Source organism: Auraticoccus cholistanensis (genome assembly GCF_009742705.1).
Classification (GTDB): Bacteria; Actinomycetota; Actinomycetes; order Propionibacteriales; family Propionibacteriaceae; genus Auraticoccus; species Auraticoccus cholistanensis.
On sequence record NZ_WPCU01000007.1, the window covers coordinates 228,434 to 283,126 of the forward strand.

A 54,693-nucleotide genomic window follows, 5' to 3' on the forward strand; every position below is an offset into this window, starting at 1 on the left:
CCGCGACGGCTTCGACTCCATCCCGGCCGACGACCTGCGCGGCCGGATGCGCTGGTGGGGCCTGTACACCCAGCGCAAGCCCGGGATCGACGGCGGCCGGACCGCCTCGCTGGCGCCGGAGGAGCTCGACGACCGCTACTTCATGCTGCGGGTCCGCTCCGACGGCGGCGCCCTCAGCCTCGAGCAGCTGCGCACCATCGCCTCGATCAGCAACGACTTCGCCCGCGGCACCGCCGACATCTCCGACCGGCAGAACATCCAGCTGCACTGGGTCGAGGTCGAGGCGGTGCCCGAGATCTGGCGCCGGCTCGAGGCCGTCGGGCTCAGCTCGACCGAGGCCTGCGGCGACACCCCGCGCGTCATCCTCGGCTCGCCCGTGGCCGGCATCGCCGCCGACGAGGTCATCGACGGCACGCCGGCCATCGAGGCCATCGTCGAGCGCTACATCGGCGACCCGGCCTTCTCGAACCTGCCGCGCAAGTTCAAGACCGCCATCTCGGGCCTGCCCGACATCGGCCACGAGATCAACGACGTCTCCTTCGTCGGCGTGGTCCACCCCGAGCACGGCCCCGGCTTCGACCTGTGGGTCGGCGGCGGGCTGAGCACCAACCCCATGCTCGGCCAGCGGCTGGGCGCCTGGGTGCCGATCGACGACGTCCCCGAGGTCTGGGCGGGCGTGGTCGGGATCTTCCGCGACCACGGCTACCGCCGGCTCCGCAACCGGGCCCGGCTCAAGTTCCTGGTCGCGGACTGGGGGCCGGAGAAGTTCCGCTCGGTGCTCGAGGAGGACTACCTCGGGCGTCGCCTGGTGGACGGTCCCGCCGTGGTGCAGGACCGCCGCCGGGTCGACCACATCGGCGTGCACAAGCAGAAGGACGGCCGCAACTGGGTCGGTGTGGCGATGATCGGCGGACGCGTGAGCGGCGACATCCTGCACGAGGTCGCCACCCTGGCCGAGCAGCACGGCAGCGGCCGCGTCCGGCTCACCCCGCAGCAGAAGATGCTGGTGCTGGACGTCCCCGACGAGCAGGTCGAGGCGCTCACCACCGCCCTGGACGCCCTCGGTCTCAGCGCCACCCCCAGCGAGTTCCGCCGCGGCGTGATGGCCTGCACCGGGCTGGAGTACTGCAAGCTGGCCATCGTCGAGACCAAGGCCCGCGCCGCCCGGGTGGTGGCCGAGCTGGAGGAGCGGCTGCCCACCTTCGACGCGCCGATCAGCATCCACGTCAACGGCTGCCCCAACGCCTGCGCCCGCACCCAGATCGCCGACATCGGCCTCAAGGGCATGATCGTCACCAACGAGGCGGGGGAGTCGGTGGAGGGCTTCCAGGTCCACCTGGGGGGCGCCATCGGTGCCGAGGCCGGGCTGGCCCGCAAGACCCGCGCGCTCAAGATCGCCGCCGACGACCTGACCGACTACGTCACCCGCGTCGCCACCCGCTACACCGAGCAGCGGGCCGACCAGGAGTCCTTCGCCTCCTGGGCCCGCCGGGCCGACGAGGACGACCTGCGATGAGCCCCGCAGCCGGCGCGCCCGCCCCCCGGAGCCCGGTCTTCCACTGCCCGTACTGCGGCGAGGAGGACCTGCGGCCCAGCGAGGAACACCCGGCGGGCTGGCGCTGTTCCAGCTGCGCACGGGTGTTCAGCGTCCAGCTGCACCAGATCGACCGGCTGCCCGACGAGAGGAGTGCTCGATGAGCACCACCACCCCCACGACGCCCACCTGGGACGCCTCCCGGCTGCGCGAGGCCGCCCGCGACGGCGCGGCCCTGGTCGCGGCCCACGGCGAGGGCCACGACTACATCACCCGCGTCGAGCTCAGCGAGGCGGTGCTGCGCTGGGCCTCCAACACCTTCGGCGAGGGCCTCACCACCGCCTCCTCGATGGGTGACGAGGCGCTGGTCCACCTGGTCGGTCGCACCATCGGCGAGGCCGACGTCTTCTTCCTCGACACCGGCTACCACTTCCCCGAGACGCTGGCCACCCGCGACCACTACGCCCAGCACACCCCGGTGAGCATCCGCACCATCGAGCCGCTGCAGAGCCTGGCCGAGCGGGAGGCCGCACTGGCCGACTGGAGCCCCGAGCGCTGCTGCAGCCCCCGCAAGGTGGAGCAGCTGAACCTGGCCGTGGCCGGGCGCACCGCCTGGGTCACCGGGATGCGCCGGGTGGACGCCCCCACCCGCACCGACATCGAGGTGGTCTCCTTCGACGAGAAGCGCCAGATGGTGAAGATCAACCCGCTGGCCGCCTGGGACGACGACGACCTGGAGACCTACCTCTTCGAGTACGACGTCCACCTCAACCCGCTGCGGCAGCAGGGCTACGCCTCCATCGGCTGCGCCCCGTGCACGCGGCCCGTCGCACCCGGCGAGGACGCCCGCGCCGGCCGGTGGGCCGGGCAGGCCAAGACCGAGTGCGGCCTGCACACGTGAGCGTCCACGCACCAGACCCGAGCACCGAGGCAGGAACCGTGACCACCACCGATCAGCCCACGACCGGGGCGCTGCGCACCGAGCTCGCCGAGCACCGGCTGGACCACCTGGACGACCTCGAGGCGGAGTCGATCCACATCTTCCGCGAGGTCGCCGGCGAGTTCGAGCGGCCGGTGCTGCTCTTCTCCGGCGGCAAGGACTCGGTCGTGATGCTGCACCTGGCGGTGAAGGCGTTCGCGCCGGCGCCGGTGCCGTTCGCGCTGCTGCACGTCGACACCGGCCACAACTTCGAGGAGGTGCTGCGCTACCGCGACGAGACCGTCGAGCGGCTCGGGCTGCGCCTGGTGGTGGCCAGCGTCCAGGACTACATCGACGACGGCCGTCTCAGCGAGCGTCCCGACGGCACCCGCAACCCGCTGCAGACCGTCCCGCTGCTGGACGCCATCACCGAGGGGCGGTTCGACGCCGTCTTCGGCGGCGGGCGCCGCGACGAGGAGAAGGCCCGGGCCAAGGAGCGGGTGTTCAGCCTCCGCGACGCCTTCGGCGCCTGGGACCCCCGCCGCCAGCGGCCCGAGCTGTGGGAGCTGTACAACGGCCGCCACGCCCCCGGCGAGCACGTGCGCGTCTTCCCGCTGTCGAACTGGACCGAGCTGGACGTGTGGCGCTACATCGCCCGCGAGCAGATCGAGCTGCCCAGCCTGTACTACGCCCACACCCGCGAGGTGTTCCGCCGCGACGGCATGTGGCTGACCGCGGGGGAGTGGGGCGGCCCGCGGCCGGGTGAGGTCGTCGAGACCCGCACCGTCCGCTACCGCACCGTGGGCGACATGTCGTGCACCGGCGCGGTCGAGTCCGAGGCCCGCACGGTGGAGGCCGTCATCCTCGAGGTCGCCGGCAGCCGGCTGACCGAGCGCGGCGCCACCCGCGCCGACGACCGCCTCTCCGAGGCCGCCATGGAAGACCGCAAGAAGGAAGGCTACTTCTGATGAGCACCGGTACCGAGGTCGTCGGGCTGGACGCGCTGAGCGAGGCCGACCAGCAGCTGGTCGACCCCGCCGCCAGCCGCGACCTGCTCCGGCTCGCCACCGCGGGCAGCGTGGACGACGGCAAGTCGACCCTGGTGGGCCGGCTGCTCTACGACACCAAGTCGGTGCTGGCCGACCAGCTCGACGCCGTCGAGCGGGTCAGCCGCGAGCGCGGTCTGCAGCACCCGGACCTGGCGCTGCTCACCGACGGGCTGCGGGCCGAGCGGGAGCAGGGCATCACCATCGACGTGGCCTACCGCTACTTCTCCACGCCGCAGCGCTCCTACATCCTGGCCGACACCCCCGGGCACGTGCAGTACACCCGCAACATGGTGACCGGGGCCTCGACCGCCGAGCTGGCGCTGATCCTGGTCGACGCCCGGCACGGGGTGCTGGAGCAGACCCGGCGCCACCTGGCCGTCACCGGGCTGCTCGGGCTGCGCCACGTCGCGCTGGTGGTCAACAAGATGGACCTGTTGGACTTCGACCGGTCCGTCTTCACCGCCATCGTGGAGGAGTTCACCGCGATGGCCGGCCACGTCGGGGTCAGCGCGGTCACCGCGGTGCCCATCTCGGCGCTGCTGGGCGACAACGTGGTGACCCGCTCCGCGCACACCCCGTGGTACACCGGGCCCACGCTGCTGGAGCACCTGGAGACCGTCGACGTCACCACCGACCCCCGCGACGAGGCCTTCCGGATGCCGGTGCAGTACGTCATCCGCCCCCAGACGCCCGAGCACCGCGACTACCGCGGCTACGCCGGCCGCGTCACCAGCGGCGTGATCTCGGTGGGCGACACCGTGCGGATCCAGCCCGAGGGCTCCACCACCACCGTGGTGGGCATCGACCGGGTGGGTCGCCCGGGCGAGCCGACCGAGCGGCGGCAGGCGCACGCCCCGCAGTCGGTGGTGCTGCGGCTGGCCGACGAGCTCGACGTCGCCCGCGGCGACCTGATCAGCGCCGCGGACCGTCCGGCCACCGAGGTCAAGGACCTCGACGCCACCGTCGCGGTGCTGGCCTCCCGGCCCCTGAAGCCCCGCGCCATGGTGCTGGTGCGGATCGGCACCGCCACGGTGAAGGGGCTGGTCACCGACCTCGTCGACACCCTCGACATGACGACCCTCGAGCGGGGTCCCGCCCCCAGCGAGCTGCCGCTCAACGCCATCGGCGGCATCCGGCTGCGGCTGGCCCGCCCGGTCGCGGTCGACGACTACTCCGCCGCCCGCCGCACCGGGTCGTTCCTGCTGATCGACCCCAGCGACGGCGCCACCCTCGCCGCCGGCCTGGTGCAGCTCACCGGCGACCTGGTCGACGCCGACTCGTGGCTGATCTGAGCCGGGTCCGCCGGTGGCCGGGCTGAGCGACGTGCCCGACCCCTACGCCCTGGCGGTGCGGCTGGACGGGCGCCGCGTGCTGGTGGTCGGCGCCGGCACGGTCGCCACCCGCCGGCTGCCCGACCTGCTCGCCGCCGGCGCCCGCGTCGACGTGGTCGCGCCGGAGGCCTCGACCGAGGTCGCCGGGTGGGCCGCCGCAGGACGGCTGCGGCTGCAGCGGCGCGCCTTCCGGCCCGAGGACGTCCTCGAGCCCGAGCCGGCGTGGCTGGTCCTCACCGCCACCGGTGCGGTCGACGCCGAGGTGGCCGCCGTCGCCGAGCAGCACCGGGTCTGGTGCTCCCGCGCCGACGACGCCGCCGCCTCCGCCGTCCACCGCCCGGCCGTGGCCCGCGGCGCCGCCGACGGGCCCGCCGAGGGGATCAGCGTGGCCGTCACCGCCGGCGGCGACCCGCGCCGGGCCGTCGCCGTCCGCGACGCGGTGCTCGCCGGCCTCGAGTCCGCCACCCTGCCCGTGCGCGCCCACCGGCCCGGCGGCGGTGGGCCGGCCTGCGGCAAGGTGTGGCTGGTCGGCGCCGGCCCGGGCGACGCTGGGCTGATCAGCGTCCGCGGTCGCGCCCTGCTGGCCGCCGCCGACGTGGTGGTCGCCGACCGGCTCGGCACCGCGGAGCACCTGGCCGACCTGCCGCCGGAGGTGGAGGTGGTCGACGTGGGCAAGAGCCCGGGCCGCCACGGCACCATCCAGGACCGCATCCACGAGCTGCTCGTCGAGCACGCCCGCGCCGGACGGCGGGTCGTCCGCCTCAAGGGCGGCGACCCGTTCGTCCTCGGCCGGGGTGGTGAGGAGGTCGAGCACTGCGTGGCCGCCGGCGTCGAGGTCGAGGTGGTGCCCGGCATCACCTCCGCGACCGCCGTCCCCGCCGCCGCCGGCATCCCGGTCACCCACCGCGGGGTCAGCACCTCCTTCGTGGTGGCCTCGGGCCACGACGGCGCGGCCGGGCTGGGACCCCTGCTGCACGCCCACGGCTCGACGCTGGTGCTGCTGATGGCGGTCGCCCACCTGGCCGAGATCACCGCCGCCCTGGTGGCCGCCGGGCGCGACCCCGCCACCCCGGCCGCCGTGGTCGAGCGCGGCTGGACGCCGCAGCAGCGGACCACCTCCGCGCCGCTGGGCGAGCTGGCCCGGGTGGCCGCCGCGCGCGGGGTCACCAACCCGGCCGTGGTGGTCGTCGGCGACGTCGCCGCGGTTCCGCTGGCAGCCCGCGCGGACGACCCCGGGGACCGCTAGCCTCGCCGCCATGGCGTTCTGGGACTGGGCGGACCGGCGTGAGCACGAGCGGCTGACCAGCCGCGTGCAGCAGCTCGAGACCGTGGTGCAGGAGCTGTGCCGCCGCCTCGACCTGGACGCCTCGGCCCTGCTCGAGCAGAGCACCGGTGCCTCCGAGCGCGTCCGCCGGCTCGCCGCCGACGGCCGGAAGATCGAGGCCATCCGGGTCCACCGCGAGGAGACCGGGCTCGGTCTCGCAGACGCCAAGGCGGTCGTCGACCGGCTCTAGGATGGCGGCCGTGAGCCAGATCCCCGTCGGAAGCCCGAAGCCGCCACCCGGACGCCACGCGGCACCCGGCGGCTGGTACCCCGACCCGGTCGACCCCCGCCGCGAGCGCTGGTGGGACGGCTGGCAGTGGAGCCGCGACGTCCGCGAGGCCGAGGCCCCCGCGCAGCCGCAGCCGGTCGCGGCAGCCCGGCCCGGTCAGCCCGCCCTCACCGCCGACGGCGTCCCGCTGGCCGGCTGGTGGCACCGCGCCGGGGCCATCGTGGTCGACGGGCTGCTGCTGGGCGTGGTGACCTCGCTGCTGTCGCTGCCGTTCCTGCAGACCGCCTTCGACGCCGTGGTGGCGCTCTTCGACGCCTCCCTGGAGGCGGCCCGGCAGGGGCAGCCGCCGCCCCCGCAGCCCGACCCCACCTCCCTCATCACACCGACCGAGACCCTCGCGCTGGGGGCGGTGCAGCTGCTGTGCGGGCTGGCCTACCACGGGCTCTTCCTGCGGCTGCGCTCCGCCACCCCGGGCAAGCTGCTGCTCGGGCTGCGGGTCGTCCCGGTGGACCGGGGCCGCAGCACCGAGCGGCTCGGCTGGCGCGCCGCGCTGCTCCGGGCGCTGGTCTGGGTGGCGCCGGCCGTGGTGACCTGGCTGTTCGTGCTGCGGCTGGTCGACGTCGTGCTGCCGCTCACGAACCCGCGCCGGCAGGCGCTGCACGACCTCGCCGCCCGGACGCAGGTGGTCCGCACCCGCTAGCGCGTGCCGCGCCCGCCCGCCGGCGACGGACCCGGCGGCGACGCCACCGGAGCGCGCCCGACGACCACCCAGGCGTCGAGCTCGGGGTCGGAGCTGCTGCGGGCGGTCAGCCCGGCGCCGGTGAAGACCTCCAGGGCCCGCTCGACCTGGTTCCCGGCGACCTCGCTGAGCAGGTGCCCGCCGGGGGAGAGCCAGTCCGGGGCGCCGGCCGCCACCCGCCGCAGCACGTCCAGCCCGTCCGGGCCGCCGTCCACCGTCACCCGGGGGACGTGCTCCCAGGCGTCGCGGGGCATCAGCGCGATGTCGCCGGTCGGCACGTAGGGCACGTTGGCCACCAGCAGGTCGACCCGCCCCCGCAGGTCGGGCGGCAGCGCCTCGAACAGGTCCCCCCGGTGCACCTCCCCGACGCCGGCCAGCGCCTGCCGGGCGCAGTGCACGGCGTCGAGCTGGACGTCGGCGGCGTGCAGCCGCAGGGTCGGCTCCGCGGCGTGCAGGGCCAGGGCCAGCGCACCCGAGCCGCAGCACAGGTCCACCGCCACGTCCCCCGACCGGGCCAGCTGCACCGCGACGGCCAGCAGGTGCTGCGTCCGGGCCCGCGGCACGAACACCCCCGGCGCGACCGGAACCCGCAGGCCGGCGAACTCGGCCCACCCCACCACGTGCTCCAGCGGGACGCCCGACACGCGGGCCTCGGTCATCTGCCGCAGCTGGTGGCGGCTGCCGGCGGACTCGCGGAGCACCCGCGCCTCCTCCTCGGCGAAGACGCAGCCGGCCTCGCGCAGACGGCGCACCAGCAGCTCGTGGGCGAGCGGGGGGATGTCCAGCACCTGACCTCCTCGGGATTGACCGTCCCAGTCTCTAGCCTGCTGCCGTGACGACACCGGGGAGGTCCTGGGGGCCCGCGGGACCCGCTCGTCCCCGGGCGCTGCCGCTGGCGGGGGCGGTGGGGGTGCTGGTCGGTCTGGCCCTGCTCAGCGCCCTGGCGATGGTGCGCCCGGACCCGGGCGCGGGCTCGGCGGCGGCGCGGCTGCTGGCACCAGACGGGCACCTGTCCACCATGACCGCCGAGCTGCCGGGAGGGCCGGCCCTGCTCACCGTGGAGACCGCCCGCCAGCCGGGGGCGGCCGCCTTCCAGGGCGGTCCCGAGCACTTCCTCGACGTCGTCGGTCACGACCCCGAGGCGCTGGAGCGGCTCTGGGTGCGCGAGACCCAGCAGCGCCGCAGCCGCGACGGGTCCGCGGCCCGGCACACGCTGTCCTCGCTCGACGACGCCGGGCTGCACACGGTCGTGGCCGGCGACGGGCGGCAGGCCCGGACCTTCGAGCCACCGGCGCTGGCCCTGCCCGCCGACGTGGCCGCCGGCCGCGAGTGGTCGTCGGAGGGGACGGTGCTGGACGCCGACGACGAGCGCCGCCCGCTGGGGGACTACCGGTGGCAGGCCCGGGCCGACACCTCGCCGGCGGGCCCGGGCTGCCTCGACGTCGCCACGACGCTGCAGGTGGGCCAGCAGGTGACCCGCGACGTCCGCACCTGGTGCCCCGGTCGCGGGGTGGTGGCCCAGCAGCTCCCCGGCGAGGCGTGGACGGAGGCGGCCGGGCCGCCGGCGGGGCTGCTGGCGCCGCCGGGCGCCGAGCAGCCCGCCGGGCGGGAGTGGGACCCGGCCGGCTGGTCGGTGCAGCCCCGACCGCTGCGGCGCGCCGGGCTGGCCCTGCCGGTGGTGGCGGTGCTGCCGCCCGCCCCGACCGGGAGCGGCATGGTGCTGGCTCCCACCAGCGGCGGCGACCTGCTGGCCGCGCGTCGCGGGCCGGAGTGGCTGCTGGAGGAGTGGTCCGCCCACCCCGGGGGCACGGTGACGGCCTTCGGGCGCTTCGGCGAGGTCACGGTGGCCGCCACCACGCTGCGCCGGCTGGTCGGCTACGACGACACCGGGCTGCGGCGGTGGCAGCTGGAGCTGGAGGACGTGGTGGCCCGCACGCCGGTGCGGCTGGACGCGACCGGGGTGGTGGTGGCCGAGCAGTCCGGCGGTCTGACGGCCCTCGACGTCACCACCGGTGCGGTGCGGTGGCGGGCCGCGGGAGGGGCGGACGTCCGGGTGGCCCCGCAGCTCTGCGGCGACCTGGTCCTCACCCTCGACGCCACGCCACGGCTGGTGGCCCGCGACGCCGCCACCGGCGAGCAGCGCTGGGAGAGCCGGCTGGCCGAGCACGCCGACGTGCTGGCCTGCGACGCGACGACCGTGGTGGTCACGGACTCCGAGTTCGACTGGCACGGGTTCGCGGTGGCCGACGGCGCCCCGCGCTGGACGGTGCGCGGCCCCGCCGCGGTGCACCACGCCGTGGTCGCCCAGGAGACGGTGGTGCTGTCCTCCTCGACCGGCGTGCAGGCCCGGTCCACGGCCGACGGGGCGCTGCGCTGGCAGCACCCGGTCGCGGCCTCGGCGCTCGTGGCCGGCGGTGGTCACGTCGCGCTGGTGGGCGACGGCCGGGTGGACGTGCGCGCCCTCGACGGGACGGTGGTGGCCAGCCTGCTGGAGACGCCGACCTCGGCCGCCGACGCCCTGCTGGTCAGCCCGGCCGGCGAGGGCCTGTGGCTGATGGGGGACGAGGGCGTGCCCACCTGGGTGGGGCCCTGATGGCCGGGCCCCGCCGGCTGCCGCTGCCGCTGCGGCTCGTCTGGGAGCTGGTCGACCTGGTGCTGCTGGCCCAGGTGCGCGACGGCCGGGTCCGCTTCCCGCCGTGGCCGACCGGGCTCGGGCTGATCGGCGTGGTGGCCCTGGTCGGCTACCTGCTCGCCGGGCTGCTGGTGCTGCTGGCCGTGCCGCTGCGGCGCGTCGACGTGCTGGTGAGCTCGCCGGACCTGGGGGTGCTGCCGAGCAGCGCGCTGCCCGTGCTCATGCTGCTCGTCACGCTGGCCCTCTCGCTCGTGGTGACGGCGGCCCTGCACGCCCAGCGCTGGGCGCTGCTGGCGGCCCTGCTGCTGGCCGGGTCGCTGGTGGCGCAGGTGGCCGTGCCGGCCAGCGTGGCCGCCGGCCCGGCGGCGCTGCTGTGCGGGTCGGCCGGCCTGGCGGGGCTGGTGCTGCTGGCCCTGGTGCGCCGCCGTGGCGAGTTCGCCTGGTTCGAGTTCCCGCTGGCGGCGGCCGCGGTGGCGACGGGCACGCTGCTGCCGCTGCTGCTGCAGCAGCGGGTGCACCAGCAGATGGGCTTCGACGCGCGGGTGCTGAGCACCACCCAGCTGTTCATGGCCGTCGCGCAGGTGGCGGTGCCTGCGGTGATCATCGGCGGGGCCGCGCTGGCCGAGATCGCCGTGGCCACCGCCGGCTGGGGGCTGCGGGTGGTGCGGACCGAGGCCCCCCGCGGCGTCTGGCCCGTGCTGGGTGTGGCGCTGGCGGTGCTGGGGCTGGTCGGCGCCGGCTGGCAGCTGCGGCGCGACCCCGGCTCGGTGCTCGCCTCGGCGGCGCTGCTGGCGCTGGGTGTGCTGGCGGTCCTGCTGGTCGTCCGGGGGCACCGGCGCACCGCCGCCGACCGCGTGGTGCCCGAGCGGCTGGTCGCCAGCTGGCGCTCGCTGATCGTCTGGCTCACCCTGGCCTGCTGCGCGACGGTGCTGCCGACCTACCTGGTGCTCAGCCTGCAGGCCGTGGTGCAGGTGTGGCGGCTGCCCGGGGCGGAGCTGCTGGTCGCCCTGGTGGGGCTGCTGGTCACCGGGCCGGTGGTCTCGCTGGTCCGGCTCGCCGCGGTGGTCGCGTCGGTGGTGCTCGCGCTGCGCTGGAGCCGTCGCGGCGAGCACGCCCGCCCGCTGCTGCTGGTGGCCTTCTGCACGGTGGTGCTGCCGGGCGTCGTCAGCACCCTCAGCGGCTCCCGGCTCCGGCTGGGGTGGAGCACCGAGGGGCTGGCCGTCGCCGCCGTGCTGCTGGCCGTGCTCGCCCTCGCCGGGTTCGCCGTCACCCGTCGGCTCACCGTCCGCCGCTCCTCCTCGCTGATGATGGTGCTGGCCCTGTCCTGCTGCTTCCTGGTCCGCGACGTGCTGGCCGACCCGGTCAGCGCGCTGCTCGGCAGCTCGGCCATCGCCCTGGTGCTGTTCGGGCTGGTCTGGCGGCTGCTGACCGACGCCTCCTGGACCCGCACCTGGACGCCGGCCTTCCCGCTGCCCGCGCGGGTGCTGTTCTTCTGGGCCAACGCGCTGGTGGCCGTCACGTCGCTGGCCTTCGTGGCGCTGGGACGGGGGCTGGGCGGGCTGACCGACATCACCCCGTTCGCCGAGCTGGGGGACTTCCTGCTCGGCTCCGCCCTCTACCTCGCCGCCGTGCTCGGCTGCTTCTGGCAGCTGCTGCCGCAGCCCCGCCGGCCCCTCGCGCCGGGCGCGTGGCCTCCGCCGCCGGCCGTCCCCGGGCGTCCGGTCAGGCCAGCCGCTCCAGCTGGCCCGGGGTACCGGACATGATCACGGCGGACATGGTGTCGAGCGTCCGCCCGGCCCACGTCCCGCCGGACATGGTGAACGGGTACGTCGACGGGCCGACCATCGGGTGGTTCCCGGTACTCCTTCCGTGCTCCCCAGGGGTGGGTGGGGACGGGGTGGGTCAGACCCACTGGACGAGCTGGTAGACGACGCCGTTGGGGTCGCTCATCTGGAAGTAGCGCTCACCCCAGGGCTCGGTCTCGACCGGTGTGACGACCGTGACCCCCTCCTCCCGCAGGCGCGCGTACTCGGCGTCGACGTCGGCGACGGTGAGCGCCACGAGCAGCCCGGTGGCGTGCCCCGCCTGCGACTCCGGCTTGAACGTCGGCAGGCCGGTGCGCAGGTAGATGAGGTTGAACCCGGCGTCGGGGTGCGACAGCGAGCAGAACCCGTCGGCCTCCATGGCGACGGTGAAGCCGAGGTGCTCCTGGACCCACTCCGCCGAGGCACGGACGTCGGTGACGTTGAGCGAGATCGCTGATCCGGTGATGTGCACGCAGAGCCCTCCCTGGCTGATGACGGACGCGCCGGCGCCGCCGGCGGACTGCAGCGTACAGCGTACGACGTATGGTGTACAGGGTTTTCCGACGGGCTCCTGGGGACCCGGGAGGATCAGCCGGCGGCGAGGCAGCGCACGCCGGCGTCCTCCAGCACGGCCACCGCGTCGGGCACCTGCTCGGGGTGGACCGCGGCGGTGAGGTCGAGCAGCACCGTGGTGTCGAACCCGGCCGCGACGGCGTCCAGCGCGGTGGCCCGCACGCAGTAGTCGGTGGCGATGCCGCAGACGTCCAGGGCCTGCACACCGCGGGAGGTGAGCCACTCCGTCAGCCGCTCGCCGTCGGAGCTGCGTCCCTCGAACCCGCTGTAGGCCGCCTCGTACTCGCCCTTGTCGAAGACCGCGTCCAGCACCACCGTGGCCAGCGACGGGTGCAGCTCGACACCGGGCGTCCCCACCACGCAGTGCGGCGGCCAGCTGTCGACGAAGTCGGGGGTGTCGGAGAAGTGCCCGCCCGGGTCGATGTGGTGGTCGCGGGTGGCCACCACCGCCGAGTAGCCGTGGTCGCCGGCCAGCAGCGCGGCCACCGCGGCGGCCACCGAGCTGCCGCCCCGGACGCCCAGCGCCCCGCCCTCGCAGAAGTCGTTCTGCACGTCCACCACGACCAGCGCCCGGCTCATGGCACCCAGCATGGCAGGTGCGGGGCGCGCCGGCGGGACCGGTCAGCCGAAGGGGTTGCGCCGCGCCTCACCCGTGCCGCCGAGCCACACCGTCTCCAGCGCGGGCTCGCCGTGAGACATCCGCAGCGCGTCCAGCGGCAGCTCCGCGCGGCTGCGCAGGTGCCGCTCGCGGGCCGCGGACAGCGGCTCGGCCCCCACCACCTCGCCACCGCGGACCAGCGGCACCAGCAGCGGACGGTCGTCGTGGTCACCCACCGGCGGTGCGCCGATGCCGATCACCTCCGCCTCGGCCACCCCCTGCTCGCCGAGGCGGCGCAGCGCGAACTTGCGCCCGCCCACCGAGATCTTGTCGGTGCTGCGCTTGGCCACCGGGGTCAGCGGCCCCTCCGGGTCGGGGCTGGTGCCGCGGGCCACCAGCTTGTAGACGAACCCGCAGGTCGGGTGCCCGCTGCCGGTGACCAGCGCGGTGCCGACCCCGTAGCCGTCCACGGGGGCGCCGGCGAGCGCGGCGATGTTCCACTCGTCGAGGTCGGAGGTGACGATGATGCGCGTGGAGGTCGCCCCCAGGCCGTCCAGCAGCCGGCGGACGTCGCGGGCCACCGCGGGCAGGTCGCCGGAGTCCAGCCGCACCGCACCCAGCCGTCCCGAGGTCAGCTCGACGCCGGTCCGGATCGCCTGCTCCACGTCGTAGGTGTCGACCAGCAGCGTGGTGTCCTCGCCCAGCGCGGCGAGCTGGGCGGCGAAGGCGTCCCGCTCGCTGTCGTGCAGCAGCGTGAAGGAGTGGGCGGCCGTGCCGGTGGTGGGGATGCCCCAGCGCCGGCCCGCCTCGAGGTTGGAGGTGGCGGTGAACCCCGCCACCCACGCCGCCCGCGCCGCGGCCACGGCGGCCCGCTCCTGGGTGCGGCGCGAGCCCATCTCGATGCAGGGACGCTCGCCCGCCACCGCGGTCATCCGGGAGGCCGCCGAGGCGATCGCGCAGTCGTGGTTGTAGATGCTCAGCAGCACCGTCTCCAGCACCACCGCCTCGGCGAAGCCGCCCTCGACCACCACCAGCGGCGAGCCGGGGAAGAACACCTCGCCCTCGGGGTAGCCCCAGACGTCGCCGCGGAACCGGTAGTCCGCCAGCCACTCCGCGGTGGCGTCGTCGGCCACCCCCCGCTCGCGGAGGAAGTCGATGGTCTCGGCGTCGAAGCGGAACCGCTCGATCGCCTCCAGCGCCCGTCCCACGCCCGCCACCACCCCGTAGCGCCGGCCCTCGGGAAGCCGGCGGGGGAACAGCTCGAACACCGAGTGGCGGTCGGCGGTGCCGGCCGCCAGCGCGGCACGGACCATGGTGAGCTCGTAGTGGTCGGTGAGCAGGGCGGTGGTCAGCACGACGTCACTGTGGCACGGCGCGGTGCCGGGGCGCGCCGGGGGCGGGTGGCGTGAGCCGATTGGACCGGGGGGCCGGCCCTGCCAGAATGGGGGCCATGTCCGTTCCAGGTGCAGACCCGGCCGGCGGCACCGCCGTCGCCGAGCGACCGGACCTCGGGTCGGTGGCGCAGACGCCGTGGGTGACCATCGTCTGGGACGACCCGGTCAACCTGATGTCCTACGTCGCGCACGTGTTCACCCAGTACTTCAACTACTCCAAGGCGAAGGCGCAGCGGTTGATGATGGAGGTGCACACGCAGGGCAAGGCCGTCGTCTCCAGCGGCACCCGGGAGGAGATGGAGCGCGACGTGGCGGCCATGCACGACTTCGGCCTGTGGGCCACCCTGGACCGGTCCGAGTGAGACGGTTCGAGCGCCGCGGGAAGAAGGTCGTCGCCACCCTCGAGCCCGAGGAGGTGCAGCTGCTGGCCTCGCTGGTGCAGCAGCTGATCGACCTGCTGGCCGACAGCGAGCCCGAGCCGGCCGCGCCGCCGCCCGCCGCGGCCGACCCCGACGACCCGTTCGCGCTCTGGGAGCGGGACCTGCAGGCCGAGCCGGACCAGCCGGAGGAGCCCGACGACCCGGTGCTGCAGCGGTTGTTCCCCAACGCCTACCCTCACGACGCCCGGGCCTCCTCCGACTTCCGCCGGTTCACCGAGCGGGAGGCCCGCGCGGCCAAGATCGCCGCCGCCCGGCTGGTGCTGGAGCACCTGGCCGCGACGCGGGACGGACGCCACCCGGTCAAGGTGCCGCTGACCGAGGTGGACGCCTGGCTCAAGACCCTCAACAACCTGCGGCTCAGCATCGCCGCCCGGCTGCGGATCACCGACGCCGAGACCGCCGAGGAGCTGGGGCAGCTCCCCGACGACGACCCGCGGGCCTTCATGTACGGGGTCTACGAGTGGCTGGCGTTCGCCCAGGAGACCCTGGTCAACAGCCTCTGAGCCGGTGGGCGCGGCGGCGCCCGTCAGCGCTCCGGGGCGGGGTCGCCGGCCAGCCGGCGGGCCTGGGCCAGCGCGTCGAACAGCGACTCGGTGTAGGTGCGCATCGCGGTCAGCGACTGGCTCTGCAGCTGGCGCAGGTCGCCCTGCAGCCGGCCGAGGTCGGTGGAGTCGGCCGCCTGGACGGCCTCGGTCAGCAGCCGGGCGTGCTCGGCGGCCGCGGCGTTGACCGCCTCCAGCACCGCCTCGGCCAGCTCGACGTGGCTCATCCGGTGGGCGGCGGGCTCGATGGTCAGCTCGGTGAAGGTGCCGCCCGCCATCACCGCCCGGATGCGCCCGTCCGCCGCCTCGCCGACGCCGCGCACCTCGGCCAGCTGCACCCCCTCGGCCAGGTCCTCACGACCCTCGACCACCTCGGTCAGCCGGCCGTCCAGCCGGCGCAGCACGTCCTCGAAACCGTCCGTCATCGCCTCATCCCATCAGCTGCTCGAGGGCCAGGTTGATCGCCAGCTCGATGGCCAGCTTCGCCGCGATCTTGAACAGCGGGATCAGCGTGAGCGAGCTGCCGAAGGTCGGCACCGCCGCGGCGATCGCGCTGGCGATCTGCACCGCGAGCACCACCAGCTGGACGACCACGGTGACCTTGAGCGCGATCACCACCCCGGCCATCACGTACATCGACGCGCCCACCACCGAGCTGCCCGCCGACAGGTCCTGGACCACGGACTGCACGGGGTCCTCGCCCTCGGCGACGGCCTTGCGGAAGGCGGTCATCGCCGGCCCCTGGTTCTCGGCCAGCACCGCCTCCACCCCCGACCGGGCGGACCGGGCGGTGGCGTCGGCGCCGCTGGCGAAGGCCTGCCACTCCCCGCCCTTCTCGAAGACCTGGGCCTCGTCCACGTTGGGCCAGGTGAAGCCCAGCATGTTGAGCAGGTAGGACACCTCGCCCGGCAGCACGACGCCCATCAGGCCTCCCTCCCCAGCTCGGCGCCGATCGAGTCGGCGGCGCTCGCGTTGGTCTCCTCGACCGAGTCGTACAGGGCCGCGGCGGTCTGGAGCTTGGCCGCGTGGTCGGCGAAGGCCTCCGCGCTGGCGGTGACGCTCTCGCGGACCACCTCGACGACCGACTGGTAGACCACCTGGCACAGCGCCGACACGTCGTCCTCACCCCAGGCGGGCTCGCTGGCCAGCAGCGAGTCCAGCTGGGCGCCGAGGTCCTCGCCGGCCCGCTGCAGCGAGCGGCCGCCGTCGCGCAGCGCCCCGGTGCGGAAGCGGATCTCGCTCATCGTGCCGCTCCCACCAGCTCGTGCTGCACCAGCAGCTCCCGGTAGCGGACGGGCTCGCCGTCGAAGATCTCCTCGCCGTGCAGCAGGTAGGCCCGCAGCAGGCTGTCGACGGCGTCGGTGCGCCGACCCAGCTCGTACTCGCACTGGCCCAGCCGCAACCAGGTGTAGGGATTGTCGACCCCGCCCGGGGTGGCCAGCGCCTGCCGGAGGTGCGTGGCGGCCTCCTCCCAGAGCCCCCCGGAGTGCTCGGCGTCCCCGACGGAGGCCCACAGCCAGCCGGCCACCGGGCTCTCCACCCGCGGCTCGGGGACCAGCGCCAGGGCCTGCAGCCAGAGCCGGCGGGCCTCCTGCCAGTCGTCGCGGTCCAGCGCCTCGGTGCCCTGGGCGGACAGGGCCTCGATCCGCTCGTCCATCAGCTCTCCTCCCTCATGCCCGGGCGCTCATGCCCGGGAGTCGGACCTGGCTGCCGCCAGGGCCTCCTCGGGCAGCGTCCGGAAGGCCCGGGTGCCGTAGACCCGCAGCAGGTCGCGCAGGTACGGCACGGCGTCCTCGGTGCGGAAGTGCCAGCGCAGCTCGCCCTCCCAGCAGGCCACCAGGAAGGTGCCGGACTCGCTGGTGTAGACCTCCTTGGCCCGGTTCAGCCAGGTCCAGGCCTGGTCGATGTCGTCGGCGGCGCGGGCGAACTGGATGCCGCCCTGGGCGGTCATGCTCGACTCGCCCCACTGCGCGTGCGGCTCGGGCAGCACCTGCCAGGCCTGCTCCGTGAGCGCCAGCGCACCGGCCGGGTCGCCGGCACGCTGCCGGGCCCCGGCCTCGGTCGCCAGCTCCCGCCAGCGGGACGCGATCTCGGCAGGCAGGGTCGCTGCGGTCATCGGACACCTCTCGTCGGTGGGTCGCGGTACTCGGGCATGGTCGCACCCTCGCTGCGGTTCGCGCGGGGCGGCTGCAGCTCGTAGTTGTCGGCGTCGCGCATGAAGTCGCGCACGTACTCGCTGCGCGGCCCGGTCAGCCGGCCCGGCACCGGGTACTCCGGCGGCGCGCCGTGGTTCCAGAAGTCCACCGCCGACACCCGGTGACCCATGTCCAGCTGGTCAAGGGGCACGAACTCGGTGCCGTCCATGACGCCCTCGGCGCCGGTGAACGGGTCGGTCACGAGCTCGCCGTCGCGCCGCATCCGGGCGACGACGTCCTGACCCACGGGGGAGTGGCGCCCCGGGGTGCCGCCCATGAACAGCGAACGGCGCGAGGGCTTGCCGGGCGGCCTGCCGCGACGGGCGGCGCGGGCGGCCCGGTCGTCCAGCAGCTTCTTCAGGTCGGCGGCGCTGACCTCACCGTTGCGGACGAGCCGGCGCGGCACCCGGAACCAGCCGTCGACGGCCTTGACGATGAAGCCTCGTCCGGCCTTGACCACCTTGGGCACCCGCACCACCTCCGTGACGTCCGGTCCGGCACCGCCGTCACCGAGGCTAGACCGGGACGGGGTCGGCTAGCGTGGCCCGCGTGCACCTCTCCGGTCCCGACGCCCCGATCGGGGTCTTCGACTCCGGGTTCGGCGGGCTGACCGTCGCCCGGGCGCTGGTGGACCAGCTGCCCGGCGAGGACCTGCTCTACCTGGGCGACACCGCCCGTTCCCCCTACGGCCCGCAACCCATCGACGTGGTGCGCGAGTACGCCCTGGAGTGCCTGGACCACCTCGCCGAGCAGGGGGTGAAGGCGCTGGTCATCGCCTGCAACTCCGCGTCGGCGGCCATGCTGCGCGACGCCCGCCAGCGCTACGACGTGCCGGTGGTCGACGTCATCCTGCCCGCCGCCCGGCGGGCGGCCCGCACCACCCGCAACGGCCGGGTGGGCGTGCTGTGCACCGAGGCCACCGCCACCTCGGGCGCCTACGCCGACGCGCTGGGCGTGGCGCCGGTCGAGGTCACCACCACCGCCTGCCCGCGGTTCGTGGAGTTCGTCGAGGCCGGCGTCACCAGCGGTGCGGAGCTGATGGCGGTGGCCGAGGAGTACCTGGCACCGGTGCGGGCCGCTGGCGTGGACACCCTGGTGCTGGGCTGCACCCACTACCCGCTGCTGACCGGGGTGCTGTCCTACCTGCTGGGACCCGGGGTCACGCTGGTCTCCAGCGCGGAGGAGTGCGCGACCGCCAGCTACGCCACGCTGCTGGGCGCGGGGCTGCTGCGGGGCGGGGACGGCCGGCAGGGACGGCACGAGTTCATCACCACCGGCGCCCCGGACGCCTTCGCCGGCATCGGGCGGCGGCTGGTGGGGGAGTGGGTGGGACATGTCCGCCAGTTCAGCTGAGCGTGGGGAGGCACCGGTGCTGACGCTGACCGTCGTGGGCTGCAGCGGCTCCGCCTCCGGCCCGGGCTCGCCCGCCTCCTGCTACCTGGTGCAGGCCACGGCCGGCGGAGCCGTCTACAGCCTCGTCCTCGACCTGGGGCCCGGCGCCTTCGGCCCGCTCACCCGCCACGTCGCGGCGGCCGAGGTGGACGCCATCGGGTTCAGCCACCTGCACGCCGACCACTGCGGCGACTTCGGCTCCTTCCACGTGGCGGCCCACTACGGCCCCGGCGCCCCGTTCCGCGCCGAGCTGCTGGGGCCGGCCGGGACCGCCGCCCGGCTGGGCCGGATGTACGAGGTCGACCTCGCCGACGTGGACGACTTCGCGGCCCGCTGGCCGGCGCGTGAGTGGCAGCCGGAGCAGCGGCTGGGTCCCCTCACGGTGCGCACCGTGCGGGTGCGGCACCCGGTGGAGGCCTACGCGGTGCGGGTCGAGCTGGCCGGGCGCAGCCTGGTCTACACCGGCGACACCGCCTGGTGCGAGCCGCTGGTGGAGCTCGCCACCGGCGCGGACGTGCTGCTCTGCGAGGCAGGCCACCCCACCGGCGTGGCCGCGACCCCGGGCGTCCACCTGACCCCGGCCGAGGCCGCGGAGCTGGCCCGGCGGGCCGGGGTGGGCACCCTGGTGCTGACCCACGTCTCGCCGTGGTTCGACGCCGGGGCCTTCCGCGCCGAGGCCGAGCAGCTGCTCGGCCGGGAGGTGCTGCTGGCCCGTCCCGGGGTGCGGCTGGCTGTCGGTGGGCACCGATAGGGTCGGGGCCATGAGCTCCGCGGACGCGTCACCCGGCCCCACCCGCCCCGACGGGCGGGCCGCCGACCAGCTGCGCGAGGTGCGCTTCACCCGCGGCTGGCTCGACCACGCCGAGGGCTCGGTGCTGGTCGAGTTCGGGGCGACCCGGGTGCTGGTGGCGGCCAGCGTCAGCGAGGGCGTGCCCCGCTGGCGGCGCGGCACCGGGCTGGGCTGGGTCACCGCCGAGTACGCCATGCTGCCCCGCGCCACCCACACCCGCTCCGACCGCGAGTCGGTCAAGGGCCGCATCGGCGGCCGCACCCACGAGATCAGCCGGCTGATCGGCCGCAGCCTGCGCGCGGTCATCGACTACAAGGCGCTGGGCGAGAACACCATCCAGCTCGACTGCGACGTGCTGCAGGCCGACGGCGGCACCCGCACCGCGGCGATCACGGGGGCCTTCGTGGCGCTCTCCGACGCCTGCCGCCACCTGGGCGGGCTGGGCGCCCTGGCCGGCGACCCGCTGACCGGCTCGGTGCAGGCGGTCTCGGTCGGGGTGGTCGGCGGCCAGCCGGTGCTCGACCTCAACTACACCGAGGACTCCGGCGCCGAGGTCGACCTCAACGTGGTGGTCGACGGCGAGGGACGCTTCGTCGAGGTGCAGGGCACGGCCGAGGGACGTCCGTTCGACCGCGCGGTGATGGACCAGCTGCTCGACCTCGGCGTCGCCGGCTGCGCCCGGCTCGCCGAGCTGCAGCGGCTGGCCCTCGACGGCCCGGCCACCCCGCGGCGCGGATGAGCCGCCCCCGGGTGGTGCTGGCCACCAACAACGCGAAGAAGCTCGCCGAGCTGCGCCGGGTCGTCGGCGACGGGGTCGAGGTGCTGGCGCTCGCCGACGTCGCGCCCTACCCCGAGCCGGCCGAGACCGAGCGCACCTTCGAGGGCAACGCGCTGCTCAAGGCCCGGGCCTGCGTGGCCGCCACCGGGCTGCCGGCGCTGGCCGACGACTCCGGGCTCGAGGTCGACGAGCTGGGCGGCATGCCCGGCGTCCGCTCCGCCCGGTGGGCCGGTCGCCACGGCGACGACGTGGCGAACCTGGAGCTCGTGCTGCGCCAGCTCGAGGACGTCCCCGCCGGACGGCGCACGGCCCGGTTCGTCTGCGCGGTGGCGCTGGCGCTGCCCGACGGCTCCGAGCACGTGCTGCGGCGGGTGTGGGAGGGGCGGCTCGCCACGGCGCCGGCCGGTGCCAACGGCTTCGGCTACGATCCGGTCTTCCTGCCCGAGGGTGCGGGCGGACGGACGGCGGCCCAGCTCAGCCCGGAGGAGAAGGACGCGGTGAGCCACCGCGGCCAGGCGGTGCGGGCGATGGCGCAGACGATGGCGCAGGTGCTGGGCACCGGAGGGGAGCGAGGATGAAGGCCTACCTGGAGCTGCTCGAGCGCGTGCTGCGCGAGGGCGTGGTCAAGAGCGACCGGACGGGCACCGGCACCCGCAGCGTCTTCGGCCACCAGATGCGCTTCGACCTGCGGGCCGGCTTCCCGCTGGTGACCACCAAGAAGGTCCACACCCGCTCGGTGTTCGGCGAGCTGCTGTGGTTCCTGCGCGGGTCGACCAACGTCGCCTGGCTGCACGAGAACCGCATCAGCATCTGGGACGAGTGGGCCGACGAGGACGGCGAGCTCGGCCCGGTCTACGGCCACCAGTGGCGCAGCTGGCCCACCCCCGACGGCGGCACGGTCGACCAGATCGCCGCGGTGGTCGAGTCGATCCGCACCAACCCCGACTCCCGGCGCCACGTGGTGTCGGCCTGGAACGTGGCCGACCTCGGCGAGATGGCGCTGCCGCCGTGCCACACCCTGTTCCAGTTCTACGTGGCCGAGGGCCGGCTGAGCTGCCAGCTCTACCAGCGCTCGGGCGACGTCTTCCTCGGCGTGCCGTTCAACATCGCCTCCTACGCGCTGCTCACCCACCTGGTGGCGCAGCTGACCGACCTCGAGGTGGGGGAGTTCGTCCACACCCTGGGCGACGCCCACCTGTACCTGAACCACGTCGAGCAGGCCGAGCTGCAGCTGACCCGCGAGCCGCGGCCGCTGCCCACGCTGCACCTCGACCCCTCGGTGCGCGACATCGACGCCTTCACCCTCGACCACATCCGGGTGGAGGGCTACGACCCCCACCCGGCCATCAAGGCCCCGATCGCCGTCTGATGGGCAGCACCGAGCAGACCGCGGCCGCCCCGGCCCGGCAGGTCGTCGCGGTCGCGGCGGTGGCCGCCAACGGCGTCATCGGCGACGGCCCCGACATCCCCTGGCACCTGCCGGGGGAGCAGGCCCGCTTCAGGCGGCTGACCACGCCGGGCGTGCTGGTGATGGGGCGGCGCACCTACGAGTCGATCGGCCGGCCGCTGCCGGGCCGGCGCACCGTCGTGCTGACGCGGGGTGGCTGGGCCCCGCCGGCCGAGCACGCCGACCGGGTCGAGGTCGCCGGCACCGCCGAGCAGGCGCTGGCGCTGGCCGGGCGCCACCCGGACCCGACGTTCGTGGTCGGCGGCGGTGAGGTGTACCGGCTGCTGTGGCCGTGGCTGACCGTCCTGGAGGTGACCGAGGTGCACCAGAACCCGCCGGGTGACGTGACGTTCCCCGAGATCGGACCGGAGTGGGTGGAGGTGTCCCGCGAGCAGCAGGGCACCCACTCCTACGTCCGCTGGGTCCGCCGCGAGGGGGCGGCGTCGTGAGCCCCCGCGCGGCGATCGGGCTGGACGTCGGCGGCACCGCGACCAAGGCGGTGGTCTGCGACGAGGACGGCTCGGTGCTGGCCCGCCACCAGCTGCCCACCCCCTACCGGGGTGCCGTCGGCCTGATGGACACCCTCGCCGAGGCCGTCGCCGCCCTCGAGCGGCAGGTGCCGGGCGTGCCGCTGGAGCCCACCGTGGGGCTGGCCGTGCCGGGGATCGTCGACGACACCCGCGGCGTGGCCGTCAAGGCCACCAACCTGGACTTCGCCGAGACCCCGCTGGCCGCGCAGCTGGCCGACCGGCTGGGGCGGCCGTCCCGGCTGGGCCACGACGTCCGCGCGGGCGGGGTGGCCGAGCTGCGCTGGGGAGCCGCGGCCGGGCACGAGTCGGTGATGTTCATCCCCGTCGGCACCGGCATCGCCACCGCCCTCGTGCTGGACGGCCGGGTCGTGGTCAGCGGCGGCTACGCCGGCGAGAACGGGCACGCGCTGATCCGCGACCCCGCCACCGGAGAGACGGTGCTGATGGAGCGGGTCGCCTCCGCCGCCGCGGTGGCCCGTCGCTGGAGCGAGCGCACGGGCCGGTCTGCCGCCGGCAGCCTCGACGTCTTCGCCGCCGCGGCCGAGGGCGACCCGGTGGCGGCCGCCGTCATCGACGAGGCGGTCACCGCCATGGCCGACGTGCTGGCCTGCCAGCTCACCCTGGTCGGGCCGATCCCGGTGGTGGTCGGCGGCGGCCTCAGCCGGGCCGGCGAGGCCTACCTGCAGCCGCTGCGCGAGGCCCTGGACGCCCGGCTGGTGCTGTCCGGCGCGCCGCCGGTGGTGCCCGCGCAGCTGGGCTCCTGGGCGGGTGCGATGGGCAGCGCCGCGCTGGCCCTGCAGGGTCCGACCCACCACCCCAGCAGCCCCCAGACGCCCAGCAACCCTCAGACGCCCAGCAACCCTCAGAGCAAGGAGCACTCCCGATGAGCGACCGAGCAGGGTTCCCGAGCCTCGCCGAGCTGGCCCGCGAGGCTGCCGCGCAGCGGGTGGGGCTGGGTGCGTTCAACGTCATCCAGCTCGAGCACGCCACCGCCCTGGTGCGGGCCGCCGAGCAGGTCGGACGTCCGGTGGTGCTGCAGATCAGCCAGAACGCCGCCCGGTACCACGGGGCGCTGGAGCCGGTGCTGCTCGCCACCCTCGCGGTGGCGCGGGCCGCCACCGTGCCGGTGGTGGTCCACCTCGACCACGCCGAGGACACCGACCTGGTCCGCCGGGCGGTCGAGCTCGGCGTGCACTCGGTGATGTACGACGGCTCCCACCTCGACTACGAGGCCAACGTGGCCAGCACGGCCGAGATGGTGGCCTTCTGCCACGCCGCCGGCGTCGGCATCGAGGCCGAGCTGGGTGAGGTCGGCGGCAAGGACGGCGTGCACGCCCCCGGTGCCCGCACCGACCCAGAGGAGGCCGCGGCCTTCGTCGAGGCGACCGGGGTCGACCTGCTGGCCGTTGCGGTCGGCTCCTCGCACGCCATGACCACCCGCGACGCCGTGCTCGACACCGAGCTCATCGCCGCCCTGGCCGAGCGGCTGCCGGTGCCGCTGGTGCTGCACGGCTCCTCCGGGGTCAGCGACGAGGGCATGCAGGCGGCGATCGCCGCCGGGATGACCAAGATCAACGTCTCCACCCACCTGAACAAGGTGATGACCGCCGCGGTGCGGGCCGTGCTCGAGGGTCCCGACGCGCCCGTCGACCCCCGGAAGTGGATGGCCCCCGGTCGCCAGGCCGTGCAGGACGAGGCGGCGCGCCTGCTGCGGCTGTACGCCGGCTCGTAGCCGTCGCCCGATTAGACTCCCCGTGCCCGGGGACCACCTCCGACCGGCGAGAGGACCAGCGCGCGTGCCAGCAGGAGACTTCTTCACCGAGTCCTTCCACGGCCGCTACGCCGAGGAGGCGGCCCGGATCGGCCGGTTCAACCTGGCCCTGTTCGGCAAGACCGGGGTGGGCAAGTCGACCCTGGTCAACGCCGTCTTCGGCGAGGAGGTGGCCCGCACCGGCATCGGCGAGCCGGTGACCGAGGGCTCCTCGCTCTACCTCGACAAGCGGGGCTTCCTCGGGCTGGTCGACACCAAGGGCCTCGAGCTGGGCCGTGACGACAAGGCCCTGCTCAAGGACGTCGACGAGATGGTCCGCAAGGGCCGCAAGCTGCCGCTCTCGGAGCAGGTGCACGTCGCCTGGTACTGCCTGCGGGGGCTGGACCGCCGCTTCGAGGACTCCGAGGCCGAGTTCGTCACCCACCTCGCCGGGCTCGGGCTGCCCGTGGTGGTGGTGCTCACCCAGGTGCCGATGCGCGACGGGGTCTACCACCCCGACGCGGTGGAGCTGGGCCGTCACATCATCGCCCGCGACCTGCCCATCGTCGACGGGCGCCCGCGTCTCGTCCAGGCCATGAGGGACCAGTTCACCGGTCAGCCGGCGCACGGCTTGATGGAGCTGCTCGATGCGACCTTTCGCGTTGCTCCCGAGGGTGTTGAAGGAGCGCTCACCGCAGCCCAGCAGATCGACGTGGACCGCAAGGCGAAGGTCGCGCAGGCCCACATCGGAGCCGCGGTGACCGCGGCCGCCGGAGCGGCGGCCGTGCCGATCCCGTTCAGCGACGCCGCCATGCTGGTGCCGCTGCAGCTGACGATGATGGCCCGGATCTCCCAGATCTACGGGCTGCGGGTGGAGCGGGCGGCGATGCTCGCCGTGGCGTCCTCGGCCGCGGCCACGGCCGGCGGGCGGGCCCTGGTGACCAACCTGCTCAAGTTCGTGCCCGGGGCCGGCTCGGTGGCCGGCGGCGTGATCGGCGCCGGCGTCGCCAGCGGGATCACGCTCGCCATGGGCCAGGCCTGGCTGGTGGTGTGCCAGCGCGCGGCCGCCGGGAAGCTCGAGACGGTCAACGGGGTGATCGACTCCGAGGCGGCGCAGCGGCTGTTCCGCAGCGAGCTCAGCAAGCACCTGCCGAAGGTGCGGGGAGAGAAGTGAGGAGAGCGGCGGTGGCAGGATCCGGCGGAGGGTCGCGGCGGCGCGGGAGCGTGCTCGCCGCCGGGCTGGCGCTGACGCTGGCGGTGAGCGGCTGCTCGCTGCTGGCCGACCGCACCAAGCCCGACGAGACGCTGACGCTGCTGACCGACGCGCTGAGCCGCGGCGACCTGTCCGGGGTGCCGATCACGCCCGAGACCCAGCCCGAGGCGGCGCGGCTGCCCGCCGTGCTCGAGCAGCTGGACGGTCTGCGCCCCCACGTCACCTTCACCACCACCACCGTCGACCAGGGGCGGACCCGCAGCCGCGGGGTGCTGGAGTACACCTGGCAGGTCCGCCCGGACTCCGAGCCGTGGCGCTACGCCACCGACGTCGAGCTGGTCAAGAACGCCGAGACCGACTGGCAGGTGGTGTGGACACCGGCGGCGCTCGCCCCCGGGCTGGGTGAGGGCGAGGTGCTCGACACCCGGCGTGCCGACGCCGCCCGCGCCGACGTGCTCGGCGCCGACGACGAGCCGCTGGTCACCATGCGCGACGTGGAGCGGGTGGGGCTGGACAAGTCCCAGGTGCGCCCCGAGCAGCAGGAACGCTCCGCCCGGCGGCTGGCCGAGCTGCTCGAGATCGACGCCGACAACTTCGTCGCCGCGGTGGAGGCCAACGGCGAGCAGGCCTTCGTCGAGGGCCTGGTGGTCCGGGCCTCGGAGGTGCAGACCGTGAGCAGGCTGCGCCGCTCGATCGGTGACATCCCCGGTGCCCGGCTGGTCCCCGACACCCGCCCCCTGGCGCCGAGCCGCGACTTCGCCCGGCCGGTGCTGGGCGTGGCCGGGCCGGCCACCCAGGAGGTCATCGAGGCCTCCGACGGCGACCTGGCCCCCGGTGACTTCGCGGGGCTGTCGGGGCTGCAGGCCCGCTACGACGACCAGCTCCGCGGCACCCCCGGCGTGCAGGTGGTGGCCGAACCGGCCGAGGGTGAGGGCGAGGAGCAGGGCGGCGGGGGCCAGGGCGGCGAGGCGGAGGAGGAGGTGCTCTTCGTGCTGCCCGCCGAGGACGGCACGCCGCTGCGGCTCACCCTGGACGAGCGGGCGCAGCTCGTGGCCGACAGCATCCTGGTCGACCAGGACACCCCGGCCGGGCTGGTCGCCATCCAGCCCTCCACCGGCGACATCCTGGCCGTCTCCTCCAGCCCGGCCGCCGACGGGTTCTCCACCGCCACCCAGGGCCAGTACCCACCGGGGTCGACGTTCAAGATCGTCACCGCGCTGGCGCTGATGCGCACCGGGATGACTCCCGACGACGCGGTGGAGTGCTCGCGCACGGTCACCGTCGACGGCCGGGAGTTCACCAACTACGACGACTACCCGGCCTCCGCGCTGGGGCGGGTCAGCCTGGAGCGGGCGTTCGCCCACTCCTGCAACACCGCGCTGGCCCGGCTGCACGAGCGGGTCGGCGAGAACGGCCTGCAGACCGCGGCCAAGACGCTGGGAATCAACACCGACGCCGACCTCGGCTACCCGTTCACCCTGGGCACCGTGCCGCCGGCCGAGAGCGAGACCGAGCAGGCGGCGATGATGTTCGGCCAGGGCCGGATCACCACGAACGCCCTGGGGATCGCCACGGTGGCCGCCTCCGTGGCGGCAGGGCAGCGGGTGACGCCCAACCTGCTGGCCGAGGGGGCTGAGAACCCCGAGAAGGTGGCCGAGCCGCTCACCGGTGCCGAGCAGGAGGGTCTCAAGCGGCTGATGCGGGCGGTGACCACCGAGGGCAGCGGCCGGTTCCTGCAGTCCCTCGAGGGCGAGCCGGTGTACTCCAAGACGGGGACGGCCGAGTACGGCGAGGAGGACCCGCCGAAGACCCACGGCTGGATGGTCGCCTTCCAGGGTGACATCGCGGTGGCGGTCTTCGTCGAGGGCGGGGAGAGCGGGTCCGGGTCGGCCGGGCCGCTGCTGGAGGAGTTCCTGGCCGAGTGGCGCTGAGTCAGCAGCGGTCGGGCTCGGTCTCCGCGACCGCGAGGTAGCGGTCGTCGGTGACCGGCCTTCCCCAGTAGTCAGGGTTGTCCAGCGGCTCCACCGTGGGCTGCAGCCCCGCCCGGCGGAGGAGGGCCGTGGTCTCGTCGCGGCTGAGGCCTGCTCCGGTGGACCAGCGGCCCTCGACGAGCAGCAGGCGGCCGCGGGGGCGGAGGAGCTCGACCCACCGGCCGAGCGCCGCGTCGGGCTCGGACAGGGCCCACAGCAGGTGCCGGCACATCACCACGTCGTAGCCGTGCGGGCTCAGCGGTGGGTCTGCGGCGTCGCCCAGGTGGAGGGTGACGCCGGGGAGGCCGGCCGTCTTGGCGCGGGCGACCGCCAGCATGCTGGGGGAGAAGTCGACGCCGTCCACGGTGTGGCCGAGCTCCGCGGCGAGCACGGCCAGGCTGCCGGTCCCGCAGCCGAGGTCGGCGATCCGTGCCGGGGCGGGAGGCAGCGTCCGGCGCAGCAGCTCGGCCCAGGCGGTCCGGACGGCGGGATCGCGCAGTCCGTGGTCGGCGGAGTCGTCGAAGGTCGCGGCCTCCCGGTCCCAGGTGCGGGCGTCCTGCTCTTCCACGCTCCGACGGTAGCCGGGCGCGGTGGCGCGCTGGCAGGGCACGAGCGCAAGTGGTGGAAGAGCGCGGTCAGCCGGTCGGGACCGGTTGTCGGGCCGGGTCCAGCAGGGCCTGAGGTGCTGGTCGAGGTCGCGGGGCCGGCGGCGCGCCACCCCTGACCTCGACGGTCCCGTCGGGCCCACGTGCGTAGCCGTGCCCGTGCGGGCTCCGCCACAGGTAGCGACCCGGCCCGAGGACGTGGTAGCTCCAGCCGGCGAAGGTCTTGAGCCGGTGGTGGCGCCGGCACAGCGGGGCCAGGTTGTCGGTGGCGGTGGTGCCGCCGGCGGCGAAGGGGACGATGTGGTCGGCGTCGGTCGACCACGCCGGCTCCCCGTCCGCCCGGTGGGTGCGTCGTGGGTGGGGGTGGGCCGGTCGGCTGCACCAGGGGAAGACGCAGGTCCGGTCGCGCAGGGCGATGTGCTCGCGGATCCGCTCGGGCACCTCGTACCCCGCCACGGTGACCGTCTCGTTGAGGTCGATAACCGGTCGGACGGTGATCCGGGTGCCGGGGCGGCCGCACCAGTCGCGGATCTGCCCGGCGGTGACCGGGGTGCCGGTGTTGCCCACCCACCCCGGGGCGGTGCCTGACGCGAGGGACTCCGCGGGCAGGTGCAGGTACAGCGTCACGGGTACCCGCGGTCGCGGTACCGGCGCCCCAGCACCCTCGGACGGAGTGGCGGGCTCGCTGTCGGAGGAGGTGGTGAGGTCGAGGGCGGGTTGGCGGCGGGCGAGCTCGCCGACGGCCATCGACCGGCGGACGTCGAGGGAGGCCTGGCAGCCGGCGTCGGCGAGGGCTTGGGCGCCGTCGGTGACGGCGGCGTCGAGGTCGAGGGCGTCGGGCAGGTCGAGCCAGCCGGTCACCTCGGCCAGGCCGTGCTGGTGGCCGGTGGTGTCGTGGTGGATGTCGAACCGGCGGCCGTCGGCGGCGGCCAGCCGCTGCCGTTCGGCCTCCTCGGGCATGAACCGCAGGATGGCGGCGGTGATGAGCCGGTCGAGCTGGGTGGGTCCGATGCGGCCCACCACGGCGGCGACCTGGGCGTCCACGAACTCCGCCGCATCACGGCTGAGGGGGATGGTGCGGGCGGCGACCCGGCGGGCCTGCCAGGCCGGCACCACGCCCCGGTGCACCTGCGCCCACAGCCGGGGCAGCCGGTGCCGCAGCTCGAGCGCCTGGCCGAGCAGCGCCTGCCCCGCGTCGGTGGAGCAGTGCAGCGCGGCGGCGAGCTCGGCCACGCAGGAGGCGTCCACCGCGGGCGTACCCTCACCGGCCAGCGGGACCCCGGTGTCGTAGCCGCGGTGGCTGGCGGTGGCAGCCAGCCCCTCGTCCACCACCGGGTGGAGGTCGGCCCAGACGACCGCCTGGCGCAGCAGCCCGGCGGCCGCCGCCTCCTCCGCCTCGCGCAGCGCGCGCACGTCGGCCAGCACGGTGGCGGCGTCGCTGCGGGTCTTGCTCACGACCTCAATCTAGGGACCGCCTCTGACAGTTCTGCTGCCGTGAGCCGCCCACCGCGACCCGGCATCCGCTGGGACGCCGAGCAGCTGACCCGCGCGGTGCCCGGCCGGACCATCGCCCGCGCCGTCCCGGTGGCCGCCGCTGCGTCACTCCTGCTGTGCACGCCTGGCCCGCGCTGGACGGCGGAGGAACAGCCCTCCAGCCCGGACCTCGCTGCCGCACCATCCCCGTCGCTGCCGGACGTGACGTCGACGCGACGGTCACCCGCGCCGAGGGAGACGGCACCCGTCCGGACCACCGAGGTGGCCGGCACACCGTCCTCGCCCGCTCAGGACGCCGGGGCGCTCTCGGCAGGCCCCAGCCGGGGCTCGTCCAGCACCTGCAGCCGCCGGCCCGGACGCACCAGCTCGCACACCACGACCTCGTTGACCCCGGTCCGCCACAGCGGCGCGGGGGCGTAGAGCGCCTGGGTGGGACCAGCCGGGTTCCAGTACCGGCCCAGGTTGAAGCCGTTGAGGAACAGGTAGCCGTGGTGGCCGTCCGGCACCGACAGCCAGGCGTCGGCGGGGGAGTCGACCTCGAGCTCCACCCGCTGGAAGCAGGGCCCGTCGGTCCTGCCGTCCGCCGCCGCCGACCAGTCCAGCTCGGGCAGCTCGGTCAGGTCCAGCCCCTGCGCGCTCCAGCCGAACAGGTGCTGGTACGACAGCCGCGCCGAGTGCAGCCCCTTGCGGTCGCCGAGCAGCGGGCCGAAGTTCACCCGCCCCAGGCTGGCCACCACCACGTCCAGCTGGGAGGTGCCGGCGGCCACGTCGAGCTCCACCCGGTCGACGAACGCCGGGTCCACCCGCAGCTGCGACACCAGCCCTTGCTGCTGCTGCCCGTCCGGCCCGGTGAGCCGGACCGCGGCCAGGTCGCCCACACCCGGCAGGGTCAGCGTCGCCTGCTCCGGGCCGGCGACCTCGGTCCGGTAGCGGACCACCCCGTGGTGGATCCCCAGGTCCTCCATGGACGGCGGCGCGGCGGCCCGCACCGGCGCCACGGCGTCCAGCACCTGCTCCAGGCCCAGCACCGGGCCAGTCAGCTCCACGTCCCGCGGTCGCTGCCGGGGCGCCGGGGCCGGCGGCTCGGGCAGCTCGCGTCCGGTGCGGGCGGCCACCACCTCCCGGAACGCCCAGAACTTCGGGGTCAGCGTGCCGTCCTCGGCGATCGGGGCGTCGTAGTCGTAGCTGCTCACCGTGGGCTGCAGGGTGCCGTCGTCGGCGGCGTTGGCGCCGGCCCAGACCCCGAAGCTGGTCCCGCCGTGGCCCATGTAGAAGTTCACCGAGTGCCCGCCGGCCAGCATGGTGTCGAGCTCGGCCGCGGCGTCCTGGGCGTCGCGGACGTGGTGCGGGCCACCCCAGTGGTCGAACCAGCCGTTCCAGAACTCCATCACCATGGTCGGGGTGCCCGGCCGCTCGGCGAGGAGGGTCGAGAACGCCTGGGTCGAGCGGGAGCCGAAGTTGACCGTGGCCAGCACGTCGTCGAGCGTGCCGCCGCGCAGCATCAGGCTGCTGGGCCCGTCGGAGGTGAACAGCAGCTCGGTGATGCCGCGCGCCCGCAGGCCGTCGGCCAGGTGCTGCAGGTAGCCGCGGTCGTCGCCGAAGCTGCCGTACTCGTTCTCCACCTGCACGGCCACCACCGGCCCGCCCTGCGACACCTGCCGGGAGCCGATCACCGGGATCAGCCGGTCGAACCAGGCGTCGACGTGCCGGAGCCAGGCCGGGTCCGCGGTGCGCAGGTTCACCCCGCGCTCGCGGGTGCGCAGCCCCTCCTCGGCGAGCAACCAGGACGGCAGCCCGCCGAGGTCCCACTCGGCGCAGATGTAGGGGCCGGGACGCACCAGCACGTCGAGGCCCTGCCGCCCCGCCTCGTCCAGGAACGCGCCGAGGTCCCGGTCGCCGGTGAGGTCCGGCTCGGCGTCGGGTCGGCGCACGTGGAAGTTCCAGGCGACGTAGGTCTCCACCGTGTTGCAGCCCATCGCCGCCAGCCGCTGCAGCCGGTCCCCCCACAGCGCCCGGGGGACCCGGAAGTAGTGCAGCGCACCGGAGACGATGGTGTGGGGCTGGCCGTCGCGCAGGAAGCGGCCCGGGCCGCCGTCCTCGCTCACCGCGAGGTCGAGGAAGGTCATGGGCCCCGATCCTGCCAGGGCCCGGGGTGCGGCCGCCTCCGGTCCGCATGCTGCCGGGGTGCGGGGAACGGGTGACCCGGCTCCGCACCGGCGCGCACCTGGGCCCGACGCCCCGGAGGCGGCTGGGGCGGGGCCACGTGGCAGGCTTCCGGCATGCTTCCCGAGCGCGCCAGCGGCGTCCAGCTGCACATCACCTCCCTGCCCGACGGCCGGCTGGGCCCCTCCGCCCGGGAGTTCGTCGACTGGCTCGCCGCGGCCGGCCAACGGGTGTGGCAGGTGCTGCCGGTCTCGGTGCCCGACGAGCACGGCTCGCCCTACGCCTCCCCGTCGGCCTTCGCGGCCTGGCCCGCGCTGCTGGAGCACCCCGACGCGCCGGTGACGGAGGAGGAGCTGGCCGCCTTCGTGGCCGAGCAGTCCTACTGGACGGAGTCCTGGCGGGCCGCCGGCGGTGACCTGGCCGACCAGGTCCGCTTCGACCGCGAGTGGGCCGAGCTGCGCCGCTACGCCGCCGGGCGCGGGGTGCAGGTGCTGGGCGACGTCCCGATCTACGTCGCCCCGGGCAGCGCCGACGCCCGCGCCTGGCCGGGGCTGTTCCGCGACGACGCGGTGGCCGGGGTGCCGCCGGACGCCTTCTCCGAGACCGGGCAGCTGTGGGGCAACCCTCTCTACGACTGGGACGCCCTCGCCGCCGACGGCTACCGCTGGTGGGTGGAGCGGCTGCGCCGCAGCTTCGCGCTGTTCGACCTCGTCCGGCTCGACCACTTCCGCGGCTTCTCCGCCTACTGGGCGGTGCCGGCGGGCGACCCCACCGCCGAGAACGGCCGCTGGGAGACCGGCCCGGGCCGGGCTGTCTTCGACGCCGCCGCCGCCGAGCTGGGGCCGCTGCCGGTGCTGGCCGAGGACCTCGGCGACATCGACGAGCCGGTGGTGCGGCTGCGGCGCGACCTCGGCTTCGCCGGCATGGCCGTGCTGCAGTTCGCCTTCAACCCCGACGACGAGGACGAGTCCCACGAGCCGGAGAACCTCGAGCACAACCAGGTCGTCTACACCGGCACCCACGACAACGACACGGTGGTGGGCTGGTGGACCGAGCTGCCCGAGCGACGCCGCCGCGAGGTCCGCAGGGCGTGGCGCGCCGCGGGCGTCCGCTCCGGTGAGGACGAGCCCGCCTGGGCGATGATCGAGCTCGCCCAGGCCTCGCCGTGCCGGATCGCCATGGCCCAGGTCCAGGACGTCCTCGGCCTCGGCAGCGAGGCCCGGATGAACACGCCCGGCACCGCGGCCACCTGGTCGTGGCGGCTGGAGCCCGGTCAGCTCACCGGCGAGCACGCCCGCCGGCTGCGGCAGGTCACCGAGGCGGCCGGCCGCTGCTGAGCCGCCGGCGCTCAGCCCTGGGCGGGCTGCTCCCGGTGCACCTTGTGCTGGGCCGCCTGCGCCCGGGGCCGCACCACCATCCGGTCGATGTTGACGTGGGAGGGCAGCGAGGACACCCACCGCACGCACTCGGCGACGTCCTCGGCCGTCAGCGGTTCGGCGACCCCGGCGTAGACGGCCGCCGCCCGCTCGGCGTCCCCGCCGTACCGGGTCAGGCTGAACTCCTCGGTGGCCACCATGCCGGGGGCGATCTCGACCACCCGCACCGGGTCGGCGACGATCTCCAGCCGCAGCGCGCCCACGACGGCCCGCTCGGCCGACTTGGCCGCGTTGTAGCCCGCGCCCCCCTCGTAGCTGGCGTCGGCCGCGGTGGAGGTGATGAACACGACTTGGCCGCGGCCCCGGCGCAGCGCCGGCAGCAGCGCCTTGGTGACCCGGCCGGCGCCGACCACGTTGGTCTCGTACATCCGCTGCCAGGCCTCGAAGTCGGCCTCGGCGACCGGCTCCTGCCCGAACGCGCCGCCGGCGTTGTTGACCAGCAGGGCGCAGCTCGGCCCCACCGCCTCGGCGAGGGCGGCCACGTCGGCGGGGGAGGTGACGTCGCAGCGCAGCGCGGTCCCGCCGATCTCCTCGGCGAGGGCGCGGACCCGCTCCTCACGTCGGGCGGCGCAGACGACGGCGAACCCCTCGCCGGCGAGGGCGCGGGCGGTGGCCGCGCCGATGCCGCTGCTGGCGCCGGTCACCACGGCGGTCGGTCGGGTGGTCTCGGAAGCAGGCATGGCCCGATTCTGGCGCACCTCCAGCCACTAGAGTTCCGCGCATGAGCGAACGAGCGAACCTGGTCCTGCTCCGTCACGGCGAGAGCGAGTGGAACGCCAAGAACCTGTTCACCGGCTGGGTCGACGTCGACATCAACGACAAGGGCGCGGCCGAGGCCGCCCGCGGCGGCCAGCTGCTGGCCGAGCAGGGGCTGCTGCCGGACGTGGTGCACACCTCGGTGCTGCTCCGGGCCATCCACACCGCCAACATCGCGCTGGCGGCGTGCGGGCGGCACTGGATCGAGACCAAGCGCTCCTGGCGGCTCAACGAGCGCCACTACGGCGCCCTGCAGGGCAAGGACAAGGCGGCGACCCTGGCCGAGTTCGGCGAGGAGCAGTTCATGACCTGGCGGCGCTCCTACGACACCCCGCCGCCGCAGATCGAGGTCGACGACGAGTTCTCCCAGTTCGACGACCCCCGCTACGCCGCGCTGCCCACCGAGGCCCGTCCCCGCACCGAGTGCCTGGCCGACGTCGTGGTGCGGATGATCCCCTACTGGTACGACGCGATCGTGCCCGACCTGCGCGCGGGCCGGACGGTGCTGGTCGCCGCCCACGGCAACTCGCTGCGGGCCCTGGTCAAGCACCTCGACGGCATGAGCGACGAGGCCGTGGTCGGGCTCAACATCCCCACGGGCATCCCGCTGCTCTACGAGCTGGACGCCGACATGCGCCCCCTCACCCCGGGCGGGCGCTACCTCGACCCCGAGGCGGCCCGCGCCTCGATCGAGGCGGTCAAGAACCAGGGCAAGCAGAAGAAGTAGCCGGTGGCCCTGCAACCGCACCAGCGGGAGTTCATCGCCTTCGCCATCGAGCACGGGGTGCTCCGCTTCGGCGAGTTCACCCTCAAGTCCGGGCGCCGCTCGCCGTACTTCTTCAACGCCGGCCAGTTCGACTCCGGCGCCACCCTGGCCGGGCTGGGCCGCTTCTACGCCGCCGCCGTCGTCTCGGCCGGCGTCGAGGCCGACATGCTGTTCGGGCCCGCCTACAAGGGCATCCCGCTGGTCTCGGCCACGGCCGTCCAGCTGCACGAGCAGCACGGCCGCGACCTGCCCTGGGCCTTCAACCGCAAGGAGGCCAAGGACCACGGCGAGGGCGGCACCATCGTCGGGCGCCCGCTGGCCGGGCGGGTGCTGGTGGTGGACGACGTCATCACCGCCGGCACCGCGATCCGCGAGGCGGTGGAGATCGTCGGCGCGGCCGGGGCCGAGCTCGCCGGCATCGTGGTGGCCATCGACCGGCAGGAGCGCGGCCGCGGCGAGCTCTCGGCGATCCAGGAGGTCGAGCTGCAGCACGGCTGCCCGGTGCTGGCCATCGTCACCCTCGACCAGGTGCTGGAGCACCTCACCGAGACGGGGCAGCACGCCGAGCACCTGCCGGCGCTGCAGGCCTACCGCGCCGAGTACGGCACCGCCTGAGAAAGGGCGTTGACCCCGCCCGGGGAGCGGAGTAGGTTCCTGCGCTTGTGTCCCTGATCACACCGGCGCGCCCACCGGCGGCCCCCAGGTGGTCGACCGGGACGTGGCTGGTCGGGACGTGGCTGGTGGGGACGTGGCAGCTGGTCCGCGCCGGCTTCCGCCAGCAGTCGCAGTACCGGCTGGCCATGGTGGCCGGGCTGGCCACCAACTGCGTCTTCGGGTTCATCCGGGCCTCCGTGCTGCTCGCCGCCCTGGACGCCTCCACCGGCGCCTTCGCCGGCTACACCCGCGAGAGCCTGGCCGCCTACGTGTGGATCTCCCAGGCGCTGCTCGGCGCGGTCCTGCTGATGGTGCCGACCACGGCGGTGGGGGAGCGTATCAAGACCGGCGACATCGCGGTGGACTTCCTGCGCCCGGTGTCGCTGCTGGCCGGGCACCTGTGGATGGCGCTCGGGCGCGGGCTGTTCACGCTGCTGCCCCGCGGCGTGCCGGCGGTGGTGGTGGGGACGCTGACGGTCGGCTGGTTCCTGCCCGGCGGGGTCGCGCCCTACCTGCTGGGGGCGGTCAGCGTGGTGCTGGCCGTGGCCGGCTCCTACCTGGGGGCCCACTGCGTGGCGCTGGCCGGCTTCTGGCTGGTCGAGACCCGGGGGCTGAACGCGTTGTACGGCATCGTGGCCACCTTCCTGGCCGGGCTCTTCGTGCCCGTCGACCTGTTCCCGGGCTGGCTGCGCGGCCTGGCCGCGCTGACCCCGTTCCCCACCTTCCTGCAGTACCCGGTGGACGTCCTCAGCGGGCGGGTGGTCGGCCTCGACGCCTGGTCGCACCTGGCCACCCAGGCGGGCTGGCTGCTGGGGATGCTGCTGCTGGCCCAGCTGCTGGCCACCCTCGGACGCCGGCACCTGGAGGTGCAGGGTGGCTGAGACGACCTGGCGGGCCGACCTGACCGCCTACCGCGCCGTGCTGGGCTCGCGGGTGCGCGCCCAGGCCTCCTACCGGACGTCCTTCGCCACCGACCTGGCCACCGCCTTCCTGGTCGGGGTGGTCGAGCTGGCCGAGACCTGGGTGGTGTTCTCCCAGGTGGACGTCCTGGGCGGGCTCTCCTTCGCCGCGGTGCTGCTGGTGTTCGGGCTGAGCAACATCTGCTTCGCCACCGCCGACCTGGTGGTCGGGCACCTGGACCGGCTGCCCCGCTACATCCAGGCGGGCACCATCGACGTGTTCTACCTGCGGCCGCAGCCGCTGCTGGCCCAGCTGGTCACCTCCGAGATCAGCCTGCGACGGCTGACCCGGATCGGGGTCGGGGTGATCGCGCTGGTGTGGGGGCTGTCGGTCAACGACGTCCCCGACCCCGCGCGCGCGGCCGCCGTGGTGGCGCTCAGCCTGGTCTTCGGCACCGTGGTGTTCGCCGCGCAGTTCGTCACCGCGGCCGGCTGCCAGTTCTGGCTGGTCAACGGGGCGGAGCTGACCAACTCCTTCACCTACGGCAGCTCCTACGCCGCCAGCCAGCCCGCCTCGGTCTTCGGCACCGTGCTCAAGCTCACCTTCGGCTACCTGGTGCCGGCCGCCTTCGTGGGCTACCTGCCCACCCTGGTCGTCCTCGGGCTGCCCGGCCCGAGCCTGCTGCCGGCCTGGCTCGCCTGGTGCCTGCCGCTGGCCGCGCTGTGGTCCTGCCTGGTCGCCGGGCTCGTCTGGCGCGCCGGGGTGCGTCACTACCAGGGAGCAGGAGGCTGAGATGTCGGTGGTCGAGGTGGACCGGCTGGTGCGCGACTTCACCGTCCGGGAACCGGTGCCCGGGCGCAGGCTGCGGCGTCGCGCCCGGCAGGTGCGGGCGGTGGACGGGCTGACGTTCACCGTCGGGCCCGGTGAGGCGGTCGGCTACATCGGTGCCAACGGTGCCGGCAAGTCGACCACCATCAAGATGCTGGCCGGGATCCTGGTGCCGACCTCGGGGACGGTGCGCACCTGCGGCACCGACCCGGTCCGCGCCCGCCGGCGGCTGGCCCGCCGCATCGGGGTGGTCTTCGGGCAGCGCTCCCAGCTGTGGTGGGACCTGCCGCTGGCCGAGTCCTACGACATCCTGGCCGCCATCCACCGGCTGGAGCCCGCCCGGGCCCGGCGCCGTCGCGCCGAGCTGGTGGAGGAGCTCGAGCTCGGCGGCTTCCTGGCCACGCCGGTGCGCCAGCTCTCGCTGGGGCAGCGGATGCGCGCGGAGGTGGCGGCGGCGCTGCTGCACGAGCCCGAGCTGGTGGTGCTGGACGAGCCCACCATCGGCCTGGACGTGCTCAGCAAGCAGCGGCTGCGGGAGTTCCTGGTGCACGAGCGGGGGAGCCGCGGCACCACGCTGCTGCTGACCACCCACGACATGGGCGACGTGGAGCGGCTCTGCGAGCGGGTGCTGGTGGTCGACCACGGCCGGCTCGCCTACGACGGCAGCCTCAGCGGGCTGGCCGCCACGGTGGCCGCCGAGCGGGTGCTGGTGGTGGACCTGGCCGAGCCGGTCGCCCCGCTGCAGGTGCCCGGCACCCGCCACCTGGGCAGCGAGGGGGACGGGGTGCGCCAGCACCTCGCCTTCGACCCCACCCGCACCACCGCCGCGGCCGTGCTGGCGCAGGTGCAGCGCGCCGCCGAGGTGCGCGACCTGTCGGTGGCCGAGCCCGACATCGAGGACGTGGTGCGACGGCTCTGGTCCCGCAGCCGCTGACGCAGCGCCGGGACGACGGGGCTGCTCAGCGGCGCAGCCGCACCAGCCGCCACACGTTCCCCCCGGCGACCCGGACGTGCTCCAGCCGGTCCAGCGCGGCGCGCGCCAGCACCAGCCCGCGCCCGTGCTCGCTCTCGGGGTCCTCGGGCAGCGAGGCCGCGCCCAGGTCGACGTCGGCCGGCTGGGCGGTGTCGGACAGCAGGCACTCCAGCCGGTCGTCGCGGACGGCGAGCCGCACCGTCCACAGCACCGAGCCGGCGGGACGGCCGTGGTCGATGACGTTGGCGGCCACCTCCACCAGCGCCGTCTCCAGCATCATCAGGTCCTCGGCCGCCACCTGGGGGTGCTCGGTGCCGACCCGTTCCAGCAGCTCGTGCAGCTCCTCCAGGCTGGCCGGCACGGCCAGCCCGTCCAGGCTGTAGTCACCAGCCATCGACGGCTGCCGCGACGTCGGCGTAGGGCCGCAGCACCCGGTCCAGGTTGGTCAGCGAGAGCACCGTCAGCACCTGCTGGCCCGCGCCGGCGATCCGCAGGTCGCCGCCGGCCTGGCGGCACCTCTTGAGCCCGCCGACCAGCGCGCCCAGCCCGGAGGAGTCGACGAAGTCGGTCCCGGTCAGGTCGACCACCACCCGCTGCCCGCCCGACTCCACGGTGCTGCTCAGCAGCTCCTTCAGCCGCGGCGCGGCCACCATGTTGAGCCGGCCACGGCAGTGCACCACCACGGCCCCCGGCTGCTCGCTCGTGGAGAACTCCATCAGGACACCAGCTCCTCGTCTCGTCCCGGCGCCCGGTAGCGCGCGGCCTGGAAGATCACGCTCATCACCAGCAGGTCGTAGGCCACCCAGGCGACGTTGACCGCGGTGCCGATGGTGCTGCTCGCCGCCCCCGTCCACAGCCGGACGACGCCGACGACGCACGCGACCACGAGGGCCGTCACCGCCACCAGCTGGGGCAGCACCAGCCGCCAGGGGAACGGCTGCCGCCCCCGCACGCCCGTCTTCGGGGTCACCACGAACCCCAGCGGCCGGCCGAACCACACGTTCGCCGCGGCCGTCACGCAGGCCCGGATCCACAGCGGGAACAGCGCGAGGCTGTACTGGTGGCCGCGCCAGGTGCGCACCCCGTAGCCGACCACCGCGAAGAGCAGCTGGTTGAGCACCATGTAGGGGATGAAGAAGGAGAGGAACTGCAGCCCGAAGGCCTCCACCGGCAGCACCCCGAAGCACAGGTAGAGCACCGGCGCGACCAGGAACACCACCGCCGCGAACCCCGACAGGTAGCTCCACATCGTGGCCAGGTACATCAGCCGCTGACCCCACGTCAGGCCCCGCTGCACCAGCGGGTTCTCCCGCAGCAGCACCTGCAGCGTCCCCTGCGACCACCGCAGCCGCTGCTGCAGCATGGTCCGCAGGTCCTCCGGCGCCAGCCCGTGGGCGAGCACCTCGTGGTGGTACACCGAGCGCCAGCCGAGGCCGTGCAGCCGCATGCAGGTGGCCATGTCCTCGGTCACCGACACCGTTGCCATGGGCATCATCGGCTGTGCCTCGTCGCCGCGGTCGACGTCGACCGAGCGGAGCAGCTCCGCCACCGAGGCGATCGCCCCCAGCGGTGACCACTCCCGCTCCGCCAGCCGGTCCAGGGCGGCCTCGTCGACCACCACCAGCCCGGTCTCCTGGTCCTGCTCCATCCCCAGCTCGGCGATCTCGCCCAGGTCGGCCTGGATGGCCTGCAGGTCGGCGCCCACCAGCTCCCGCGACAGCTCCCGCAGCCGCCGCTGGAAGGCGCCGGTCACCTCGGCCAGCGGCTCGCCCCCGGCCAGGGCGCGGCGGGCCCCGGCCACCGCCTGCTGGACGTCGACGAGCACCTCCCCGGCCGGGTCGCCGTCACGCCGGGCCCGCCGCAGCGTCCGGGCCACCAGCCGGGAGGCGGTGGCGAGCGCCTGCTGCACCGCCTGGTGCGTCTCGCGCACGTAGCCCACCAGCCCGAGCTGCATCAGCGCCTCCCGCCGCAGCACGGCGTTGGAGCCGCAGAAGAACGCCGCGTTCCAGCCGTCCTTGCCCTGCTGGATGGGGCCGTAGAACAGCGGCGCCTGGCTGCCCAGCGGGTCGGACTCGGTGACGTTGGTGAACCACTGCGGGGTCTGCACCAGCGCCACCCGCGGGTCGCGGAAGTAGCCGAGGGTGCGGTCCAGGATGGCTGGGTCGGGGATCTGGTCGGCGTCCAGGATCAGCAGGAACTCGCCCTCGGTCTGGAAGAGCGCGTTGTTGAGGTTGCCGGCCTTGGCGTGGCGCGGGCGGTCGCGCCAGTCCTCGCTGCGGGTCAGGTAGCCCACCCCGAGCCGCTCGGCGGCCGCGCGCATCTCGGGACGGTCACCGTCGTCGAGGACCCAGGTGCGGTGCGGGTGCCGGATGTCGAGGGCGGCGACCGCGGTGGCGGTGACCATCTCCACGGGTTCGTCGTAGGTGGTGATGAAGACGTCAACGGTGGCGTCCTCCGGAGGCGGCGGCGGCTCGCCGCGGCGCTTGAGCCGCCACACCGTCAGCCCGAACAGGACCGCGTCGACCAGCGTGTACGTCTCGGCCAGCACCAGCGGGACCGCGATCCACCAGTACTCCCAGTTCACCGAGAACAGCCAGCGCCAGCTGACGTAGACGGTCCCGGCCAGCAGGGTCAGCGTCACCAGCACCCGGATCAGGGCGAGTCTCACGGGCGGGCCTCCCGTCGCACGACCACCGCGGTGACGTCGTCGGCCGGGGCGCTGCCGCGGACCAGGCTGGCGAGCACGTCGAGCAGCTCGGTGCTGTCGGCGGCCGACGCGTTCGCCTCCTGGGTGGCGCGCAGCGCGTCGGCGGGGGTGTCGAAGTAGTCGAGCAGCCCGTCGCTGGCCATCACCAGCGCCTCACCGGGAGCCAGCACGGTCCGCCCGCTCTCCCAGACGTCCCCGGGCAGGGTCCCCATCGGCAGACCGCCGGCGCGGAGCCGGCGCACCCCGCCGTCGGGCTGCAGCACCATGCCCAGGCCGTGCCCGACGTCGACGTAGTCCACCGTCCCCGTGCCCCGGTCCAGGCGGGCGACGAAGCCGGTGACGAAGGACCCCGTCTCCTCCAGGTCCTCCTCCAGGCTCGCGGCGGCGCGGATCACCGCCTCGGGCAGCAGGTTGAACCGGCTGGCCCCCCGCAGCACCGCCCGCACGCCCGCGCCGATGATGGCCGCGGGCAGGCCCTTGCCCATCACGTCCGCCAGCACGAGCTGCAGCCCGCCCCGGGCCTCGTACCAGTCGTAGAAGTCGCCGCCCAGCTCGCGGGCCGGCAGCGCCAGACCGGCGACGTCGTAGCCGGGGGCGTCGGGGGCGCGGCGGGGGAGCAGCTGCCGGCTGACCCGCTGCGCCCGCAGCAGCTCCTCGTCGATGGCCAGCTCCTTCTCGACCCAGCTGCCGAGGTCGCGGAGCAGGTCGAGCTCGTCGGGGCTGAGCTCGCGCGGGGTGTGGTCGAGCAGGCACAGCGCGCCGACGCGCTGCCCGTTCGGCGCCCGCAGCGGCTGACCGGCGTAGAAGCGGACCCCGGGCTCGTCGGTGACCAGCCGGTTGTCGGCGAACCGCTCGTCGAGCCGGGCGTCGGGGACGACCATCGCCTCCGAGCGGACCAGGGTGTGGCGGCAGAAGGACTCCTCCAGCGACAGCTCCCGGCTGCTGAACCCCACCTCGGCCTTCGTCCACTGGCGGTCCTCGGCGACCAGGTTCACCCCGACCATCGGCACGTCGAAGAGCTTGCGGGCCAGCCGCACCACGCGGTCGAAGCGTTCCTCGGGGGGCGTGTCCAGGACGTGCAGGTCCCGCAGTGCCTGCCAGTGCTGCTGCTCGCGCACGGTCCTCCGTCCAGGTCGGTCGCCGACCGAGCCCCCGCCTGGTCGCGATCATGCTAACCCGGGCCATCCGTGCTTGACTGCTGGCCCCGAACCCGACCCGGACCGACCCTCAGGAGTGCTCACGATGTCGCAGCTGCAGTGGCCCGAGGACGCCAGCAGGCAGGCCCGCGACGACTTCGAGCGGCTGCTCCCCGTCGCCTTCCGCAGGGCGCACCAGGAGCTGTCCAGCCACGGTGAGTTCTGGCCCTTCGCGGTGGTGGTCGACCTCGACGGGCAGCAGCACCTGGCGGCCCCGCAGGCCGAGCGGCAGCGTCCCGGCCCCGGCGAGCTGCTGGCGGCGCTGCGCCGCTCGCTCCGCGCGCCCGAGCAGCCGCTCCGCGCGGTGGCCCTGGTCCTCGACGTGCACGTGCCCGCCCTCGGCTCCGACGCGGTCGAGGTCAGCCTGGAGCACCTGGGGTCGCCGCCGGTCACGGTGCAGCGGCCCTACACCCGCCGCCGCTTCGGCGGCCGGATCAGCTACGGCGCCGACGTCAGCACGCCGGGGACGGCCACGGTCCTGACCCGCTGAGCGGCTCGCCCGCGGCTCACGGCCACTGCGCGCTGCCGGCCGGCACCGCGCCGGTGACCACGTAGATGACCCGGCGGCCCATCGAGACGGCGTGGTCGGCGATCCGCTCGTAGTAGCGGCCCAGCAGCGCGACGTCCACCGCGGCCTCGACCCCGTAGGGCCAGTCGTCGCCGAGCAGCAGCCGGAACTGGCTGCGCCGCAGGTCGTCCATCTCCTCGTCGTTGCGGGCCAGCGCCTCGGCCAGCTCGATGTCGCGCGACTTCAGCGTGCGTCCGGCGGTGCCGACCATCCGCTCGGAGATCTCCGCCATCCGGGTGAAGTTGGGCCGCAGCTTCTCGGGCACCGCGATCTCGGGGTAGCGCAGCCGCGCCACCTTGGCCACGTGCGCGGCCAGGTCGCCCATCCGGGCCAGCTCGGCGTCCATCCGCAGCGCCGACACCACGATCCGCAGCTCGCCGGCCACCGGGGCCTGCAGCGAGAGCAGCGAGAAGCAGCGGTGCTCGATGTCCTCCGCGATCCGGTCCAGCCGCTCGTCGTCGGTGATCACCCGCTCCGCGATCGCGTCGTCGGCCTCGAGCAGGGCCCGCGTGCTGTCCCGGACGGCCACCTTCACCGACTCCGACATCGAGACCAGGTCCTCGATGACGCTCTCGAGCTGCTCACGGTACGTCTCACGCATTTCGGGGGTTCCTGACTGGTCGACGATCGGTGTGCCACGCCTCCGGTGCGTCGCTGCCGCGCACACGGGTGCGAGTCAACCCTAGGCCCACCCGCTACCGGGGAGGACCGCCGGGGTGAACGCCAGGTGAACGGTGGTCGACGGCTGGTCGCAGGGGGGTCTGCGTGGCAGGAGACGACGTCCGGGTGCCCCTAGAGTGAACGTCCGTGGACCTCCTGCTGGCAGCCGTGCTGGGCGCCGTGCTCGGCGCGACGGTGGCCGTCTGGGTCGTCCTGTCCCGGGCGCGGACCCGTCCCACCGTGCAGGAGCGGCTGAACGTGACCGAGGTGCAGGTACCCGACGGGGTCTCGCAGATGCTGGGGGTGCTCCGCTCCGCCGGGGTGGTCGTCGGTCCCCACGACGAGGTGCTGCAGGCCACCGACCAGGCCCGCGGCGTCGGGCTGGTGCGAGGCACCCGCGTGGTGCACCGCGAGATGCTGGAGCTGGTCCGCGAGGCCCGGCGCACCGGCCAGGTGCAGTCGGTCGACCTCGAGCTGGTGCGCGGCGGCGACCAGCAGAGCCACTTCTCGGTGCGGGTCGCCCCGCTCAGCGAGGAGCTGGTGGTGATCCTGGCCGAGGACCGCACCACCGCGGTACGGCTGGAGGCCATCCGCCGCGACTTCGTGACCAACGTCAGCCACGAGCTGAAGACGCCGATCGGCGCCATCTCGCTGCTGTCGGAAGCCGTCACCGAGGCCGCCGAGGAGCCCGGCACGGTGCGCTCGTTCGCCGCCCGGATGCAGCACGAGTCCAACCGGCTGGCCGGGCTGGTGGCCCAGATCATCCAGCTCTCCGGCGTGCAGGGCGACGACCCGCTGCTGGCTCCCAAGCGGGTCTCGGTGGACGAGGTGCTGGCCGAGGCCGTGGACGTCTGCCGGGTCGACGCCGTCGACCGCCAGATCGAGCTGGTCGTGGCCCGCGACGAGGGGCTGGTGGTGATGGGCGACGAGGCGCAGCTGGCGATGGCGGTCAGCAACCTGGTCCGCAACGCCGTGCTCTACTCCGAGCCCGGCGGGCGGGTGACGGTCTCCTCCCGCCGGACGGTGCGTGGGGAGGACCAGCTGGTCGAGATGCGCGTCAGCGACACCGGCATCGGGATCGCCGCCGCCGACCTCGAGCGGATCTTCGAGCGGTTCTACCGGGTGGACTACGCCCGGAGCCGGGCCAACGGGGGCAACGGCCTGGGGCTGTCGATCGTCAAGCACGTGGCCGCCGCGCACGGCGGCGACGTGGGGGTGTGGAGCAAGGTCGGGCAGGGCTCCACGTTCAGCATCACCCTGCCCGAGCACGTGGAGGTGCCGGGCCACGCGGGCGCGGCCCAGCGGGACGCAGCCGAGCTGCACGAGGAACAGGAGCAGGAGAGATGACACGGGTTCTCGTGGTCGAGGACGAGGAGTCCTACCGGGACGCGTTGGGGTTCATGCTGCGCAAGGAGGGCTTCGAGGTCGTCGAGGCCCCCGACGGCTCGGCGGGGCTGGCCGAGTACGACCGGGTGGGCGCCGACATCGTGCTGCTGGACCTGATGATGCCCGGGCTCCCCGGCACCGAGGTCTGCCGCCAGCTGCGGGCCCGGGGACCGGTCCCCGTCATCATGCTCACCGCCCGCGACACCGAGGTGGACAAGGTCGTGGGGCTGGAGCTCGGCGCCGACGACTACGTCACCAAGCCGTTCAGCCACCGCGAGCTGGTCGCCCGCATCCGCGCCGTGCTGCGCCGCGGCCAGGAGGTCGAGCTGCTGCCCGACGTGGTCGAGGCCGGCGGCGTGCGGATGGACGTGGAGCGCCACGAGGTGTCGGTGTCTGGCCAGCGGATCAAGCTCGCGCTCAAGGAGTTCGAGCTGCTGGAGATGCTGCTGCGCAACGCCGGCCGGGTGATGACCCGGGGCCAGCTGATCGACCGCATCTGGGGCGCGGACTACGTGGGGGACACCAAGACCCTCGACGTCCACGTCAAGCGGCTGCGGTCCAAGATCGAGCCCGACCCGGCGCGTCCGGTGCACCTCATCACCGTGCGGGGGCTCGGCTACAAGTTCGAGGCCTGACCCGGGGGGCGGGGGTCCGCGGTTCGCCGCGGCCGGGCGGCGCGCCGTGCAGTGACCGTCCGTGACAGGTGACATCACGGTCTTCTCCGGTTCGGCGCACCCGGCCTTCGCCGCCGAGATGTGCGACATCCTCGGCGTGGAGCTGTCCCCGTCGCGGACCACCCGGTTCAGCAACGACTGCCTGCAGGTGCAGCTGCGCGCCAACTGCCGGCGCCGCGACGTGTTCGTGGTGCAGCCGCTGGTGCCGCCGGTGCAGGAGAACCTGATGGAGCTGTTCCTGATGCTGGACGCCGCCCGCGGCGCCTCGGCGCAGCACATCACGGCGGTGATCCCGCACTTCGCCTACGCGCGCTCGGACAAGAAGGACGCCCCCCGGATCTCCATCGGGGCCCGGCTGGTCGCCGACCAGCTGGCCACCGCCGGCGCCGACCGGGTGGTGACGATGGCGCTGCACTCCGAGCAGGTGCACGGCTTCTTCTCGGTGCCGGTGGACCACCTCAGCGCCATCAAGGAGCTGGCGGCCCACTTCGCCGGCCGCGACCTGTCCAACACCGTGGTGGTCTCACCGGACTTCGGCAACGTCAAGGTGGCCGGGTACTTCGCCCGTCAGCTCGGGGTGCCGGTGGCCGCCGGCTCGAAGCGGCGGCAGGGCGACGACACCGTGGTGATCGACGCCATCGTCGGCGACGTGCGCGGCAAGGACGTGATCGTGCTCGACGACGAGATCGCGACCGCCGGCTCGATCGTGGAGCTGCTGTCCTGCCTGCGCCGCGAGGAGGTGTCCAGCGTCGCGATCGCCTGCACCCACGGGCTGTTCACCGGGCCGGCGGTGGAGCGGCTGCGCGACCAGCCCGACGTCACCGAGGTGGTCTGCACCAACACGGTGCCGCTGCCGCCGGAGCGGCGGGTGCCGAACCTGGCCGTCCGCTCGGTGGCGCCGCTGTTCGCCGAGGCCGTCCGGCGGGTCCACCTCGGGGAGTCGATCAGCAGCCTGTTCAGCGACGAGGTGACGATCGGCTGACTCAGGCGCCCTGGCCCGGGGTGGCCGGCGGCGTCCCCGGCGGGGTGAGGTTCTCGTAGTCGGCGATCGCCACGACCGGCACGACGAGGGTGACGGCCCCGGCCCGCTCGAAGGTCAGGGTCAGCTCGGCGGTCCGGCCGGCGACCAGGCCCTCGCCCTGCAGGGTGACCGCGGCCCGCTGCTCGACGAGCACCACGGCGCCGTCCTGGGGCGCCACCGTGAGGTCCGGCGGCACCTGCGTGGTCAGCGGCGGGCCGGCCTCGCCGCCGGTGCCCAGCGCGAACCCGCTGACGTCCACCAGCCGGTCGGGCTGCTCGGGGGCGTAGAGGGCGGCGGAGAGGAAGCCCTGGTCGTCGTCGGTGGCCACCACCATCAGCCCGCGCACCTTCACCGCGGGCAGCCGGTTCTCGGTGGTGCCGACGTCGGTGTTGACCCCCTCGGAGGGGGTGTACGGCTGCAGCGTCTGCACGTCGAAGCCGCATCCGGCGGCGCCCAGCGCCAGGCCGGCGGAGAGCACGGCGGCGGCGAGCCCGCGAGCGAGTCGACGTGCCGGACGCCCGCCACGCGGCGGCGCGACGGTGTCCGCGACGGCTGCGGCCACAGGGCCTCGGTCGGTGATGCTCACGGTGGGCGTGCTCCTCCTGCTCGGCTGCGAGCAGCCTAGCGACAAACGCGCTGCAGGACCCACCGGCGCCTCGCGGTGGCACCGCGGAGACACACCGTCGGCCGGCTGTCAAGGGGTGCGGCGCCGCCCACCGGCCTCTGGCTAGGCCAAACGCCGCAGGGCCCCGAACCGCCGCGTGGTAGACTCGATCAGGGAAAGGGGCACAACATATGTCTTTCACAGTCGGAGAAACGGTGGTCTACCCCAACCATGGGGCGGCCGTCATCGAAGACATCGAGACCCGCAAGATCAAGGGTGAGGACAAGCTCTACCTCGTCCTGAGGATCGTCGGGCAGACCGATCTGGTCGTCCGGGTGCCAGCCGCCAACCTCGACCTCGTCGGTGTGCGTGACGTCGTCGACGCCGAGGGGCTGGAGCGGGTCTTCGGGGTGCTCCGGGCGCCCCACACCGAGGAGCCCACCAACTGGTCCCGCCGGTACAAGGCCAACCTCGAGAAGCTGCACAGCGGCAACGTGCTGAAGGTGGCCGAGGTCGTCCGCGACCTGTGGCGCCGTGAGAAGGACCGCGGGCTGTCCGCCGGCGAGAAGCGGATGCTGGCCAAGGCGCGCCAGATCCTGGTCTCCGAGCTGGCGCTGGCCGAGCGGGTCGAGGAGGACCGCGCCGAGGTCCTGCTGGACGAGGTGCTCGCCTCCTGAGCACCACCCGTACAACCCCTGGACCGGTCGCTGCCATCGTGGTGGCGGCCGGTTCTGGCGTCCGGATGGGTTCCGGCGGTCCGCCGAAGGCGCTGCGGACGCTGGCCGGCCGCCCGCTGGTCCACCACAGCGTCCGCGCCCTGGTCGAGGGCGGCGTCGACGAGGTCGTAGTGGCCATCCGCCCCGAGCTGGGGGAGCACTTCGCCGCCGCGTTGGCCGACCTGGCCGAGCGCGTCCGGCTGCGCCTCGTCGCCGGCGGACGCGAGCGCCAGGAGTCGGTCGGTCTGGCCCTCGAGGCGCTGGGCGGCTCCGAGGCGACGGTGGTGCTCGTCCACGACGCCGCCCGGCCGCTGGTGCCGGTCGAGGTCGTCCGCCGGGTGGTGGAGGCCGTCCGCGCCGGGGCCCCCGCGGTGGTGCCGGTGGTCCCGGTCGTCGACACCGTCCGCGAGGTCGGCGAGGACCGCACCCGGGGCCTGAACCGCAGCCGGCTGCGGGCCGTGCAGACGCCGCAGGGCTTCGACCACCAGGTGCTGCGGGACGCGCACGAGGAGCTGCGCCGCTCCGGCGGGACGGTCACCGACGACGCCGCCGCCTGCGAGCTGCTGGGCCACCCGGTGCTCACCGTGGACGGCTCGCCCCGCTCGCTCAAGATCACCGCCGAGTCCGACCTGGCGCTGGCCGAGACGCTGCTCGGCCCGCCGCGGCCCCCGCTGGCGGCGCTGCGCACCGGCACCGGTCTGGACGTCCACGCGCTGGCCCCCGGACGGCCGATGCGGATCGCCTGCCTCGACTTCGCCGACGAGCCCGCCGGCCCGGTGGGCCACTCCGACGGCGACGTGGTCGCCCACGCCGTCTGCGACGCGCTGCTGGCCGCCGCCGGGCTGGGGGACCTCGGCAGCAACTACGGCACCTCAGACCCGCGCTGGGCCGGGGCGCCGGGCCGGGAGTTCCTCGCCGAGACCGTCCGCCGGGTGCGGGCCGCCGGTTTCGAGGTGGTCAACGTGTCGGTGCAGCTGGTCGGCAACCGTCCCCGCTTCGCCGCCCGCCGCGACGAGGCGGAGGCGCTGATGAGCCGGCTGGTGGGGGCACCGGTCAGCGTGTCGGCCACCACCACCGACGGTCTGGGGCTCACCGGTCGGGGCGAGGGCCTCGCCGCGCTGGCGAGCGCCCTGGTGCAGGCCAGCCGCTAGCGCGCCGCCCGAGCCGTCACTCCACCTCGCCCGAGGGGGCGGTGAAGGTGTTGCAGGAGGACAGCGCGGTCGTCTCCCAGCCCCGCTCGCCCCACAGCTGGCGGCTCGCGCCGCGACCGTGGTTGCCCACGACGTCCGGGTCGCCGCTGAGCTGGTCGTCGCCGATGTTGAACAGCGCCTGCTCCATGGCGGCGAAGTCCTGGTCGGTGAGCTGCAGCGACTGGTGGGTGGAGTTGAAGAAGGTGCCGGCGAAGCAGTCGGCCTGGACCTCGAGCCGGCGGCTGATCTCGAGCTGGGCGTCCTCGTCGTCGATGTTCGCCATCAGGATGTGGGCGGGCAGCAGCAGGTTGGTGCGGGCCTGCACGTTGTGGCCGTACTCGTGCGCCATCACCAGCTCCGCGATCCTCGGCTCCCGCAGGTCGGGCAGGTACTCGAACATCAGCGTCGAGAAGTAGACCGCCTGGTCGGCCGGGCAGTAGAAGGCGTTGACGGCCTCCGCGCCCTCCATCGAGCCGCACCCGGAGGTGACCTGGTCGCGGTAGATGGTCACCGGCGGACGCACCTCGACGTAGCCGGCGGCGCTGGTGGGCGGCTGCCAGGCCCGCGTCAGGCAGGCCATCTGCTCGGTGAAGTAGGCGTCCAGCTCCCGGTCGCTCATCTGCGCCGGCTCGCCGGGCGGCAGCTCGCAGCGCACCGGCTCGGGCATCTGCTGGCTGTACAGCGGGTTCTCCTCCAGGGCGGCGTAGGCCTCCTCGAAGGTGGTCGGGTAGGCCGGCAGCTCCGGCGGGCTCGAGGTCTCCGGCGGGACCTGGTAGTCCTCGTTGGCCCACGCGACGTCGCTGCTGCTCCCCACCCCGGAGACGTTCACGGCGATGAGCCCGAGCAGCGCCACCACGGCGAGCGCGCTCATGGCCAGGAACAGCGTGCGCAGCGGGTTGGGACGCTGCGGCGCCCGCGGCGGCGGGAAGGTCGGCCCGGGGGCCCCGCCGGTGGGCTGTCCCCAGACGGGCTGGCCGGGCCACTGCGCCGGCGGGCGCCCGCGCTGCGGGCCGGGCGCCGGCCACTGCGGCTGCCCCCACGGTGCGGGCGGGTTGCTCCACTGCTGAGCCGGGCGCTGACGCGGTGGCTGACCCCAGGGCGATTGCGTCACGGCCGCCACACTAGCCGACGGGTGGTCCCCGCCGGTGGGCCTGGTCCGGCTATCGTGTCGGCCACCAGGCACCTCGACGACACGACCGGAGGCCCCGAGTGAGCGCAACCAACCTGGCGACCCCGCCCCGCCTGGGGACGAGGACCCGGGCGGTCCTGGTCGCCCTGCTGGCGCTGCTGCTGGCCGCCGTGGCCCTGCCCGCCCGCGCCGAGGGGCACGCCGCCCTGGTCGACCTCGAGGTGAGCGTGCAGCCCGACGGCGCGGTCCGGGTGGAGCACACCCTGACCTTCGACGGCGAGGTGCCGGCCGAGGTGACCCAGCGGGTCGCGCTGCTGGAGAACGCCCTGGGCGACCGGCAGTACGTCTACCGGGTGGCCGACGTCACCGCCGAGGGCGTCACCGCGCAGGTGGAGGAGTCCTCCGACGCCGTCACCATCACGCTGCCCACCGAGGGCGTCACCGACACCCTCAGCTGGGGCTACACCGTCACCGGTGCGAGCTTCTCCGCCGGCGACTCCACGCAGCTGCGCTGGCGCGTGCTGCAGGGGCTGTCGGTGAGCGTTGGGGAGGTGACCGGCCGGGTCAGCCTGCCCGGGCTGCCGGAGGACTTCCAGTGCCTCAGCGGGCCGCCGGAGGGCGTCAGCCCCGGCGTCTGCCGCTTCTCCGCCGCCGGCACCGACGACTACCCGCAGCCGCAGTTCGGCGACAGCGCCCGCGGCCAGGGCGAGATGGTGCTGCTGCAGATCACCGTGCCGTCCGCGGCGGTGGCCGTCAACGAGCAGGTCGAGCGCCGCTGGACGCTGGGCGGGGCCTTCTCGGCCGACCCGCTGCCGCTGGCCCTGGCCCTCGGCGCCCTGGTGCTCGGCGGGCTGGTGCTGTACACCCTGCACCGCCGTGCCGGCCGCGACGCCGCGGCGGGGCAGCCGGTGCGGGTGGCCGAGTTCCGCCCCACCGGCGACAACCAGGCCGAGTTCTCGCTGCTGACCCAGGTCCGCCCCGGCCAGGTCGGCACCGTGGTCGACGAGCGGGTCGACCCCATCGACGTCACCGCCAGCCTGATCGACCTGGCCGTGCGCGGGCACCTGGTCATCGAGGAGCTGCCCCGGGCGGAGTTCGCCCGCACCGACTGGCGGATCCGGCGCACCGGCGCCCCCGAGACCGACCTGGCCGGGTTCGAGAAGAGCCTGCTGGCGGCGCTGACCCCGGCCGAGGGCCGCGACGGCGTGCTGGTCTCCGAGATCGGACCGACCCTGACCCCGCACATCGCCGACGTGCAGGACCGGCTCTACGACGACGTCGTCAGCAGCGGCTGGTTCGAGCACCGCCCCGACAGCACCCGCACCGTCTGGCGCACCGCCGGCGTGGTCGCGCTGGTCGTCGCCGTGGTCGCCACCGTGCTGCTGGTCGCCTTCACCACCTTCGGCCTGCTCGGGCTCGCCCTGCTCGCGCTGGCCCTCGGGCTGGCCTTCGTGGGCCAGGAGATGCCGTCGCGCACGGCGGCCGGCGCCAGCCTGCTGGCCGGGCTGGCCACGCTGCGCACCGAGCTGCTCCAGGAGCCGACCGACCGGATGCCTCCGGGCCGGGAGCTGCGCGAGCTGTCGGAGGTGCTGCCCTACGCGATCGTGCTGGGCGGGCGTGACCGCTGGATCGACGCCATCGTGCGCACCGACGACGACGACACCGCCGACTCCAACGAGCTGTCGTGGTACCACGGGCCCGAGAACTGGCACCTGCGCCACCTGCCCGAGTCGCTGAAGAACTTCATCTCGACCGTCTCGGGCAACCTCTTCGCCCGCTGAGCCTCCCGGCGCCGAGCCGCAGGACGCGTCAGTAGCGCCACTGCCACATGTCGCGGGCGTAGGTGGTCACCACACGCGGGTGCAGCAGGGTCGACACCTCGGCGTCCCACCCCGCGGCGGGGTCGCCGCCGGAGGCGTCCCGCGGCAGCCGGGTGGTCGCCCGCAGCGACTCCGCGTCGTGGAAGCGCAGCCCCTCCGGCAGCGGGGAGCGGGTGAGCAGGCCCGGCACCTGGCCCGGCTCCGGGTCGACGACCACCCCGCCGGGTCCTTGGGGCAGGGCCAGTACGAAGCCCCACTCGCCGAAGGAGGGCACGTTGACCGACAGCGGCACCACCGTGCGCTGCGGCATGGCGGCCAGCACGGTCGCCGCGATCTGGCGGTGCGCGCCCGGGGTGAAGTAGGAGGAGGTGGCCTGGGTGGCGAACACGCCGCCGGGGGCGAGCCGCTGCGCCACCCGGGCGTACATCTCGCGGGAGTACAGCTTGGCCACCCGCCCGTCGGAGGGGTCGACCAGGTCGGCGAGCACCACGTCGGCCGGCGGGTGCGGCTCACCCAGCCAGACGAAGGCGTCGGCGTTGACCACCTCGACGCGGGGGTCGTCCAGCGAGTGCTGGTTCGCCTCCGCCACCAGCCGGTTCTCCCGGGCCAGCGTGGTCACCGCGGGGTCCAGGTCGACGACGGTCACCCGCTCCACGTCGGGGTGGCGCAGCACCTCCCGCGCCAGCATCCCGTCCCCGCCGCCGAGCACGACCACCGAGCGAGGCCGGTCCACCGAGGTGAGCGCGGCGTGGGCCAGCGTCTCGTGGTAGCGGGCCTCGTCCACGGTCGAGAACTGCAGCTGGTCGTCGAGCCACAGCCGGGTGTCGGGGCCGTAGGCGGTCAGCACGACCCGCTGGTAGCCGGTGGTCTCCTGGTGCACCACCGGGTCGGTGTACTGGCGGGCCACCGCCATCCGCTCCAGCGAGGAGCTGCCCACGAACAGCGCCAGCAGCAGCACCAGCGCGAGCACCGACAGCAGGTTCCAGCGGGTCCGCAGCCCCATCCGCCACAGCATGAAGAGCGCGACGGCGACGTTGAGCAGGGCCACCGTGACCGCCGTCCGCGCCAGGCCGAGGGTGGGCAGCAGCAGGAACGGGAACAGCAGCGAGGCGACGAGCGCCCCGAAGTAGTCCAGGGCCAGCACCTTCGACAGCAGGTCCACCGACTCCTCGCGTCCGCTGGCCCGCACCAGCGACACCAGCAGCGGGATCTCGACGCCGATCCCCACCCCGATGGCGAGCGAGAGGGCCACGTAGACCACCCAGTAGGCGTCGGTGGCGGCGAAGCTCCAGTGCACCAGCAGCACCGAGCTGCCGCCCAGCAGCGCCAGCAGCACCTCGTTGCGGACGAAGTTCAGCCCGGGGTCGGAGGCGAGCCGGGCGGCCAGCAGCGACCCCAGCCCCATGCCGAACAGCGTCAGCCCGGTGGCGAGGGAGAAGGCGACCACCGAGCTGCCGAACAGGTAGGAGGCGGTCGTGCCCAGGATCAGCTCGTAGACGATGCCCCCGACGGCGACCAGCAGGGCGGCGGCGAAGACCGTCGCCCGGTCGAGCTGCCCGCGCCGGGTCACGGGGACATGATGGTGCCGGCGATGATGACGCCGATGGCCACCGCGAAGCCGGCGATCATGATGCCGAACGCCACGTTGTGCTCCTGCACCAGCTCCCGGTGCAGCTGCAGCCGGAACAGCTTGTTCACCACCACGATGGTCAGCACCATCAGCACGATGCCCAGCACGGAGTACACCACCGTCGACAGCAGGGCGGCGAGGTCGAGGGCGGACGAGGTCTGCTCGTTCATGGACGGTCTCCGATCGTGAGGTGGGTGGTCACTTGCCGACGCCTCCGCCGCCGCCCCCGCCGTAGCCGGTGCGGCAGTCGGTGGTGGTCTGGCCCGACCGCGGCGTGCAGTCGCGCGGGGAGAGGCACGAGCTGAGGACGCCCAGGCCCAGGACCACCAGCACGAGCAGGGCGACGACCAGCTTGCGCAGGTCGTAGGGGGCGACCCGGCGTCCGAAGTGGTGCTTCTGGGCCTTGACGTCCAGCGTGGTGGCGGCGTAGGTGTCGATCACCCGGTCGTCGAACTTCTCCACCACCGCCCGGTGCGGACCGCCGACCTCGGACAGCTCGGCGTAGGCGACCTGCTGCCCGGTGGTGATGTCGTAGGTGAAGGCGCCGTCGAGGAACGCGATGGTCCCGGCACCGACCTCGCGGACGACCCAGCGCCGGGGGGTGCCGTCCACCGTGAGGTCGAGCTGCTGGTGCAGCCGCAGCCGGGTGGGGTCGACCGGCGGCTCGCTGCGGGCCGGCCAGTAGAGGGACACCTGCCGGGAGTGGTGGTCGTACTCGACCCAGAAGTCCAGGTCCTCGTAGCCGAGCAGCTCCCACTCCTCCCAGGAGTAGGTCCTGCCGTCCTCGGGGTCGCGCTCGGTGTAGACGGCGACGCCGTTGGGCAGCGAGCGCCACGGCGGGTCGCCGATCAGGTAGCGGCCCAACTTCATCCGGGCCTTGGGACGCGCCACTACACCAGCTCCCGCAGCTCGACCCGGTCCGCGGCCAGACCCTCCCGGACCAGGGCCGCGGTCGCGGCGCCGAAGTCGGGATCGGGCGGCCGGCAGGTGGTCAGCGTCAGGTACGCGGTACCCGCCTCCGGCCAGGTGTGGGCCGCGATGTGGGACTCCGCCAGCAGCACCGCCAGGCTCAGCCCCTGCGGGCTGAACCGGTGCGCGGTCTCGGCCACCGGGGTGAGCCCGGCCTCGCCGACCACCCGGGCCAGCAGCCGCTGCACCAGCTCCAGGTCGTCGAGCCGGGCCGGGTCGGCGCCGGAGACCTCGAACAGGTGCACGGTGTTGCGGGGCGGGACCACCGGTCTCCTCCTACGACGGGACGGACAGCCCCCGAGGGTAGCGGCGGCGGGGGTCGGCCGCCGGGCTCAGAGCTCCAGGCCGGGGTAGAGCGGGTTGGCCTCGAGCAACTCGGCGATCCGGGCCCGGGTGGAGCCGGCGACCCCGTCGGCCAGCACGTACTTCGCCTTGCCCGGCTGGCCGCTGCTGGCCGTGGCCGGGGTGGTGCTGGACAGCACCGAGGTGATCAGGTCCGCGACCTGCTCGAACTCGGCCGCGCCGAACCCGCGCGAGGTCAGCGCCGGGGTGCCCAGCCGGACGCCGGAGGTGTACCAGGCGCCGTTGGGGTCGTTGGGGACGGCGTTGCGGTTGGTCACCACACCGGCCTCCAGCAGCGCGGACTCGGCCTGCCGCCCGGTCAGCCCGTAGCC

61 protein-coding genes and 1 pseudogene (1 of these 62 running past the window's edge) are annotated in these 54,693 nt (G+C 74.5%); 36 read left to right on the top strand and 26 right to left on the bottom strand.

All coding sequences use genetic code 11. The features are described from left to right. The 8 genes from GC722_RS12020 to GC722_RS12055 form a co-directional block, all read left to right on the top strand. A partial coding sequence (locus tag GC722_RS12020; RefSeq protein WP_156610621.1) for a nitrite/sulfite reductase occupies positions 1 to 1,516 on the top strand: 1,516 nt, incomplete at its 5' end. Then, entirely contained in the window at positions 1,513 to 1,698 is a 186-nt protein-coding gene (locus tag GC722_RS12025) for an Insertion element protein (RefSeq protein ID WP_156610392.1), read from the top strand. The genes GC722_RS12020 and GC722_RS12025, both read left to right, overlap by 4 nt. Further along, positions 1,695 to 2,435: a phosphoadenylyl-sulfate reductase gene (locus GC722_RS12030; RefSeq protein ID WP_156610394.1), complete on the top strand. Its 741-nt coding sequence runs from the start codon at positions 1,695 to 1,697 to the stop codon at positions 2,433 to 2,435. The genes GC722_RS12025 and GC722_RS12030 overlap by 4 nt, the downstream gene beginning before the upstream one ends. Before the next feature lie 38 nt (positions 2,436 to 2,473). Beyond that, positions 2,474 to 3,421, top strand: a complete 948-nt coding sequence (cysD, locus tag GC722_RS12035; protein ID WP_408609311.1) for a sulfate adenylyltransferase subunit CysD — start codon at positions 2,474 to 2,476, stop codon at positions 3,419 to 3,421. After that, positions 3,421 to 4,794, top strand: a complete 1,374-nt coding sequence (locus GC722_RS12040; RefSeq protein WP_156610396.1) for a sulfate adenylyltransferase subunit 1 — start codon at positions 3,421 to 3,423, stop codon at positions 4,792 to 4,794. The genes cysD and GC722_RS12040 overlap by 1 nt, the downstream gene beginning before the upstream one ends. Before the next feature lie 13 nt (positions 4,795 to 4,807). After that, positions 4,808 to 6,079 carry a uroporphyrinogen-III C-methyltransferase gene (gene cobA / locus GC722_RS12045; protein WP_331714744.1) on the top strand — a complete coding sequence of 424 codons (1,272 nt, stop codon included), beginning with the start codon at positions 4,808 to 4,810 and terminating at the stop codon, positions 6,077 to 6,079. A gap of 10 nt (positions 6,080 to 6,089) precedes the next feature. Beyond that, on the top strand, positions 6,090 to 6,347 hold the full coding sequence (locus GC722_RS12050) for a hypothetical protein (RefSeq protein ID WP_156610398.1): 258 nt from the start codon (positions 6,090 to 6,092) through the stop codon (positions 6,345 to 6,347). Between the two features lie 10 nt (positions 6,348 to 6,357). Continuing rightward, entirely contained in the window at positions 6,358 to 7,086 is a 729-nt protein-coding gene (locus GC722_RS12055) for an RDD family protein (protein ID WP_197430084.1), read from the top strand. On the opposite strand, the gene GC722_RS12060 is transcribed toward GC722_RS12055, so the two are convergent. Beyond that, positions 7,083 to 7,913 carry a putative protein N(5)-glutamine methyltransferase gene (locus GC722_RS12060; RefSeq protein ID WP_331714745.1) on the bottom strand — a complete coding sequence of 277 codons (831 nt, stop codon included), beginning with the start codon at positions 7,911 to 7,913 and terminating at the stop codon, positions 7,083 to 7,085. The genes GC722_RS12055 and GC722_RS12060 overlap by 4 nt on opposite strands. A 44-nt stretch (positions 7,914 to 7,957) precedes the next feature. On the opposite strand from GC722_RS12060, the gene GC722_RS19305 reads away from it, so the two are divergent. Together GC722_RS19305 and GC722_RS12070 are read left to right on the top strand one after the other, a co-directional pair. Continuing rightward, positions 7,958 to 9,718 (top strand): outer membrane protein assembly factor BamB family protein, encoded by a 1,761-nt coding sequence (locus GC722_RS19305; protein ID WP_156610402.1) that lies wholly within the window; start codon positions 7,958 to 7,960, stop codon positions 9,716 to 9,718. After that, positions 9,718 to 11,520, top strand: coding sequence for a hypothetical protein (locus GC722_RS12070; RefSeq protein WP_156610404.1), 1,803 nt, complete (start codon positions 9,718 to 9,720; stop codon positions 11,518 to 11,520). Before GC722_RS19305 ends, GC722_RS12070 begins: the two co-directional genes overlap by 1 nt. A gap of 139 nt (positions 11,521 to 11,659) precedes the next feature. Here GC722_RS12070 and GC722_RS12075 read toward each other — a convergent pair whose 3' ends face one another. The 3 genes from GC722_RS12075 to GC722_RS12085 form a co-directional block, all read right to left on the bottom strand. Further along, positions 11,660 to 12,034, bottom strand: a complete 375-nt coding sequence (locus GC722_RS12075; RefSeq protein WP_331714746.1) for a VOC family protein — start codon at positions 12,032 to 12,034, stop codon at positions 11,660 to 11,662. 116 nt (positions 12,035 to 12,150) lie between these two features. Beyond that, entirely contained in the window at positions 12,151 to 12,714 is a 564-nt protein-coding gene (locus tag GC722_RS12080) for an isochorismatase family protein (protein WP_156610406.1), read from the bottom strand. Positions 12,715 to 12,756: 42 nt separating this feature from the next. Beyond that, positions 12,757 to 14,085 carry a nicotinate phosphoribosyltransferase gene (locus GC722_RS12085; RefSeq protein ID WP_156610631.1) on the bottom strand — a complete coding sequence of 443 codons (1,329 nt, stop codon included), beginning with the start codon at positions 14,083 to 14,085 and terminating at the stop codon, positions 12,757 to 12,759. A 98-nt stretch (positions 14,086 to 14,183) separates the two neighbouring features. Between GC722_RS12085 and clpS the strand changes: the two genes are divergently transcribed. Both clpS and GC722_RS12095 read left to right on the top strand, forming a co-directional pair. Beyond that, positions 14,184 to 14,489: an ATP-dependent Clp protease adapter ClpS gene (gene clpS / locus GC722_RS12090; RefSeq protein ID WP_156610408.1), complete on the top strand. Its 306-nt coding sequence runs from the start codon at positions 14,184 to 14,186 to the stop codon at positions 14,487 to 14,489. Beyond that, positions 14,486 to 15,070 (top strand): DUF2017 domain-containing protein, encoded by a 585-nt coding sequence (locus GC722_RS12095; RefSeq protein ID WP_156610410.1) that lies wholly within the window; start codon positions 14,486 to 14,488, stop codon positions 15,068 to 15,070. The genes clpS and GC722_RS12095 overlap by 4 nt, the downstream gene beginning before the upstream one ends. Positions 15,071 to 15,093: 23 nt before the next feature. Here the strand turns inward: GC722_RS12095 and GC722_RS12100 are convergent, their stop codons facing one another. The 6 genes from GC722_RS12100 to GC722_RS12125 are packed head-to-tail and all read right to left on the bottom strand — an operon-like array spanning position 15,094 to position 17,773. Further along, positions 15,094 to 15,534, bottom strand: a complete 441-nt coding sequence (locus GC722_RS12100; RefSeq protein WP_156610411.1) for a YbaB/EbfC family DNA-binding protein — start codon at positions 15,532 to 15,534, stop codon at positions 15,094 to 15,096. 4 nt (positions 15,535 to 15,538) lie between these two features. Continuing rightward, a complete protein-coding gene (locus GC722_RS12105; RefSeq protein WP_156610413.1) occupies positions 15,539 to 16,033 on the bottom strand; it encodes a WXG100-like domain-containing protein in 495 nt (164 codons plus the stop codon). After that, a complete protein-coding gene (locus tag GC722_RS12110) occupies positions 16,033 to 16,353 on the bottom strand; it encodes a hypothetical protein (protein WP_156610415.1) in 321 nt (106 codons plus the stop codon). Before GC722_RS12110 ends, GC722_RS12105 begins: the two co-directional genes overlap by 1 nt. After that, positions 16,350 to 16,766, bottom strand: coding sequence for a tetratricopeptide repeat protein (locus tag GC722_RS12115; RefSeq protein WP_156610417.1), 417 nt, complete (start codon positions 16,764 to 16,766; stop codon positions 16,350 to 16,352). Before GC722_RS12115 ends, GC722_RS12110 begins: the two co-directional genes overlap by 4 nt. A 27-nt stretch (positions 16,767 to 16,793) precedes the next feature. After that, the gene (locus GC722_RS12120) at positions 16,794 to 17,225 is read right to left on the bottom strand and encodes a hypothetical protein (protein WP_156610419.1); all 432 of its coding nucleotides are present in this window, start codon (positions 17,223 to 17,225) and stop codon (positions 16,794 to 16,796) included. Beyond that, positions 17,222 to 17,773, bottom strand: coding sequence for a hypothetical protein (locus GC722_RS12125; RefSeq protein WP_156610421.1), 552 nt, complete (start codon positions 17,771 to 17,773; stop codon positions 17,222 to 17,224). The genes GC722_RS12120 and GC722_RS12125 overlap by 4 nt, the downstream gene beginning before the upstream one ends. Before the next feature lie 80 nt (positions 17,774 to 17,853). On the opposite strand from GC722_RS12125, the gene murI reads away from it, so the two are divergent. From murI to GC722_RS12175, 10 genes are all read left to right on the top strand, one after another. Next, a complete protein-coding gene (gene murI, locus GC722_RS12130; protein WP_331714747.1) occupies positions 17,854 to 18,657 on the top strand; it encodes a glutamate racemase in 804 nt (267 codons plus the stop codon). A 16-nt stretch (positions 18,658 to 18,673) separates the two neighbouring features. Next, complete coding sequence (locus GC722_RS12135; protein WP_197430086.1) at positions 18,674 to 19,447, top strand: MBL fold metallo-hydrolase; 774 nt, start codon at positions 18,674 to 18,676, stop codon at positions 19,445 to 19,447. Between the two features lie 10 nt (positions 19,448 to 19,457). Further along, positions 19,458 to 20,225, top strand: a complete 768-nt coding sequence (gene rph, locus GC722_RS12140) for a ribonuclease PH (RefSeq protein WP_156610426.1) — start codon at positions 19,458 to 19,460, stop codon at positions 20,223 to 20,225. Next, positions 20,222 to 20,842, top strand: a complete 621-nt coding sequence (gene rdgB, locus GC722_RS12145) for an RdgB/HAM1 family non-canonical purine NTP pyrophosphatase (RefSeq protein WP_156610428.1) — start codon at positions 20,222 to 20,224, stop codon at positions 20,840 to 20,842. The genes rph and rdgB overlap by 4 nt, the downstream gene beginning before the upstream one ends. Further along, positions 20,839 to 21,633, top strand: a complete 795-nt coding sequence (locus GC722_RS12150) for a thymidylate synthase (RefSeq protein WP_156610430.1) — start codon at positions 20,839 to 20,841, stop codon at positions 21,631 to 21,633. The genes rdgB and GC722_RS12150 overlap by 4 nt, the downstream gene beginning before the upstream one ends. Further along, positions 21,633 to 22,160 carry a dihydrofolate reductase gene (locus tag GC722_RS12155; RefSeq protein ID WP_156610432.1) on the top strand — a complete coding sequence of 176 codons (528 nt, stop codon included), beginning with the start codon at positions 21,633 to 21,635 and terminating at the stop codon, positions 22,158 to 22,160. Before GC722_RS12150 ends, GC722_RS12155 begins: the two co-directional genes overlap by 1 nt. Beyond that, entirely contained in the window at positions 22,157 to 23,128 is a 972-nt protein-coding gene (locus tag GC722_RS12160) for an ROK family protein (RefSeq protein ID WP_197430088.1), read from the top strand. Before GC722_RS12155 ends, GC722_RS12160 begins: the two co-directional genes overlap by 4 nt. After that, a complete protein-coding gene (locus GC722_RS12165) occupies positions 23,125 to 23,973 on the top strand; it encodes a class II fructose-bisphosphate aldolase (RefSeq protein ID WP_156610436.1) in 849 nt (282 codons plus the stop codon). Before GC722_RS12160 ends, GC722_RS12165 begins: the two co-directional genes overlap by 4 nt. 64 nt (positions 23,974 to 24,037) lie before the next feature. After that, on the top strand, positions 24,038 to 25,165 hold the full coding sequence (locus GC722_RS12170; RefSeq protein WP_331714748.1) for a GTPase family protein: 1,128 nt from the start codon (positions 24,038 to 24,040) through the stop codon (positions 25,163 to 25,165). A gap of 11 nt (positions 25,166 to 25,176) precedes the next feature. Further along, positions 25,177 to 27,135: a penicillin-binding transpeptidase domain-containing protein gene (locus GC722_RS12175; RefSeq protein WP_156610438.1), complete on the top strand. Its 1,959-nt coding sequence runs from the start codon at positions 25,177 to 25,179 to the stop codon at positions 27,133 to 27,135. A 1-nt stretch (position 27,136) separates the two neighbouring features. Here the strand turns inward: GC722_RS12175 and GC722_RS12180 are convergent, their stop codons facing one another. The 3 genes from GC722_RS12180 to GC722_RS12190 form a co-directional block, all read right to left on the bottom strand. Next, entirely contained in the window at positions 27,137 to 27,742 is a 606-nt protein-coding gene (locus tag GC722_RS12180; protein ID WP_197430089.1) for a class I SAM-dependent methyltransferase, read from the bottom strand. A gap of 67 nt (positions 27,743 to 27,809) precedes the next feature. Next, positions 27,810 to 29,234 (bottom strand): HNH endonuclease signature motif containing protein, encoded by a 1,425-nt coding sequence (locus GC722_RS12185; RefSeq protein ID WP_156610441.1) that lies wholly within the window; start codon positions 29,232 to 29,234, stop codon positions 27,810 to 27,812. 326 nt (positions 29,235 to 29,560) lie between these two features. Continuing rightward, positions 29,561 to 31,399 (bottom strand): glycoside hydrolase family 35 protein, encoded by a 1,839-nt coding sequence (locus tag GC722_RS12190; protein WP_156610443.1) that lies wholly within the window; start codon positions 31,397 to 31,399, stop codon positions 29,561 to 29,563. 153 nt (positions 31,400 to 31,552) lie between these two features. Between GC722_RS12190 and GC722_RS17795 the strand changes: the two genes are divergently transcribed. Then, on the top strand, positions 31,553 to 32,773 hold the full coding sequence (locus GC722_RS17795) for a 4-alpha-glucanotransferase (RefSeq protein WP_197430091.1): 1,221 nt from the start codon (positions 31,553 to 31,555) through the stop codon (positions 32,771 to 32,773). Between the two features lie 11 nt (positions 32,774 to 32,784). Here GC722_RS17795 and GC722_RS12200 read toward each other — a convergent pair whose 3' ends face one another. Further along, on the bottom strand, positions 32,785 to 33,552 hold the full coding sequence (locus GC722_RS12200; RefSeq protein WP_156610445.1) for an SDR family NAD(P)-dependent oxidoreductase: 768 nt from the start codon (positions 33,550 to 33,552) through the stop codon (positions 32,785 to 32,787). A gap of 41 nt (positions 33,553 to 33,593) precedes the next feature. On the opposite strand from GC722_RS12200, the gene GC722_RS12205 reads away from it, so the two are divergent. The 5 genes from GC722_RS12205 to GC722_RS12225 all read left to right on the top strand — a co-directional run bounded on the left by GC722_RS12205 (position 33,594) and on the right by GC722_RS12225 (position 37,710). Beyond that, positions 33,594 to 34,355 carry a phosphoglyceromutase gene (locus GC722_RS12205; RefSeq protein ID WP_156610448.1) on the top strand — a complete coding sequence of 254 codons (762 nt, stop codon included), beginning with the start codon at positions 33,594 to 33,596 and terminating at the stop codon, positions 34,353 to 34,355. Between the two features lie 3 nt (positions 34,356 to 34,358). Continuing rightward, positions 34,359 to 35,009, top strand: coding sequence for an orotate phosphoribosyltransferase (gene pyrE, locus GC722_RS12210; RefSeq protein ID WP_456298116.1), 651 nt, complete (start codon positions 34,359 to 34,361; stop codon positions 35,007 to 35,009). Between the two features lie 125 nt (positions 35,010 to 35,134). After that, positions 35,135 to 35,929 (top strand): ABC transporter permease, encoded by a 795-nt coding sequence (locus tag GC722_RS12215; protein WP_331714749.1) that lies wholly within the window; start codon positions 35,135 to 35,137, stop codon positions 35,927 to 35,929. After that, positions 35,922 to 36,740 carry an ABC transporter permease gene (locus GC722_RS12220; RefSeq protein ID WP_331714750.1) on the top strand — a complete coding sequence of 273 codons (819 nt, stop codon included), beginning with the start codon at positions 35,922 to 35,924 and terminating at the stop codon, positions 36,738 to 36,740. The genes GC722_RS12215 and GC722_RS12220 overlap by 8 nt, the downstream gene beginning before the upstream one ends. A 1-nt stretch (position 36,741) precedes the next feature. Then, positions 36,742 to 37,710: an ABC transporter ATP-binding protein gene (locus GC722_RS12225; RefSeq protein WP_156610449.1), complete on the top strand. Its 969-nt coding sequence runs from the start codon at positions 36,742 to 36,744 to the stop codon at positions 37,708 to 37,710. A 25-nt stretch (positions 37,711 to 37,735) separates the two neighbouring features. On the opposite strand, the gene GC722_RS12230 is transcribed toward GC722_RS12225, so the two are convergent. The 4 genes from GC722_RS12230 to GC722_RS12245 are packed head-to-tail and all read right to left on the bottom strand — an operon-like array spanning position 37,736 to position 41,574. Next, positions 37,736 to 38,143 carry an ATP-binding protein gene (locus GC722_RS12230; protein WP_156610451.1) on the bottom strand — a complete coding sequence of 136 codons (408 nt, stop codon included), beginning with the start codon at positions 38,141 to 38,143 and terminating at the stop codon, positions 37,736 to 37,738. Continuing rightward, positions 38,133 to 38,465 carry an STAS domain-containing protein gene (locus GC722_RS12235; protein WP_156610453.1) on the bottom strand — a complete coding sequence of 111 codons (333 nt, stop codon included), beginning with the start codon at positions 38,463 to 38,465 and terminating at the stop codon, positions 38,133 to 38,135. The genes GC722_RS12230 and GC722_RS12235 overlap by 11 nt, the downstream gene beginning before the upstream one ends. Continuing rightward, positions 38,465 to 40,417, bottom strand: a complete 1,953-nt coding sequence (locus GC722_RS12240; RefSeq protein ID WP_331714751.1) for a glycosyltransferase — start codon at positions 40,415 to 40,417, stop codon at positions 38,465 to 38,467. Before GC722_RS12240 ends, GC722_RS12235 begins: the two co-directional genes overlap by 1 nt. After that, complete coding sequence (locus tag GC722_RS12245) at positions 40,414 to 41,574, bottom strand: PP2C family protein-serine/threonine phosphatase (protein WP_197430098.1); 1,161 nt, start codon at positions 41,572 to 41,574, stop codon at positions 40,414 to 40,416. The genes GC722_RS12240 and GC722_RS12245 overlap by 4 nt, the downstream gene beginning before the upstream one ends. A 124-nt stretch (positions 41,575 to 41,698) precedes the next feature. Here GC722_RS12245 and GC722_RS12250 point away from each other — a divergent pair, with 124 nt between their 5' ends. After that, a complete protein-coding gene (locus GC722_RS12250; protein WP_156610455.1) occupies positions 41,699 to 42,142 on the top strand; it encodes a hypothetical protein in 444 nt (147 codons plus the stop codon). Positions 42,143 to 42,158: 16 nt separating this feature from the next. Here GC722_RS12250 and phoU read toward each other — a convergent pair whose 3' ends face one another. Then, entirely contained in the window at positions 42,159 to 42,821 is a 663-nt protein-coding gene (phoU, locus tag GC722_RS12255) for a phosphate signaling complex protein PhoU (protein ID WP_156610458.1), read from the bottom strand. A 206-nt stretch (positions 42,822 to 43,027) separates the two neighbouring features. Between phoU and GC722_RS12260 the strand changes: the two genes are divergently transcribed. The 3 genes from GC722_RS12260 to GC722_RS12270 all read left to right on the top strand — a co-directional run bounded on the left by GC722_RS12260 (position 43,028) and on the right by GC722_RS12270 (position 45,922). Then, a complete protein-coding gene (locus tag GC722_RS12260) occupies positions 43,028 to 44,227 on the top strand; it encodes a sensor histidine kinase (protein WP_331714752.1) in 1,200 nt (399 codons plus the stop codon). Further along, on the top strand, positions 44,224 to 44,901 hold the full coding sequence (locus tag GC722_RS12265; RefSeq protein WP_156610460.1) for a response regulator transcription factor: 678 nt from the start codon (positions 44,224 to 44,226) through the stop codon (positions 44,899 to 44,901). The genes GC722_RS12260 and GC722_RS12265 overlap by 4 nt, the downstream gene beginning before the upstream one ends. Positions 44,902 to 44,962: 61 nt before the next feature. Further along, positions 44,963 to 45,922, top strand: coding sequence for a ribose-phosphate diphosphokinase (locus GC722_RS12270; protein ID WP_331714753.1), 960 nt, complete (start codon positions 44,963 to 44,965; stop codon positions 45,920 to 45,922). Position 45,923: 1 nt separating this feature from the next. Here GC722_RS12270 and GC722_RS12275 read toward each other — a convergent pair whose 3' ends face one another. After that, positions 45,924 to 46,547: a hypothetical protein gene (locus tag GC722_RS12275; RefSeq protein WP_156610463.1), complete on the bottom strand. Its 624-nt coding sequence runs from the start codon at positions 46,545 to 46,547 to the stop codon at positions 45,924 to 45,926. Between the two features lie 209 nt (positions 46,548 to 46,756). Here GC722_RS12275 and GC722_RS12280 point away from each other — a divergent pair, with 209 nt between their 5' ends. The 3 genes and pseudogenes from GC722_RS12280 (at position 46,757) to ispF (ending at position 48,432) form a co-directional block, all read left to right on the top strand. Continuing rightward, positions 46,757 to 47,242 carry a CarD family transcriptional regulator gene (locus GC722_RS12280; protein WP_156610465.1) on the top strand — a complete coding sequence of 162 codons (486 nt, stop codon included), beginning with the start codon at positions 46,757 to 46,759 and terminating at the stop codon, positions 47,240 to 47,242. A gap of 38 nt (positions 47,243 to 47,280) precedes the next feature. Next, positions 47,281 to 47,922: pseudogene (gene ispD, locus GC722_RS17800) on the top strand (2-C-methyl-D-erythritol 4-phosphate cytidylyltransferase); the annotation flags it as partial. Between the two features lie 39 nt (positions 47,923 to 47,961). Next, the gene (gene ispF / locus GC722_RS17805; RefSeq protein ID WP_408609313.1) at positions 47,962 to 48,432 is read left to right on the top strand and encodes a 2-C-methyl-D-erythritol 2,4-cyclodiphosphate synthase; all 471 of its coding nucleotides are present in this window, start codon (positions 47,962 to 47,964) and stop codon (positions 48,430 to 48,432) included. A 16-nt stretch (positions 48,433 to 48,448) separates the two neighbouring features. On the opposite strand, the gene GC722_RS19310 is transcribed toward ispF, so the two are convergent. Next, positions 48,449 to 49,582, bottom strand: coding sequence for a neutral zinc metallopeptidase (locus GC722_RS19310; protein WP_156610469.1), 1,134 nt, complete (start codon positions 49,580 to 49,582; stop codon positions 48,449 to 48,451). Between the two features lie 98 nt (positions 49,583 to 49,680). Here GC722_RS19310 and GC722_RS12295 point away from each other — a divergent pair, with 98 nt between their 5' ends. Next, entirely contained in the window at positions 49,681 to 51,381 is a 1,701-nt protein-coding gene (locus tag GC722_RS12295) for a DUF2207 family protein (RefSeq protein ID WP_156610472.1), read from the top strand. 28 nt (positions 51,382 to 51,409) lie between these two features. On the opposite strand, the gene GC722_RS12300 is transcribed toward GC722_RS12295, so the two are convergent. The 5 genes from GC722_RS12300 to GC722_RS12320 all read right to left on the bottom strand — a co-directional run. Beyond that, complete coding sequence (locus tag GC722_RS12300) at positions 51,410 to 52,990, bottom strand: polyamine aminopropyltransferase (protein WP_197430100.1); 1,581 nt, start codon at positions 52,988 to 52,990, stop codon at positions 51,410 to 51,412. Next, the gene (locus GC722_RS12305; protein WP_156610474.1) at positions 52,987 to 53,220 is read right to left on the bottom strand and encodes a DUF350 domain-containing protein; all 234 of its coding nucleotides are present in this window, start codon (positions 53,218 to 53,220) and stop codon (positions 52,987 to 52,989) included. The genes GC722_RS12300 and GC722_RS12305 overlap by 4 nt, the downstream gene beginning before the upstream one ends. Before the next feature lie 28 nt (positions 53,221 to 53,248). Beyond that, complete coding sequence (locus GC722_RS12310) at positions 53,249 to 53,941, bottom strand: hypothetical protein (protein WP_156610476.1); 693 nt, start codon at positions 53,939 to 53,941, stop codon at positions 53,249 to 53,251. Next, complete coding sequence (locus GC722_RS12315) at positions 53,941 to 54,285, bottom strand: S-adenosylmethionine decarboxylase family protein (RefSeq protein WP_156610478.1); 345 nt, start codon at positions 54,283 to 54,285, stop codon at positions 53,941 to 53,943. The genes GC722_RS12310 and GC722_RS12315 overlap by 1 nt, the downstream gene beginning before the upstream one ends. Positions 54,286 to 54,351: 66 nt before the next feature. Continuing rightward, positions 54,352 to 54,693, bottom strand: the final stretch of a protein-coding gene (locus tag GC722_RS12320; protein ID WP_331714758.1) for a glycine hydroxymethyltransferase. 1,086 nt of this gene lie beyond the right edge of the window; the window shows 342 of its 1,428 coding nt (coding positions 1,087–1,428); its start codon lies beyond the right edge, outside the window; the stop codon is at positions 54,352 to 54,354.

Coding starts and splice junctions, on each gene's coding strand:
- GC722_RS12025 (WP_156610392.1), top strand. CDS start 1,513: ATGAGCCCCGCAGCCGGCGCGCCCGCCCCCCGGAGCCCGGTCTTCCAC.
- GC722_RS12030 (WP_156610394.1), top strand. CDS start 1,695: ATGAGCACCACCACCCCCACGACGCCCACCTGGGACGCCTCCCGGCTG.
- GC722_RS12040 (WP_156610396.1), top strand. CDS start 3,421: ATGAGCACCGGTACCGAGGTCGTCGGGCTGGACGCGCTGAGCGAGGCC.
- GC722_RS12050 (WP_156610398.1), top strand. CDS start 6,090: ATGGCGTTCTGGGACTGGGCGGACCGGCGTGAGCACGAGCGGCTGACC.
- GC722_RS12070 (WP_156610404.1), top strand. CDS start 9,718: ATGGCCGGGCCCCGCCGGCTGCCGCTGCCGCTGCGGCTCGTCTGGGAG.
- GC722_RS12080 (WP_156610406.1), bottom strand. CDS start 12,714: ATGAGCCGGGCGCTGGTCGTGGTGGACGTGCAGAACGACTTCTGCGAG.
- clpS (WP_156610408.1), top strand. CDS start 14,184: ATGTCCGTTCCAGGTGCAGACCCGGCCGGCGGCACCGCCGTCGCCGAG.
- GC722_RS12100 (WP_156610411.1), bottom strand. CDS start 15,534: ATGACGGACGGTTTCGAGGACGTGCTGCGCCGGCTGGACGGCCGGCTG.
- GC722_RS12105 (WP_156610413.1), bottom strand. CDS start 16,033: ATGGGCGTCGTGCTGCCGGGCGAGGTGTCCTACCTGCTCAACATGCTG.
- GC722_RS12110 (WP_156610415.1), bottom strand. CDS start 16,353: ATGAGCGAGATCCGCTTCCGCACCGGGGCGCTGCGCGACGGCGGCCGC.
- GC722_RS12115 (WP_156610417.1), bottom strand. CDS start 16,766: ATGGACGAGCGGATCGAGGCCCTGTCCGCCCAGGGCACCGAGGCGCTG.
- GC722_RS12120 (WP_156610419.1), bottom strand. CDS start 17,225: ATGACCGCAGCGACCCTGCCTGCCGAGATCGCGTCCCGCTGGCGGGAG.
- rph (WP_156610426.1), top strand. CDS start 19,458: ATGAGCTCCGCGGACGCGTCACCCGGCCCCACCCGCCCCGACGGGCGG.
- rdgB (WP_156610428.1), top strand. CDS start 20,222: ATGAGCCGCCCCCGGGTGGTGCTGGCCACCAACAACGCGAAGAAGCTC.
- GC722_RS12150 (WP_156610430.1), top strand. CDS start 20,839: ATGAAGGCCTACCTGGAGCTGCTCGAGCGCGTGCTGCGCGAGGGCGTG.
- GC722_RS12155 (WP_156610432.1), top strand. CDS start 21,633: ATGGGCAGCACCGAGCAGACCGCGGCCGCCCCGGCCCGGCAGGTCGTC.
- GC722_RS12165 (WP_156610436.1), top strand. CDS start 23,125: ATGAGCGACCGAGCAGGGTTCCCGAGCCTCGCCGAGCTGGCCCGCGAG.
- GC722_RS12190 (WP_156610443.1), bottom strand. CDS start 31,399: ATGACCTTCCTCGACCTCGCGGTGAGCGAGGACGGCGGCCCGGGCCGC.
- GC722_RS17795 (WP_197430091.1), top strand. CDS start 31,553: ATGCTTCCCGAGCGCGCCAGCGGCGTCCAGCTGCACATCACCTCCCTG.
- GC722_RS12200 (WP_156610445.1), bottom strand. CDS start 33,552: ATGCCTGCTTCCGAGACCACCCGACCGACCGCCGTGGTGACCGGCGCC.
- GC722_RS12205 (WP_156610448.1), top strand. CDS start 33,594: ATGAGCGAACGAGCGAACCTGGTCCTGCTCCGTCACGGCGAGAGCGAG.
- GC722_RS12225 (WP_156610449.1), top strand. CDS start 36,742: ATGTCGGTGGTCGAGGTGGACCGGCTGGTGCGCGACTTCACCGTCCGG.
- GC722_RS12230 (WP_156610451.1), bottom strand. CDS start 38,143: ATGGCTGGTGACTACAGCCTGGACGGGCTGGCCGTGCCGGCCAGCCTG.
- GC722_RS12235 (WP_156610453.1), bottom strand. CDS start 38,465: ATGGAGTTCTCCACGAGCGAGCAGCCGGGGGCCGTGGTGGTGCACTGC.
- GC722_RS12250 (WP_156610455.1), top strand. CDS start 41,699: ATGTCGCAGCTGCAGTGGCCCGAGGACGCCAGCAGGCAGGCCCGCGAC.
- phoU (WP_156610458.1), bottom strand. CDS start 42,821: ATGCGTGAGACGTACCGTGAGCAGCTCGAGAGCGTCATCGAGGACCTG.
- GC722_RS12265 (WP_156610460.1), top strand. CDS start 44,224: ATGACACGGGTTCTCGTGGTCGAGGACGAGGAGTCCTACCGGGACGCG.
- GC722_RS12280 (WP_156610465.1), top strand. CDS start 46,757: ATGTCTTTCACAGTCGGAGAAACGGTGGTCTACCCCAACCATGGGGCG.
- GC722_RS12305 (WP_156610474.1), bottom strand. CDS start 53,220: ATGAACGAGCAGACCTCGTCCGCCCTCGACCTCGCCGCCCTGCTGTCG.